We start from the raw sequence: 57,671 nt of genomic DNA on the forward strand, positions 1-57,671 counted from the left end.
CAAGCCGCCATCGCTGACGATCCGAAGCGGCATCCGGCTCATTCAATTCCAGCCCCGAACCGTCAGCCTTTACGGCAAGCGCCCGTCCATCGTGGACGGATCGGATGGTTACCGTATCATCTTCCTGACGTTCCACTCTCCACCGCTGATTGTTATAACCAAGATACGTGTATAACTGAATCCGGTTCTGCCCGGTATCCACATCCAAAGCCTTCCCTTCCGGCGTGCGAATGGAATACGTGCCTTCTTCTCCTGTCGGTACCCATACCCATAGCAGGTTGCCCGTACCCGTTGATTCCTTCACGGTAACGGGTTCGCCGTTTACGGATTTCTCGGTATGGATCGCCTTGTTCACGGCTTCGTTCGTGAAGCTGGTTTTCGTCAGTCGAGCTTCAGACGGATGACGGACGTAGACATTTTGATAGGAAGCCTGTCCGCCGAACACATTGACTCCAAAATGCCCTTCGGCAAATGTCCCGTCCATCACATCGATTACCTTCTTCCCGTCCACGTCGACTTGAATATGCGGACCTTTCGCTTCAATCCTCAGGTGGTAGGTTCTTCCCCCTTGGATAAAGCCGGGGACGCTGGCCAGGACTTGACGTTCCTCGAATCGACCTTCGACCATGTAGAAGAGCCGAATCGACTTCAAACCAGGATCCAAATTCAGATAATATCCGCTGCGGCCGTCCCCGCTTGCCCGAAACAGCATGGATCCGGCACCGCCTGCTTCCCCAAGCCGCATGTCTCCCTCGAACGTGAAGTCTCCTGCCCTCTCTTGCGCCATATAATTAGCATCACTCGAATGGCTGCCCCGGATTCCATGCTCGGTAAGGACCCACTTCGAGGCCTTAAGATCCGGTTTCCATCCCGTCAGATTCGTTTTGAAGGTTCCGCTCGAGACCAACACGCGGGTGCTCGCCGATATTTTTCCGTTTGGGGTTGAGGCCGTAATGACGGCTTCCCCCGCATTCGCCGCTTTCAATACGGCATGGGTCTCATCGGATGAAACAATCCGGACCGTATCGGGATGACTGGATGTCCATACCAAAGGTTTCTTCCCGTTGCCCGGGACACGATCCACGGCTGCGTACAACGATTCGGTCTGTCCCCGGGACAGGTCCAGCTCGTATGAATCCAACAGGATGCGGGAACCAGGTTCCGATGGATCAAGAGGCCTCCACACAGAATCCAGCTCATGCACCTTCAGGGATTTCAGCTTTACTTGGCCGCCTAGAGTGTAAAAGCTCATCCCCCGTCTGGCCCGATCCGGAAAAATAACGTCCGAGAACACAATGTTTCCGTCATTGCCGAACACCTCGACGGAAGATTCATCGACATAAATACGCAGCTTGACCACTCCATCTACGGGGTGCAGCAAAGCTTTATGTTCGGTCGAGAACAGGCTGGAGAAATCCGTGGTTCCCGATGCCGAACGGTCAATGAACATGTGATGCGCGGAGTTGTTATAACCGACCACCGTTTGTTGTCCGCCGCCTTCCCGCAGCCGGAACCCGAATTCCAGCTCGCTGCTGTCTGTCGGAATCTCGACTTCCGCCTCGATTTCAAATGCGCCTGCCTGAATCCCCTTTAACACATTCTGCGAGGTCTCCGTCACTTGCCTGTTATTCACATGGATTACCGTTTTCCGGAGGGTCTCTAGCTCAGCGATTGGAGACTGGTGCAGACGTATCCCCTCACTCGTCGTTCTGAGCGACAGCTCTCTAGGGATGGTCAGCTGACCCTTCCAGCCCGAAGTCGGAAAACTGAAGGGATAATCCCAGTTCGTCATCCATGCCAGCATGATTCTTCGATTGTCCGGCAGGTCGGAGAAAGACATGGAAGCGTAGAATTCCTTGCCCCAATCCGTTCTCAGCACGTTCCCGGCCGTATGATCATTCATAAATTTGCCGTCTGGCGTCACATCGCCAATAAAATATTCCGCATCGGAGCCTTGGGTGTTCGGATTAGCGCCGCTGCTGATCATCAACACCCATTTGCGCTGACCGGAGCCGTCCACGGCAAGCTGAAACAGATCCGGGCATTCCCACACGCCTCCACGGATATATTCCCCATACCCGAAACGGTCCGTTAAGGTCCAATCGACCAGATTGTCGGAGGTAAAGAAACGGATATGATCTCCCCCTGATACCACCATGATCCAGCGGTTGTTGGCTTCATCCCGTACCACTTTGGGATCGCGAAAATCCCATCCTCCCGGATCCTCGCCCTGTTTGCCCGGGTTCTCGATGAGGATCGGCCGTTCTTTCGAATACGTCCAGGTCCGTCCGTGATCGGTGCTGTAAGCAAGTCCGATCTTCTGATTCCCGCCCGGCCGATCAGGATTGAAGGATGTGTAGTAGGCAATTAGCCCTTTGCCTCCAGAATCCCCGAACAGACCTGAAGCGTTCGTTGTATCGGCTACGGCAGAACCCGACCATGTCCGAGATCGTTCCAAGGCAGTGCGATCGGCAGCCGGTTCCAATGCACCAGATCCCGGCTGACCGCATGCGCCCACTGGCCTCCGTCCTGATGGAATAGATGATATTCCCCCTCAAAATAGACCAATCCGTTCGGATCGCTTGCCGAGCCTCGGATTGGGCTATAGTGATACTGCGGACGATATTCCTCTGTATAATAATCCGCCATCGGGGTTACATAAACGTCCTGAAAGTAAGCCGTTCCGGACTTTACCTTCATCCCGATCGATCCGCCCGCGTAACTTCCTTCGGATACGCGGATCGCAGCGGGTTCGTAACCATCTACAGCCATTTGAATACTGTCTCCGGAGACGTGGATCTCCACATGATGCGCACTTGTCGGCAGGCTTGGGTAGGTACGGCTCGATGCGCCAATCACCTTTCCATCCGAGGTTTCCAGCGTTACCCGGACCTGATCATCCTCTCTCCTGAATACGGCTTCGTATCCCTCCGTTCCTTGATCGTTCCCTCTCCAATAGAACCCGGCTTCAGCCTGTCCCCCTAAGGTGATATTGCCTTCCAGCACATAATCCGCAGCCGCATTCTTATAGATCCTGTAGGCTTCGAGCCCCTTCGATGCCGATCCCTTAAGCCCTTTGATGTCAGGCTGCCAGTCCCCGCTCGTATTTGCCGGTCCGAACAGGTTGCCTTTCCACTCGCTCACCTTGATATTTTGAAACAGGGCGGAACCGTCCCACACATGAAGACCCAGGTATCCTGTGGAATAAGCCGTATCATCGACTTCAATCATCGGTTCATATTGGCTTCCCCAATATACCTTAATATTGCTGCCTACCACCTTGACCTTAAGGTGAACGATGTCCCCTCGACTCAACGCGACCGCTTTTTCCACCTTCAATCTTCCATCCCCTTCGCGGGCATCCTTGAGGCGTACCAAGCCTGCGCTGGGCACGATTTGCAGCATATACGATGACCAGCCGTCAACGCTTGAACGAAAGACCAGCGAAGCATCTGCTTGCATATCCGTAATCATCACATCGGCTTCATAGACAAAATCATCCGCTCTGGTTGAGGAGATCGCCGTTGCGTTCTCACTTGAATCGGAACGAAGCCGTAAACCTTCTGCCGTTTGTTCCATCTTGCCTTTGCCCTTCAACTGCCACCCTTCAAGGTTGGTATTGACATTGGATACGCTTTCAAAAATGTCGTTTTCTCCTTCCCCTTTCAAAGCTGCATTCGCTTCTTGGATCACTGACGCAGCCGAAGCCGGAATGACGCTTGTCGCCAGCAATAAGGACATCGTGATCGCAGACAACGTGCGCAGCAGCATTGTATGTACATCCTGCGGTAATTTCATATATCCACCTCTTTTCGGATTCTTTACCACACGTGATATAGGAAGGATCAGCCCGAACAATCGGGCTGTTCTCCTAATCGAACCTGTTTAGGATGACGAATCTTGCCATGCCCGGATTCCCAGAGCCAATGCCCCGCATAAGCCGGACTGGGTGCCTAATACCGGAGGAACTATATATTTCTCGATATCATGTACAATTTCGTCGGCAAGCACATATCCGTTTAAATTACGCCTCACCTCTGCACGAATGAGGGGATACAGCTGAGCCTGCTGCATAACGCCGCCGCCCAGTATGATCTTCTCCGGGGAATTCGTCAGAATCAGTCCGGTGATGGACTGCGCTATATAATAGGCTTCGATTTCCCAAGCGGGATGGTCGGCCGGCAGCAGATGTCCTTTCAATCCCCATCGGGCTTCAAGCGCCGGCCCAGCTGCCAATCCTTCCAAGCAATCGCCATGGTAAGGACAGGTTCCTCCAAAGGCATCTTCGGGATGGCGTTTTACGGGAACATGCCCGCCCTCCGGATGTACCAATCCATGAACCAGCCGGCCTTCGGAATAAAGGCCGATCCCAAGACCTGTACCCACCGTATAATAAGCGCAGCTGTTCAGCCCCTTGGCCGCTCCCCAAGTCGCCTCTCCCAAAGCAGCTGCATTGACATCCGTATCCCAGCCATAGGGAATATCCATATGCGACTTCATGTTGCCGAGGACATCGATCTGCGACCAGCCATGTTTCGGTGTTGACGTTACATACCCGTAAGTCGGGCTGTCCGGCTTCAGATCGATGGGTCCAAACGACCCGATGCCAATGGCTTCTACCTCATGTTCATGGAAATAGGAAATGGCTCTGGACAATGTACCTTCCGGCTGTCCTGTCGGAAAGCTGATGCGATCCTCGACGATTCCGTTTTCATTTCCGATACCGCAAACAAATTTGGTGCCGCCCGCTTCCATTGCTCCAATACGCATACTGCCGGATCTCCTTATGTCTTATCGATTCATATTACTTTAACTGGCCACCAGATGAAGAAACCTCATAGATATGGAAGGATTCTATAACCTTCCGGTCATCATCGGCAAATACGGTGATTCCCGTTGAAGCAGGATCAGGATAAATCAAATCCGTGATCACCGCCTGCCCGCGATCCGCGAACAGCTCCACGGACGAACGGTCCACGAAGATCCGCAGTTCCAGCATAGAGCCCGATGTCTTTAGCTGCGCCGAATGCTTGCCGGGGAAATCCTTATGGAAATCCGCCTGCCCTGAACGGCTGCGATCCACGTAGACTTCGGCAGATTCTGCATCCCAACCGACCAACGTCTCTTGCCCTAATCCTGTCCTTACTTTCAAACCAAGCGAAAATGCAGCATCAAAGCGGACAAGGATCTCGCAGCTCTCCAGCCGCACAGCGGCTAACCGGACAGCAGCTTCATTCACAGCGATACCATGCAAGGAAAGCAACTCGGTGCGGTGCGCTTCCAATTCACGAGCCGGCTGCTGCGTTACCGTAACTTCGCCTTCCAGCGTCTCCAGCTTGAGTTCCCGTACTAAGGTCATGGCCCCCCTCCAACCATCCGTTGGCGTCAGGTTTGCATATTTCCAATTGCTCATCCAGCCGATGAACAGCCTTCTGCCATCCGCGGCCGGAATGTCCGACCAGCTGACCCCGGCATAGTTATCTCTGCCGTAATCCAGCCACCGCACTTCACCTTTGGAGCGTTCATCCGGCATAAACGTTGTCCCGTCAAAGTCTCCAATGAAATATTGCGTCCTGGAGCCCTCGACGTAGGCCGGATCATCGCCAATGCTGACAAGCATGACCCATCGCACTCCACTGTCTTCCGTTGCAAGGGGGAACAGGTCCGGACATTCCCAGACTCCATCGTGAAATCCGATGCCCTCTCCAAACTCGCTGGCAAATACCCATTCCTTTAAGTTTGAAGATCGATAGAGACATACCGTCTGCCCGCACGCCACAATCATCACCCACTGCGATGACGGCTCATGCCAGAACACTTTGGGATCCCGAAAATCAACATAGCTGTCATGGCCAAGGACCGGATTGCCGTCATACTTCGTCCACGTTCTTCCTTCGTCCTTGCTGTACGCCAGACTTTGGTACTGCATCATTTGCTGAGCGCCCTGCACATCATGATGGTGCGTGAAGATCGCTACAAGCCCGGGCCCTTCATCGAAAAACCCGCTGGAATTGTTCCAATCTACAACGGCACTGCCAGAAAAAATCGTGCCATGTTCATCCGGCGCTAATGCAATGGGAAGCTCTTCCCAAGAAACCAGATCCTTGCTGACCGCATGTCCCCAGTGCATGGGTCCCCATGTGGTGCCAAAGGGATGATGCTGATAAAACAAATGATACTCCCCTTTAAAATAGACCATTCCATTGGGATCATTCATCCAGTTCTTCTGTGGTGAAAAATGATAGGCATTTCGATAGTTTTGTTGTTCTGTGATAGACATATGGCGATCTCCTTCATTATCGTTTTCATGGGTTTACGACCGTACTTCAACGATATGCATCAACGGCGGCCGCATTCCACACGGTTACTTCATGTTTCTGTCGTATCCCGTTTGTTTGATCGTCAGCCACTCCTGAAGTCCAAGTCGATCCAATTCCTTCAGGTAAGCGTCCCATTCCTGATCTACTTTTCCATTCTGGTACCATTCGGTGCGCATTCTTTCCAGGTAAGGGAACAAATCCGCTTCAATCGTGGATAAGCGATCCAACTCGTCGATGGAGAAGAACACTTTCGGGTACGTATTCTCCGCTTTCATGTGCGGTACCATGACGTCCTTCATCAGTTTGAGCCTCCACGCCGCATCATCCGGCATCGTGGTGTATTTTCCATAATACTCGTCCAGGATCGCAAGCGGCCCCGCGATGCTTGTTTTTTGTCTAAGCTCTACCGGAGCTGTGCCTTCAAGCGGAAGGTGCTTCAGCATCCCTTTGGCTTCATCCAGCTCAAAAATATTCTGCTGGGTATCGTCGCCGTAAGTTCCCCAGTTGTTCTGAACCGATTGGAGCGGTTCATACATGGCATCAATCCATTTGGCCGTTTCCTCCAGTTTCTTGTTGCTGCTGGTAATGACCAATCTTCCCCGATCCAGTCCGATTCCGTTCGTCCTCGTTACATTGATCTCTCCGGTTGGCCCTGCAAGCGGCGGCATCAGGTCATACGTATCATTCATGCCCGTGATATTGGCTTTATCCCACGTAAAATACATGCCGTACCGGTGGTCTTTTCCCTTGGCCAGGTAGGTATTCCAATCCTGCTGGAATGCTTCGATGTCGATTAAGCCCTCTTCATATAATTCGTGAATGAATGCTATGGCTTCCTTATACCCTTCCTCTGCGGCGGTGAACACCACCTTGCCGTCATCCGTAACGACGGTGTGATCCCAGTTCTCGCCCAAGCCGAATGAAGCAAACAGGAATGTCAGATCCTCGCCGCCCGGCTTATTAATGAAGGAAAGCGGTATTTCGTCAGCCTGCCCGTTGCCGTTCGGATCTTGGGTTTTGAACGCCTTTAATACGGTTTTCAGCTCTTCCGTCGTAGTTGGCATGTCCAGTCCCAAGGCGTCTAGCCACTCCACGTTAATCCAGGGGAAGTTATCCACCGATTGAATCCGCTCTTTCCCTGAGCCCAACTCCTCGATCCATGGAAAGGAATAAATATGTCCATCCGGCGCCGTAATCATGTTGACGTATTCCGGTGCTTGCTCCAGCACCTTTTTCAGATTGGGCATATGCTGTTCGATTAAATCCTCCACGGGAATGATGACCCCGTCCTTTGCCAGTTTTAGCAGATCGTAATCTCCGTACCCCGCATCGAAGATGGCGTCAGGCAAATCTCCGCTCGCTACGGCCAGATTGCGTTTTTCCGCAAATACATCGCTGGTATAATTCTTCCACTTGATGTGAATGCCCGTTTTCTCTTCCAGGCGCTTGTTGATCAGCTTCTCGTTAGGGTCGGCAGGAGCCAGCGGCGAGCTTTGCGTCAGGACATTCAAAGTAACCTTTCCGTCCGGCGACTCATTTGAGGCTTCCCCGCCCTTGCCGCACCCGGACAAGAGCAGCACGGTTGCCAGAGCTGTCAGGGCTACCGCTTTTTTGCGGTTATGTTTCTTGGATCTCTTCGCAATCATATCAATGACCTCCGAATCATGTATTTGGATAACTATGTTGAAGGCGGCCCCCTATTTGAGAGAGCCTACCATAACACCTTTCTCGAAGTACTTTTGGAAGAACGGATACATAATCAATAGCGGAAGGCTGGAGATCACGATCGCCGAATATTTAATCATTTCCGAGAGCCGTTTCAGCTCCGCCATCGCAAGCTGGTCGCTGATCATGCCCGGCGCAGCCTGGTTTTGTATGAGAATCGATCGTAGAACGAGCTGCAGCGGGTGCAGCTTGGGATCGTCCAGATAGATCATGGCATCGAAGAATGCGTTCCACTGGCCTACGAAGGCATACAGCGCGAGCACGAAGATAATGGGCTTGGATAGCGGCAGAACGATCCGAACAAAGATTTTCATATCGGTAGCCCCATCCACATTGGCCGCCTCCTTCAATTCATTCGGCACCCCTTTGAAGAAAGTTCGGGACAATATGATGTTCCACACATTCACCGCGCCGGGGATGATTACGGCCCATACCGTATTGAGCATACCAAGCTCCCTTACAAGCAAATACGTAGGAATCAATCCGCCTCCGAAAAAAATGGTGATAATGAACAACGTCATGAAAAAATGGCGTCCGGCCAGCCGGTTCTCCGAAAGTGCGTATCCCGCACAGACCGATACCGTTACCGTGAGAAGGGCAAAGGCTGTCGAATAGAAAACGGCATTGCCAAATCCGCGGAGCATCGCGGGATTGGACAGAATCATCTGATATCCTTCCAGGCTCCAATCGGAGATTTTAAAAGATAGTCCTTGATTCAGCAGCACGGTGGGATCCATGAACGAGGCCACCACAATGTAAACCAATGGAACGACAACGACTAATACGGCAAGCGTTAAAAAGATCGCATTTAATGACAACAGAAAGCGGTCGAAGCGTGAATGTTTGACGGCCATGAGTATGACTCCTTTCCTAGTAGAGGCCTTCGCCTTCATTGAGTTTTCTGACAATAAAGTTCACCGTTACGAGCAAAATGACATTGATGACGGAGTTGAATAAACCAACGGCTGCGGAGTACGCATAATCGCCTGACTGTAGGCCGACCTTGTACACATAGGTAGCGATAATCTCCGAAGTAGGAAGATTCATCGAGGTTTGCATCAGATAAGCCTTTTCAAAGCCTATGGACATAATGCCCCCTGCCGCCAGTATGAAGACGATCGCCATAATCGGTCTAATCGTAGGCAGATCGATATGTCGGATGCGCTGGAGAAGGTTAGCTCCGTCCAGGCTGGCCGCGTTATGCAGCTCGGGATCCACATTCGCAAGAGCAGCCACATAGATAATGGAGGCCCATCCGGCACCCTGCCATATATCTGATAGAATATAAATCCACCTGAAGTATTCCGGCTGCGACATAAACATCAGCGGACTTCCCGTCATCCAAATGACCAATTGATTGATCGGCCCCGTCGGGGACAAGAAGATAAACAGCATCCCGACAATGACGACCACCGAGATGAAATTGGGCGCGTACAGGAACAGCTGAATATTTTTCTTGACTGCCGCTTTGCGAACCTGGTTTAACATGAGCGCAAGCAGGATCGGCACCGGGAAGCTAAAGATAAGACCAAAAAAACTCAATTTAAGCGTATTCATAAAAATGACGTCAAAGTTTGGCGAGGCGATAAATTTTTCAAAATGCTTGAGCCCGACCCACTCGCTCCCGAGGATTCCTTTAATCGGGCTGAAATCCTTAAATGCGATAACGGCACCGTACATCGGAACGTACTTGAAAATAAGGGTCAATATAAGTGCCGGAGCCAGCAGTATGTACAGAAAATAGTTTTTCTTGACGAAAGCGAGCGTTCGCCCTGCGGAGCTCCGTCCCTTGATTACCCCTGCCCCCTGATTGGCTGGTTCCACTGAATGTCTCAAACCTGTTCCCCCGTTCTTTCTAGAGAAGTTTACATATTGCTTACAGAAAAGGCTTTCATTTTTCACTTATGTTGAATGTCGCTTTTACAATTTATCAAATGATGTAACACCAGTCAATATAATTTGTAAAAATAAATTTGTGCAATTGACAATAAAATTTGTTCATTTATTTCGTCAATTTGTCATAAACACGGGTAACCCATGTCGGTCTTTTCGTAAAATTACGGACATCCACCCTTTCCACTGTTATTAGATGATGTTTTAACAAATGTAAAGGAATAGCGAAGTGGATTCCAACTTAATCTCCGCTATTTAAATGTAAAATCAATTGTGCATTTGTAAAGTTAAGGTTGCTATTTGGGCTAATCTATTATACATTTGATTTAAGATATTCAGAGGTCATTAGCAACTGGAAGAAACAGCGGACCTTCGTATGAACTTGATCATTTGAGGTGAAATCAGATACATGACGAAAGAAAAAGTCACAATTCAAGATATTGCCGATGCCCTGGGGATCTCCAGAAATACGGCATCCAAGGCTTTGAACGGGAGCGAAAGTATTCCGGACGAGACGCGCAGCAAGGTTATCCGAAAAGCGATTGAACTGAAATACAAACAGTTTGCTTTCATGGAGACGGACAATCTGCTGACCAAAAACCCGGGAAATATCGCTCTTCTGACGGCGAATCTTCCAAGCACCTCCCATTTTGGCTCGCGATTAATCAGTGGGCTTGAGAAACGAATCAGCGCGGAAGGCTATAACCTGTCCATTCATATTGTCCGGGACATTGATCGAAGCTCTCGGACACTGCCTAACAATTTTGAATCCTCCAAAGTGGATGGCATCATATGTATTGAGTTATTTGATATGGAATACAGCAGGGAGCTCACAAGTCTGGGCTTGCCTACGGTATTTATCGATTGTGCAGCTGACATGTTCTACCCGGACTTACAGGCGGATTTGCTTCTGATGGAGAATGAACACAGCACCTGCCATATGACCAAGCGGCTCATCGAGCAGGGCTACGCGTCTTTGGGATTCATCGGGGACATCCAGCACTGCAAGAGCTTTAACGAACGCTGGGTGGGATTTAATCGGGCTTTGACCGAGATGGGGATCCGGCTGGATCCGGAACAGTGTGTCCTAAACCCGGACCGTGAGTTTTTCTCCGAGTCCGACTGGATGGAGAAGCGGCTGAAACAGATGAAACCGTTGCCGTCTGCTTTTGTATGCGCCAATGATTTTATTGCGGTCAATGTGATGAAAGCCTTGAAGAATAGCCATATCGCCATCCCCGGCGACATTGCCGTATGCGGCTTCGATAATGCGCCTGAATCGCGCATCGTTGAACCCCATTTATCAACGGTACATATCTATAGCGATGAAATGGGAATTGCTGCGGCTAACATGCTGTTGTCCCGGGTGAAAGAACCGGCGCTGCCCTATCAAGTCACCCATATCCAAACCAAGCCGATCTTCAGGGCATCTACCGAAAAAACAGACTAGTTTTATCCTTTACAAGAAAAAAGAACCGTTCTGCCGGTATTCGGCTGAACGGTTCTTTCGGTTTAATGGGGTGGGAGAGACAGTGCATTCTCCCTTAAACGAATCAATAAGGCGATTCCATGGAATATCGACCAAGCTTCCCTGCGCGAAGCTCACGCAGGAATAGGCTCGAGGCTTTTTCCAGATCGACTCTTCCGCCGCTTACGATACAGCCGCGTTTTCTTCCGATCGCCTCCATGACCGCGACGATTTCATCCGGGTTGTCCAGATCCGTCGGGCGCTCCTTCAGGTCAAAGCGCTCGCTCATCGTTTCCCAGTAATAATTGGCGAAATATTTGATCGCAAAAAAGGCAATATCCTCTACGTTCAATATTTCCTCTTTAATCGCGCCGGTTACCGCTAAGCGGTATCCTACATTCTGATCCTCGAACTTCGGCCACAGAATACCGGGGGTATCCAGCAATTCCATCTCACCGCCGGCAACCTTGATCCACTGCTGTCCTTTCGTGACGCCTGGACGGTCTCCCGTCTCCGCGATGTTACGACCGGCAAGCCGGTTAATCAGCGTGGATTTGCCCACATTCGGTATGCCTACAATCAACACGCGCATCGCTCTCGGGTTCATGCCCTTGGCGATTTGTTTGTCGATCTTCTCTTTCAGTAGCAGCTTAATCTGGTTCGGAATATCCTTAACGCCTGTCCCCGTGGATGCATCGACGGGAAAAGCCGTCAGCCCAGCTTCTTTAAAATAGGCCTGCCATTGCCTTGTAACCTCAGGATCGGCCAAATCGGCTTTATTCATAATAACGAGCCGCGGCTTGCCCTGCAAAATCTCGTCAATCATCGGATTTCGGCTTGAGAGCGGAAGCCTCGCATCGATCAGTTCTATAACGGCATCGATCAGCTTCAGCTTCTCCTGAATTTGACGGCGCGCTTTGGTCATATGTCCAGGAAACCATTGTATTGTCAAACGTCGTCACCTCTACTTTGCTCTGCAAACTTTCATCGTTTCTATAGCGCCATGCGGCTGGCTAATGGTTGATGAGCCCTATGTCTTTAATCGGCCAGAAAATCAAGTCTGCTCGACCGATAATATCCCCCAAAGGAACATATCCTATCATTCGGGAGTCGGTACTGTTGGAGCGGTTATCCCCCATCACGAACACATGGCCCTCCGGGACAACGCCGTCCTGAACAAACGAGTTCGGAAAATCCGTGTTATTGTATAATCGATTTTCAGCATGGGCTTGATCAATTGCTTCCTGTATGTAGGTTTCATTCACAGGTTCCCCGTTGACAAGCACTTTATCGCCTTCCACTTTAACCGTATCACCGGCAACCGCGATCACGCGTTTAATGAAATCCCTGCCCTCGTCAGGAACATGGAACACGATAACTTCGCCACGCTCGGGTTTGCGGATATCATATAAAATCTCGTTGACGATCAGCTTCTGATTCGAAACAAAGTTAGGTTCCATCGATGGTCCCTGTACAATAAACGGTTTAAAGAGAAGCCAGCGAATGAGAACGACGAGAACCAGCGCAATGAGAAGAGCCTTCAGCCATTCTACAAGCTCGTTCTTAGCCTTTTTGGCCGGTTTCCCCACGTTGGTTTCAATGGCCTCCTGGTGTTGATCTTTCTCCATAATCCACCGTCCTTCCCTGTAGATCGCTTTCGCATGATAACGATTTTTGGATATACAAAAGGGGCTTGTATATACGCACAAGCCCCTTTTACCGCCTTGTAATTAACGACGAATTTCTTTAATTCTCGCTGCTTTACCGCGCAGTTCACGAAGATAATAAAGCTTCGCACGACGCACTTTACCACGGCGAGCCACTTCGATTTTATCGATTTTAGGCGAGTTGATTGGGAAAGTTCTTTCCACACCAACACCGTAAGAAATTTTACGAACGGTAAAAGTCTCACTGATTCCGCCACCGCGACGTTTAATTACTACACCTTCAAACAACTGGATACGCTCACGAGTTCCCTCGATAACCTTAACGTGTACTTTTAAAGTATCACCAGGACGAAAGCTCGGAATATCTTTACGAAGTTGTTCTTGAGTAATCGCTTGAACGATATTCATCTATGACTCCCTCCTCTCACACAGGTGTTCTTGCATCTTCCGGAAACTCTATGTATTTCCTTCATTATCCGCAGCGGACCACCGTATTCACAACAAAAGAAATAGTAACATATTTTGCTGACTGAATCAAGTATTTTATCTTTACACCCTCATCTATAAACCCGCACAACGCTCACTGGTCTTTAAAAAACCACTTCCAGCATGAAGATCATGCCGGAAGCGGTTAGGCTGAACTTAATTTACGCTTTCTTTCGAGTCATGCAAGCCTTTGTGGCGCTTGCCATAGTATTCAAGGATGTCGTCTACCGTTTGGAATTGAACTTCAGTATGGTTTGTTTCTTCTATTTTTGCTTCCTGTTGTTGTCGATGTTCTGTCATGACAAGATGCCTCCCAGTAATCTCAAGTGTTTCTCCAGATACATATTACCCACCGAAGGAGACGATGCATCAACCATATTAAAAAAATTGACACTGAAGTATACAATATTGGGCTATGAGCCAATTCTAAAGATAGAAATTCTTGCAGCGGTTTGCGGTGCCGTTATCGATTTACTAACCGGCGATAAATTATAGAGCCCAACGGTATTACCTGCACTTAAATTGATGACGGCAGATCCTGATACCTCGGCGTTGGCTGAATTCGAGTTCATGTTCGCTGTGTTTGTCGTATTACCGTTGACAACGACTCCGAAAGTATTAGGCGCTGACGAACCCGTTTCGAGCGAAATCTGCCAGTCAAAGTAGTAGAAGCCAGCTGTCACGATGGTCAGCGTCGTGGTACCGTTAAAGGTTACACCTTGAAGTGTGCTTGTTGAAAAAGTAACCGGTGAATTGGTAGCCACATTTTGAACGACTCCATTGCTGGCATAGATCACACTACCGCCCACGAGGGTAGTAGACCCGGTTGGACCCGTCGGGCCTGCCGGACCTGTTGCACCGGTTGCTCCTGTTACCCCCGTGGCTCCCGTTGCTCCGGTTGCTCCTGTGACTCCCATTGCCCCAGTTACTCCAGTTGCTCCCGTGGCCCCCGTTGCTCCTCTTTCTCCTGTTGCACCCGTTACACCAGTTACTCCTGTTGCTCCGGTGGCTCCGGTTGCCCCTGTTACCCCGGTTGCTCCTGTTACTCCTGTTGCTCCCGTGGCCCCCGTTGCTCCTCTTTCTCCTGTTGCACCCGTTACACCAGTTACTCCTGTTGCTCCGGTGGCTCCGGTTGCCCCTGTTACCCCGGTTGCTCCTGTTACTCCTGTTGCTCCCGTGGCCCCCGTTGCTCCTCTTTCTCCTGTTGCTCCTGTTGCTCCGGTTGCACCAGTTACTCCTGTTGCTCCCGTTGCTCCTGTTGCCCCTGTTACTCCGGTTGCTCCTGTTACCCCCGTTGCTCCTGTTGCTCCTGTTACCCCCGTTGCTCCTGTTGCACCAGTTATTCCTGTTGCTCCTCTTTCCCCAGTTACACCTGTTGCTCCTGTTGCTCCTGTTGCTCCTGTCGCTCCTGTTACCCCAGTTGCTCCCGTAGCTCCTGTTGCTCCCGTTGCTCCTGTTACTCCTGTGGCTCCTGTGGCTCCTGTGGCTCCTGTTGCTCCGGTTGCACCAGTTACCCCGGTTGCTCCTGTTACCCCAGTTGCTCCCGTTGCTCCTCTTTCTCCTGTTGCTCCCGTTGCTCCCGTTGCTCCTCTTTCTCCTGTTGCTCCCGTGGCTCCTGTTACCCCGGTTGCTCCGGTTGCTCCGGTTGCTCCAGTTATTCCTGTTGCTCCAGTGGCTCCCGTTGCTCCGGTTGCACCAGTTACTCCGGTTGCTCCCGTGGCCCCCGTTGCTCCGGTTGTTCCGGTTGCTCCTGTTACCCCGGCTGCTCCTGTTGCCCCAGTTTCTCCTGTTGCCCCTGTTACTCCTGTCGCTCCAGTTACCCCAGTTGCTCCTGTCTCTCCGGTTGCTCCCCTTGCACCCGTGGCTCCTGTTTCACCCGTTGCTCCTGTTACCCCTGTTACTCCTGTCGCTCCTGTTACCCCAGTTGCTCCGGTTGCTCCGGTTGCTCCTGTTCCTCCCGTTGCACCAATTTCTCCTGTTTCACCCGTTGCTCCTGTAGCTCCTGTTACTCCTGTTGCTCCGGTTGCTCCCGTGGCTCCCGTCTCCCCAGTGGCTCCGGTTGCTCCCGTTCCTCCCGTGGCCCCTGTAGCTCCCGTGGCTCCTGTTACCCCAGTTGCTCCTGTCTCTCCGATGGCACCCGTTGCACCCGTGGCTCCTGTTTCACCCGTTGCTCCTGTCTCTCCTGTTACTCCTGTTGCCCCTGTTGCTCCTGTTGCCCCTGTTACTCCTGTTGCCCCAGTTTCTCCTGTTGCCCCTGTTACTCCTGTCGCTCCAGTTACCCCAGTTGCTCCTGTCTCTCCGGTTGCTCCCCTTGCACCCGTGGCTCCTGTTTCACCCGTTGCTCCTGTTACCCCTGTTGCTCCTGTTGCTCCTGTTGCACCAGTTTCTCCTGCTGCCCCTGTCGCTCCTGCTACCCCCGTTGCTCCTGTTGCACCAGTTTCTCCGGTTTCTCCTGTTGATCCTGTTTCCCCCGTCGCTCCTGTTACCCCCATTGCTCCTGTTGCACCAGTTTCTCCGGTTGCTCCCGTAGCTCCTGTCGCTCCCGTAGCTCCTGTTGCCCCTGTTCCTCCTGTTGCTCCCGTTACCCCGATGGCTCCTGTTGCCCCTGTTACTCCCATTACCCCTGTTGCTCCTGTTGCACCCGTTTCTCCTGTTACTCCTGTTGCTCCCGCTTCTCCTGTTGCTCCTGTCGCTCCCGTTGCACCCGTTTCACCCGTTGCACCTGTCGCTCCTGTTACTCCTGTTGCTCCTGTTGCTCCTGTTACCCCCGTTGCTCCTGTTGCTCCTGTTACCCCCGTTGCTCCTGTAGCTCCCGTTACTCCTGCCGTTCCAGTAGCTCCTGTTACCCCTGTTGCTCCAGTATCTCCAGTTGCCCCTGTTACCCCCGTAGCTCCTGTTGCCCCTGTTACCCCCGTAGCTCCTGTTGCCCCTGTTGCTCCTGTTGCACCCGTTTCACCTGTAGCTCCTGTTGATCCGGTTGCTCCTGTTACCCCTGTTGCTCCCGTTGTGCCTGTAGCTCCCGTTGCACCTGTTACTCCCGTTTCTCCTGTTGTTCCCGTTGCACCTGTTACCCCAATTGCTCCTGTTGCCCCAGTTGCTCCTGTTACACCCGTTTCTCCTGTCGCTCCCGTAGCTCCTGTTACCCCCATTGCTCCTGTTGCACCAGTTTCTCCGGTTGCTCCCGTAGCTCCTGTCGCTCGCTCCGTAGCTCCTGTTGCCCCTGTTCCTCCTGTTGCTCCCGTTACCCCGATGGCTCCTGTTGCCCCTGTTACTCCCATTACCCCTGTTGCTCCTGTTGCACCCGTTTCTCCTGTTACTCCTGTTGCTCCCGCTTCTCCTGTTGCTCCTGTCGCTCCCGTTGCACCCGTTTCACCCGTTGCACCTGTCGCTCCTGTTACTCCTGTTGCTCCTGTTGCTCCTGTTACCCCCGTTGCTCCTGTTGCTCCTGTTACCCCCGTTGCTCCTGTAGCTCCCGTTACTCCTGCCGCTCCAGTAGCTCCTGTTACCCCTGTTGCTCCAGTATCTCCAGTTGCCCCTGTTACCCCCGTAGCTCCTGTTGCCCCTGTTACCCCCGTAGCTCCTGTTGCCCCTGTTGCTCCTGTTGCACCCGTTTCACCTGTAGCTCCTGTTGATCCGGTTGCTCCTGTTACCCCTGTTGCTCCCGTTGTGCCTGTAGCTCCCGTTGCACCTGTTACTCCCGTTTCTCCTGTTGTTCCCGTTGCACCTGTTACCCCAATTGCTCCTGTTGCCCCAGTTGCTCCTGTTACACCCGTTTCTCCTGTCGCTCCCGTAGCTCCTGTTACCCCAGTTGCTCCAGTCTCTCCAGTGGTACCTGTTGCTCCCGTAGCTCCTATCACTCCCGTTGCACCCGTGGCTCCTGTTGCTCCGGTTGCACCAGTTATTCCTGTTGCTCCCGTTGCTCCTGTTGCACCAGTTTGTACCTCTGTCAATAGAGTAGACACAAAGAATCGAGAAAATTATGCGGCAGATCGGTACATACGTTCGCACTCATTGGGCGTAGAATACCCAATCGCGGAATGGATTCGTTTTCCATTGTAGAAGCAGGTAATATATTCAAAAATGCGTTTCTTGGCTTGCTTGCGTGTTTTGAACTTCTCCAAGTAGACAAGTTCTTTCTTAAGCACACTGTGGAACGATTCAATACACGCATTATCGTAGCAGTTCCCTTTGCGGCTCATACTGCCTTTCATCTTGTAGGTGCGCAGCCGCGCCTGGTAGTCATGAGAAGCGTACTGGCTGCCGCGATCCGAATGATGCAGAACCTCTTCGCACGGTCGCTGCTGGCTGTGGGCGCGGTCCAGCGCCGTTAACACGAGTTCTTTCGTCATTCGCTCATCCATGTGAAATCCAACGATTTTACGACTGTACAGGTCCATGATGCTTGCCAGGTATAGCCACCCCTCATCGGTCGGGATATACGTAATATCAGCCACCCAGGCCTTGTTTGGAGCGGACGGATTAAACTCGCGGTTCAACACGTTCTCTTGGACAGGCAGGTTGTGCTTCGAGTTGGTTGTGGCCTTGTATTTCTTCACCGTGCGAGAACGTAAACCCAGCTCCTTCATGATCCGAGCGACTGTTTTCTCGGACACTCGTATGCCCTGCTTGTGCAGTTCTTTTGCTACTTTGGGGCTTCCATATAATCGACGGGATTCTAGAAAGATACGACGGATCCGCCGCTCCAGCTTGCGACGTCGCTTTTCACGTTTGCTGGCTTTTCGCTGGGTCCATTTGTAATAGCCGCTTCGGGATACTTCAAAGGCTTCGCACATCTTCGAGACTCGGCACTTGAAGCGATGATCGTGGATGAAGGCATAGATCAGCGCCGGTCTTTGGCGAAGTAGTGCATCGCCTTTTTTAAGATGTCGTTCTCCTCTTCCAGATCACGAAGGCGTTTCTGAAGATCTCTCATTGCTTTATCGTCGGCTTTCAGTTGCCCACTGCCTGGAAAGGCCTGTGCGCCGTCTTTCTTGTATTCCGCCATCCAACGATACAGGGTGTTGTCGCTGATCCCCAGTTCGCGGGCGACCTGCGCCACCGCTTTCCCTTCTTCCTGGATCATCTGAATCGTTTGCAGTTTAAATTCTTTATCGTATTTTTTCGTCATGGTAGCACCTCGAATTTGGATAGATTCATTTTACCCGATTCTCGGTTCTCCATGTCTACTTTTTAGTCTAGCAGCAGTTACTCCTGTTGCTCCCGTGGCCCCCGTTGCTCCTGTTACCCCGGTTGCTCCTGTTGCCCCAGTTTCTCCTGTTGCCCCTGTTACTCCAGTCGCTCCAGTTACCCCAGTTGCTCCTGTTACCCCTGTTGCTCCGGTTGCTCCGGTTATCCCCGTTGCTCCTGTCTCTCCGGTCGCTCCTGTTACCCCGGTTGCCCCTGTTTCTCCGGTTACTCCTGTTGCTCCTGTGGCCCCCGTTGCTCCTGTTGTTCCGGTTGCTCCTGTTACCCCGGCTGCTCCTGTTGCCCCAGTTTCTCCTGTGGCTCCCGTTGCACCAGTTACTCCTGTTGCTCCCGTTGCTCCCGTTGCTCCCGTTGCCCCCGTTGCTCCCGTTGCCCCCGTTGCTCCTCTTTCTCCTGTTGCTCCCGTTGCACCAGTTACTCCTGTTGCCCCCGTTGCTCCGGTTGCTCCTGTTACCCCGGTTGCCCCTGTTTCTCCGGTTACTCCTGTCGCTCCGGTTGCACCCGTAACTCCCGTTGCTCCACTAACTCCCGTTGCACCCGTTTCACCTGTCGCTCCTGTTATTCCTGTTGCTCCGGTTGCTCCGGTTGCCCCTGTTTCTCCGGTTACTCCTGTCGCTCCTGTTACCCCAGTTGCTCCCGTAGTTCCTGTTGCTCCCGTGGCTCCCGTAGCTCCTGTTACTCCTGCCGCTCCTGTGGCACCTGTTACCCCAGTTGCTCCTGTCTCTCCGGTGGCTCCTGTTGCTCCCGTTGCTCCTCTTTCTCCTGTTGCTCCCGTGGCTCCCGTCTCCCCAGTGGCTCCGGTTGCTCCCGTTCCTCCCGTGGCCCCTGTAGCTCCCGTGGCTCCTGTTACCCCAGTTGCTCCTGTCTCTCCGATGGCACCCGTTGCACCCGTGGCTCCTGTTGCACCCGTTGCTCCCGTCTCCCCAGTGGCTCCTGTTACTCCTGTTGCTCCTGTGGCTCCTGTTACCCCAGTTGCTCCTCTTTCTCCTGTTGCTCCCGTTGCACCTGTTGCACCAGTTTCACCTGCAGCTCCTGTCGCTCCTGTTGCCCCTGTTACTCCTGTTGCTCCAGTGGCTCCCGTTGCTCCTCTTTCTCCTGTTGCTCCCGTTGCTCCTGTCGCTCCGGTTACTCCTGTTGCTCCTGTTGCACCTGTTGCACCTGTAGCTCCTGTTGCCCCTGTTGCCCCAGTTACTCCAGTTGCACCCGTTGCTCCGGTTGCACCCATGGCTCCTCTTTCTCCTGTTGCTCCTGTAACTCCCGTAGCTCCTGTTGCTCCCGTTTCACCTGTTGTTCCTACTCCAGTTGACCCTCTTGCCCCTCTTACCCCTACCGCTCCCGTCGCTCCTCTTGCGCCTGCTGCACCCGTCGGCCCTCTTGCTCCCGTCGCTCCAGTTGACCCTCTTGCACCTGCTGCTCCCGTTGACCCCGCTGCCCCAGGAACACCCGGTACTCCTTCGGAACCTGTAGCTCCAGTTTCGCCCGTCGGTCCCGTTAGATCTTGTACATTTTCAACGAAATCCTGCATCATCATACTTTGAACGCTCTCGGCACTTATTCTTGAAACAGATAACAAAGAAAACAACAACCCATTCCGATCAGTTGTCGGTATATCCAAAGTTGTTACCGTTTCTCCAAGCATATTGGTATAATTCATCAATCGATCATTCACTTGCATCGGAGACGCGCCTTCCACCAGTGATGCCATTACGTCCTGGGACGCTGTCTGCAGAGCTTCCCGCTGCGCTGCAGAAGCGCCCAAACGGGATACTTGTTGATTGATATCTTCAAAAACAACTCCTAATCTATTGGCGGATTCCATCCCTGGATTCGTCACTGCGTCCGCAATATATAACGGGAGATTATCGACCAAGTTGTGTAATGGGATCAAATCCATTCTTTCTTGTGCATAACCCCATCTGTTGAGCGAACTGCTAATTTCAAGAACGGATGATCTAATCAATCTTCCTATTCCGATGCGCTCGGCATAAGAAAGGATAAGTACTGCAAAAAAGTTTATTCGATCTATAATTTCTCTGCTATTGTTCATATTAGAAATAACTAATACTTGTTCAGCGGCCATTCGGATAAATCGCTTTTCGCTTTTAGATAGTGACATATTGGAAGACAACAACATTTTTTGGATCCGTCGAACTTGTCTTTTTAGACGAATGAAGTTTTCATGTACCGGTTGCTCAATGAATATGCGGACAAGTGCTCTCAATTGGCGAAACGACCAAACCAGGCGACTCAACCAAAGCTCTCTTAACCTCGTTCGCCTGGGCGCTATTTTTCGTGAAGGCGTGCACTTCAATTTGCCGCGATTTCCTCTCCGTGGGGAATCCAATATGCTTCACTCCTCGTTCTGCTTCTCTACGACTCAGCAAACACCCATATCTGCAGACTATTCACTGGGCGAACAATAGGTTCGATATCTTACAGTTGAGCCGCAACAAAAAAAGAGAAGGCCCATTTACGAGAAGCCCTCTCTTTTCGTCATCCGTTATTCGTTTCATTTTGCCTTGCCGCTTTGGGCACGTAATTTCTCAAGATACACCATATCCTGTTTCGAAAGCTCCAGTTCCTCCAACAATTCAGGGCGTCTTTCCCATGTCCGTTTAAGCGCTTGTTCACGGCGCCATACATCGATATTCGCATGATGACCGCTTAGCAAAATATCCGGCACTTTCCAGCCGCGGAACTCCGCCGGACGTGTATAGTGCGGGTATTCCAGCAGGCCTGTACTGAATGAATCCGTCACCGCCGAAGTTTCATTCCCAAGTACACCCGGCAGCAATCGGACGACGGAATCGATGACCACCATGGCCGGCAGCTCTCCGCCGGTAAGTACGTAATCTCCGATGGATAACTCATCCGTCACGAGAAACTCGCGGATTCGTTCATCGTAACCTTCGTAATGCCCGCATATAAACACCAGATGCTCTTCTTGAGACAGCTCTTCCGCCTTCTTCTGCGTAAAAGTCTCTCCTTGCGGGCACATCAGAATGACTCGCGGAGGCTTGGCTGCGCCGGTGATTTCCGCCGAAATCTCTCCAGCAGGGTGAGCTCCCTCCCCATGATTCGAAATCTCATTCGGATCCGAAGCGAGGATGTCCTCTACCGCAGCAAAAATCGGGTCCGGTTTTAACACCATTCCGCCACCGCCGCCATATGGCGTATCGTCGACCTGCCCATGCTTGTTCCCGGCATACTGGCGGAAGTTGATGGCATTCAGGTTCACGATTTCTTTCTCGGCCGCTTTACCCAGAATGCTCGAATGGAACACGCCATCAAACATTTCGGGAAACAGCGTCAACACATCAATCCGCATGGACTATAACAACCCTTCCATAAGATGCACGCGGACAAGCTTCGATTCCTTGTCGACATCCAGTACGACATCCGGTATGGCCGGGAGAAGAATTTCTTTTCCCTTAGGCGTTTTGACAACCCATACGTCATTGGCGCCTGGCGTCAAAATCTCGGAAATCGTGCCAAGCTCCTCAGCCGGTTCCTCATCCGTTATCACCTTGCAACCAATGATCTCGTGGAAATAGTACTCGTTCTCCGGAAGCTCCTCCTGAAGATCCTCGGTGATTTTCAGCAGCGAGCCCTTATATTTTTCAGCCTCGTTAATCCCATGAAGCTCCTTGAATTTCAGGACATACATGTTTTTATGAAAGCGGGATGTTTCGACCGTTACTTCAATCTTATTCCCTTTGTCGGGAACGATATACAGCTTGCTCTTCGCGGCAAAACGCTGGTCGGCAAAATCCGTATGCGGCATGACCTTAACTTCGCCGCGAATGCCGTGCGTGTTCACGATTTTGCCTACGGTATACAACTTTTCAGACATGGTCTTCCTCCTGCATCACTTAATGAACGTTCTAAGCTGGTATGACCGGCTGATTTCTTCAGCATGTACGAAAAAGGGCTAGGACATGCATCCTAACCCCCTTTCGTATATTTTAAGAAATGATATCAACGGTCACCCGTTTATCCATTTTAACTGCCGCCGATGTAACGACTGTACGCAATGATTTGGCGATACGCCCTTGTTTGCCTATGACCTTCCCGACATCGTCAGGATGCACGTACAGTTCATATACAATCAAGTGCTCCTTCTCAACGGTTTTCACAGTCACATCTTCTGGATGATCCACTAAAGCCTTAGCAATAACGCGAACTAATTCTTCCATAGATAACCCTCGCGATCAGTCTTATTTCTGATGCTTCAGCTCATGAAACTTCTTCATTACGCCCGCTTTGCTAAGCAAGTTGCGAACCGTGTCAGATGCTTGCGCACCATTTTGAAGCCAGTTCAGTGCTTTCTCTTCATCGATCTTAACTTCAGCCGGTTGAGCAACCGGATTGTAATAACCGATTTCCTCGATAAAACGGCCGTCACGTGGGGAACGGGAATCAGAAACCACCACGCGGTAGAAAGGAGCCTTGTGAGCACCCATGCGTTTCAGACGAATACGTACTGCCATTTGAAAATTCACCTCCTTCAAAAAATGTCCATCCGATATAACCGGGGTTTAACGGAACGGAAACTTCATGCCTTTTCCGCCGGTCAGGCCCTTCAGCTGCTTCAAAGCCTTATTCTTGCCGCCTTTAGGACCCATCATATCCGAGAACTGTTTCATCACGCGGCGCATTTCGTCAAACTGCTTGATGAGCCGGTTCACTTCAGCCAGCGAGGTTCCGCTCCCGGCCGCAATCCGTTTACGACGGTTGTGATTGATAATGTCAGGCTGCTGCTTCTCCGCCGTTGTCATGGAGTGGACGATAGCCTCGATGCGTCCCATCTGCTTCTCGTCAACCTTGAGATCCTTGGCTTGCTTCATCTTGCCCATGCCTGGAATCATATCCATCAGCTGATCCAGAGGACCGAGCTTCTTCACCTGATCCATCTGCTCCAGGAAATCCTCAAACGTAAATTCGGCATTGCGCATTTTACGTTCCATTTCCTTGGCCTTGTCCGCATCAATGTTCGATTGTGCTTTCTCGATAAGAGACAGCATATCACCCATGCCGAGGATCCGCGATGCCATCCGTTCCGGATGGAACGGCTCGAGCGCATCAATCTTCTCCCCGAGCGCCGCAAATTTAATCGGACATCCGGTAACGGCCTTAACCGAGAGGGCAGCACCGCCTCGGGTGTCACCGTCCAGCTTTGTCAGCACGACGCCCGTGAGCGTCAGCTGCTGGTTGAAGCTTTCCGCGACATTCACCGCATCCTGACCCGTCATCGCATCAACGACAAGCAGGACTTCATCAGGATTCACCACGCTGTGGATCTGCTTCAATTCTTCCATCAGCTCTTCATCGACATGCAGCCGGCCGGCGGTATCGATAATGACATAATCGTGGCCGTTATCTTTGGCATGCTGTAGGCCCTGCTTCGCGATTTCAACCGGGCTTGTCTTGTCTCCTAAGGAGAATACCGGCACATTGATCTGATTGCCGAGCACTTCGAGCTGCTTGATCGCAGCGGGGCGATAGATGTCGCCTGCCACGAGCAGCGGTCGGCTGTTCTGCTTCTGAAGCAGCTTAGCCAGCTTTCCCGAGGTCGTTGTCTTACCGGCACCTTGCAAACCGGCCATCATAATGACCGTCGGCGGCTTATTGCTCTTCGCCAGCTTGGCTTGGCTTCCCCCCATCAACTCCGTCAGCTCTTTGTTAACGATGTCGATGATCACCATGCCGGGCGTAAAGCTGTCCATCACTTCCTTGCCGATGGCCTTCTCTTTTACTTTGGATACGAAATCCTTAACCACTTTGAAGTTAACGTCGGCTTCCAGAAGCGCGAGTCTAACTTCACGCATGGCGGCTGTTACATCTTCTTCGGACACCTTGCCTTTACCACGAAGCTTGCTGAACACATTCTGTAGTCTGCTGGTCAATCCTTCAAACGCCATATCCGCCACCTCCGTTCATACTTAATCCCATACTTTTAATCGTTCGACCATATCGGTCATTACATGCTTATCATGTTCGTCCAGGTCGCTAGTCTCCACCATTTCCCGAAACTTATCCAGCTCTCGGACACGCGCCTCATGCTTGCTCAGGAGTCCCAGCTTCTCTTCATAAGACTCGAGCACCTGCTCTGCGCGCTTAATATGCTCATAGACGGCCTGACGACTAATCTCAAATTCGCCGGCGATTTCACCCAGGGAAAAATCGTCATGGAAATAATATTTCAAAAAGGTCTGCTGTTTCTCTGTCAGCAGCTGCTCATAGAAATCGAACAGCAAATTGATCCGGTTCGTCTTCTCGAGCCGATTCTCCTGACTCATTTAAGGGCACCCCCTCGTCAAGGAAAAACACTTTACAGTTCGCTTAACGAACCTTATCATACAAAAAACGAAGAAGGATGTCAAGCCATTTCCCTTGTCATCCTTCATCATGCGCAGATAGCCGTCTTCCCAGCGGTTCAACCGATAGGCAGAAGGTAAATCAGTATCGCAAAAAAGTGGAGAATCGAGCCTGCCAGCACAAACAAATGCCAGATGGCATGATGGTACGGGAAGCCTCTCCATACATAGAAAATGGTACCCAGCGTGTACAGCACGCCGCCAAGAACAAGCAAATTCATGCCTTGAGGCGCGACTACCGCCGTTAACGGATTCCAGGCAATGACGATCAGCCAGCCCATCGCAATGTAGAAAATCGTGGAGAGGAACAGAAACTTTTTGACAAAAAACGCTTTAAATACGACGCCGAACAGCGCGATGCCCCATACGATTCCGAAGAGACTCCAGCCCAGCGGCCCCCGGATGGCGACCAACAGGAACGGCGTATAGGTCCCCGCGATAAACAAATAAATGGAAGAGTGGTCCATAAACTCAAAGAAATCCTTGGCTTTCCCGTCCCTCAAGCCGTGAACGAGCGTTGAGCTCAAATAGAGCAGAAGCATCGTGGATCCGTAGATCGTAAAGCTCACAACATGCCAGGCCGTGCCCTTCAAGCTTGAAAAAACGATCAGGAGCACCAGCGCGGCAACGCTTAACGCGGCTCCTATGCCATGCGTTATTGCGTTCGCTATCTCTTCTCTGCGCGGATAAGTGTAAGTATTGGCCATAACAGTATCCTTTCGCTTGAAATCTTATAGAGGTTCTTCAAAAAGTCATCATCTACCTTCATCCAACTGAAGCGTTTTGAATAAACGCACATCGGAAGCATAAGCTTCGGTGCTGAACACCTGACTTTTTGAACCCGACTTATACTTCATTATAAGCTCTGCCGGCATGCAAAATCCAGCGGACCCCCATATCGGCTTCTTTGCGGTAGGGACGCGTTCCGAACACAACAAGAACCTTCTTGGAATTCACGAACCATCACTCTCCCTCTTTTTATATGAAAAGACAGGATTGAAAACGTCATATTTTAAGCAATATATGGGAAGCTGATAGATTCGTTCCGGCCAGGGGAAAGCTTGTAGAAATCAACCATTTTTCAGCGATTCGGCGCATTCGTCCAATTCTATGAAGCTAGCAACGCATATATTATCCCGAGTACAAAAGAAAGGAGGAAACCTCTTGGCTGTCATCATTTATCCGAGAACGATGAACTGGTCGTACATGAAACAGAGACCGCAGCAGCTTATGGCGCAATTGGGCTCGCTTGGTCATCAGGTTTTCTTCGAAAACCTGGCCCCGCTCGATAAGGAGTTCAAAGAAATTGAACCGAATGTGTATCTGTTCACCGATACCAAAACGTTTCTGCACAAAAAGCTGCCTGCCCTCCGCAAAGAACATCCCATTGTCGTCTGGACCACCTGGTCTAAGCTCCGGACTCGCATTTCCACGCTTTTCAAGCCCGATATTACGATCTACGACTGCTGTGACGAATTTCCGCATTGGGCTAAATATGAACCGAAAATGATTGATGAGGCGGACCATGTCGTGTGTACCGCAGAGGTGATCCACACCCGGTTGTCCTTGGCTTATCCGGATAAACCGCTCACCCTGATCCCGAATGGAGCTGACTCTTCATTTTTTCATATTCCATACAGCGAAAGACCCGCCGATCTCCCTCCGGGTCCTGTTGTTGCTTATATCGGAGCCTGGGCATATTGGGTGGACCATGAGCTGTTCGCTAAGGCCGCCCTTCGGTTTCCGAACGTCCAATTCGTTTCCATTGGTGCTCCTTACGGCAGCTCCGGCGATTATTCGAAGCTACCGAACGTGCATATTCTCGGGGAAAAGCCGCACCAGGAGCTGAAGCGTTACCTTACTCATATCGACGTTGCATTGATTCCCTTCCAATACCATCCGATTACGCTCGCTACCAATCCGGTCAAAGCATACGAGTATATGGCTTCCGGCGTCCGGGTGCTGTCGACGGCACTTCCGGAATGCATTGCCATGGAGCCGCACGTCACCACAGCGACGACCCATGATGATTTCTTGGGCAAGCTGGCCGCCATGCTTGAGCGTCCGGATACGGCAGAGCACAAGCTCGCCCGCATAGCCTACGCCAGAGAGAACCGCTGGGTTGAACGCGGATTGAAAGCCGATCAAGTCATCCGGCAAGCCATCATGGACAAAAGCATGAATGCCCAGTGATCCCTTACGCCACGATCCGTACGCAGCCGTTCGGCTATAGGTCCACCGATGCCGCATCTTATCGTGAGCGGGTCATTCAGGAAGTATCAGGGACAGACCGCGAGTGGATTTTATGGAGCTGCAGGTTGTCGTTTACCCATCGGGGATCGTTGGCTCTGGTCCCAATGCCGCTTCATATACCGGACCATGTCGTCTGTATATGTATGAGCGGTGCCCCGATCTATTGGAGAAGAGCCTGGCTGCTTGCCGCCCTCGCCCGCTGGAATGACAAGCTTCCCGCTGCCAGATTTCTGCCTTATGATCTCCTGCCAGTCGATTCCAGCCTAACGTTACATCTGAAAGCTGCGCATCACCCACCGTATCAAAAGGAGCTGGAGTATATTCTCCCCATACTGTCTGCAACACGGAGGCAAGATAGCGCCTCTGACCCCGAAGGGGCTTTATCTTCCAAACCGCCTCAGCAGCCAGAAGTCTCCATTCTCATGAGCATTTATAACATGAAGGACACTTTAGGCTGGAGCATTCGTTCCGTATTGGCGCAAACGAACGAAAACTGGGAGCTCTTAATCGGCGATGACGGCTCGGAGGACGAAAGTCTGAAGGAAGCCTGCGCTTTTCATGACGGTCGAATACGGGTGATAACACAATCGCGTAACCGAGGAAAGGCGATCATGATGAATCGCCTGCTTACGGAAGCAAAAGGTCACTATATTCTGGAATTGGATGGGGATGATTGGCTGGCACCCGAAACGGTTGCTCTCCTATCCAAGGCGCTTGACAAAAATCCGGACGGGCTGATCGCCACGGGCAGATACGGATGCTGGGAACGAACCCGGCAGCTCGGTCCGTTATGGAGAAGGAATGTTGACTCCGGCAAGCTATATTCGATATACTCTCCGTCCTTCAATCGATCGCATGAACACGACCACCCGCTCGTTCCCCGAATGTACCGCAAATCTTCCCTGGTCGCCGTTGATGGCTGGCGGAATCGCGAGGATCGTTTCGGACGCATCTTCGAAGATATCGATGTGACCGCACGCGTTCTTAAACAAAGTTCGCCGATCTGTGTGGATGCGCTGTTGTATCATCGCGTCGTTTATGGCAGCAGCACCAGCCAACGAAGCCGCAGCCTCTACGAAGCCTGGTATCAGCAAACCATGCAGGGTTAGCGATTGAAAAGGAGGTGATACGTCATGCATATTGCCGCTTCCGGCTACTATGGAATGGGAAACTTCGGCGATGATTTGTTTCTTCACACCCTTCGACAAGTATTCCACGAACACCACGTCTATCCTTGGAATTCCCGACTGGATCCCCGTCAGACGGATGCCTTTATCATCGGCGGTGGCGATTTGATTACACCTTACTCGTTCAATTCGTATTACTTCCCTCCGCAGCTCAAAGGACAGCCTACCTGGGTCTACGGCGTCGGCATCGTCGATGCCTATCCGGAACACACCTGGCCTGAGGAGCAGGTATCCGCCTACCGGGAGATGATCTCCCAGGCAAAACGCGCAGTGTTCCGGGATGAGCGATCGTCGGCCATCGCCAAGCGGGCTGGCTTTCACCGAAACGTCGAAACGGCCCCAGATATGGTATTCGGCTACCGTCAGCCCGACATCCCGGTAAAACGATTCTCGAAGCGTCCAACGATTGGCGTTGTTGTGTTTTCCTATGAATCATTTCCGATGGACAACATGACCAAACTGCTGGCACATCTTATCGCCAAAGGCTATCATGCCGTTCTTATCCCGGTCATTCATCATCCGGGCAACCCGTACTCCGATTACAACACATGCCTGCAGTTACAGCAAAAGGTAAGGGAGCTAACGCCCGGCGCTTCCATTGAAACGCTGCCGTTTCTCATGGATATTGAGCTCACCTACAGTTTCATACAATCCGTGGACTATCTGATCTCGTTCAAGCTTCATCCTTCGCTGGCCGCTTTACGCGGAGGCAAACCCGTACTGGCGCTCAGCACCATGGGCAAAGTGCACAGCCTGCTGAGCTCTTTTCATCTCGGCCAATACTTTACGGATTACCGTCAGCCGCTTGATGCGCTGGTGGATAGAACCGAGAGCTTCCTTAAATACGGCCCTGGTCACGTGCAGCAGATGATGCCGCTGATCCGGGCAGCCGAGAAAAAAAGCACAGCCTCGCTCCTCGATTTAAAGAATCACATCGAAGAGCACAACCGTTGGTAATACAGAAAGGAGAATGAGTATGTGTTGCTTCCTGTTCTGCAGAAAGCTTGCCGGACGAGTAAAAAAACTAACGCGGCAGGTCGAGCTTCTAAGCCAGGAAACCAGTCAATTAACCGTTAAGGTGGAATCGCTGGAGAGCCAGGTGCTCACGGGGCTAACCATTAATCCGGAACTGACTCAGTATTTCGAAGTCCGCACCGGTCAACAGGTTAGAGTAAGCACAACGTTTGTCACCTTGGAGGGGATCGTTTTGGCCACCGCCGAAGACGGCGTTCAGCTTCGTGAAGCATCCGGTGACCTTGTGCTGATTCCATTCGCCAATATTACTTCCGTTCAGTAATCCCGCTTAGGGATGCTGAAGATCAGCTCCAAACTTTCATTTACGGCAAGGAGGTTAACCGATATGCGCTACGTGGATTGGCTTCAAGGATTTATCGGCTCGGAAACCGAAGTAACCGTGTCGGGAGATGTCATCATCGGCACGCTGAACAAAGTGGGCGAGGGAACCATCACCTTAAAAGTACCGCCGATCATCTATGGCCCGCCAACCGATACCGCCATCATCCCGCTTCGCTCGATTGAATTCGTTCGAATCGTCTCTTCATAAGAATATGTATGCATGGCTCTTGGACCTAACAGAACATGAAAAAGGACCGAAAGTATATCTTTCGGTCCTATCTTATACATATTCGACTATGCATGTTCTAGTCTTGTTGTTCTACAGCATTCTCTTCTTCTTTAATCAAACCCGCAAAGAGAGCATGCACAAACTGCTCCGAATCGAAGGTCTGGAGATCACCCATCTTCTCCCCCAAGCCCACCAGCTTCACCGGCAAATTCAGCTCTTGACGGATCGCGATGACGATTCCGCCCTTAGCCGTACCATCGAGCTTGGTTAACACGAGGCCGGTCACGCCACTCTTCTCGCCAAACAGCTTCGCCTGGCTCAGCGCATTCTGTCCTGTCGTCGCGTCAAGGACCATCAGCACCTCGTGCGGGGCACTTGGAATTTCGCGTTGAATGACGCGGAAGATTTTGTTCAGCTCTTCCATCAGATTCGTTTTGTTCTGAAGGCGTCCCGCCGTATCGCAGAGCAGGACATCCGCCTGCCGCTGCTTGGCAGCTTGAACCGCATCAAACATGACGGCTGCCGGGTCTGAGCCGGGCTGCTGTTTAATGACTTCTACGCCAACCCGCTCTCCCCATACCTCCAGCTGCTCGATCGCACCGGCCCGGAAGGTGTCTCCCGCTGCGAGCAAAACCTTCTTGCCCTCCTGCTTGTAACGATGCGCCAGCTTGCCAATCGTTGTTGTTTTGCCGACTCCGTTAACGCCCACGAACAAGATGACCGTAATACCGTCCGGATTCTCCCGCAGCTCGTTGCTGCTGTCATCCCGGAGAAGTCCCATCAACTTCTCGGACAATACCGGCTGCAAATCGGCAGCGTCTTCGATCCGCCGTTTTTTCACCTCGGCACGAAGATCGTCCATCAGATCCATCACCGTATTGACGCCGACGTCAGCGCCAATCAGAATCTCCTCCAATTCCTCGTAGAACTCCTCATCGATCTTTTTCCGGCGAATCACCAGGTCCGATACTTTCTCGATAAACCCCTTCCGGGTTTTCTCCAATCCGTCGCGGAACTGTTTTGTTACGTTTTCCGTTTTGCTGGAAATGCTCTCTTTTAACCTCTTAAAAAAGCTCATACGTACCCTCCATGTCGTTATGTTAAATTAGGCAATCTCCGCTTCCTCATTCTCAAGCTTGACGGATACCAGCTTCGACACGCCGCCTTCCTCCATCGTGACGCCGTACAGCACGTCCGCCTCTTCCATCGTTCCTTTGCGGTGGGTGACCACAATAAACTGCGTTTGTTCAGAGAATTCGCGCAGATACTGGGCAAATCGTACCACGTTCGCTTCATCTAGCGCTGCTTCGACTTCATCAAGCACGCAGAACGGAACCGGCTTCACCTGCAAAATGGCAAACAGCAGCGCCATAGCCGTTAATGCGCGTTCTCCGCCTGAGAGAAGCTGCAGATTCTGCAGCTTCTTGCCTGGAGGCTGGGCGACGATATCGATCCCCGTCTCAAGCAAACGTTCCGGATCGATCAGGATCAGGTCGGCTCGTCCTCCTCCGAACAGCTTCGTAAACACCGTGCCGAACTCGCGCCGGATGGCATCGAAGGTCTGCTTGAAGCGCTTGGACATTTCATCGTCCATTTCCTTAATGACTTGGTAGAGCGTTGTTTTTGCTTCCACCAGATCCGCCTTCTGCTCGCTCAGGAAGAGGTATCTCTCATTGACGCGCTGGTATTCTTCTATGGCCCCAAGATTGACGTCCCCCAGGGAAGTGATCGACCGCTTCAAATCACGCACTTCGTTCTGAGCGGTCGTGATGTCTTCCGGAATCGGATACCGCTGCTTGGCAAGCTCGTAGCTCAGCTCATAGTCCTCGCTTAACTTCTTCAATATATTTTCAAGCTCGACATCGAGCCGGTTTACCCCAATCTCGGTCTGGCGCAGCTGATCATCCACGGACCGCAGCTGGGTGCGCTGTTCCTTGGTTTCGCTCTCTTCCAGCTCCAGCTTCCGGCTTAGCGCGCTGCGTGCCGCCCGTTTGAATTCAAGCTGCTGCGTGGCTTCTTCCTTCTTCAGCTTGTACTGGTTCAGATCCTCGATCTGCTTCACGCTCTCGCTTTCGTTCTGACTTAGGTCTGCTTGAACGGAGGCCAGCATCGTGCGGTTCTGCTTCTGTTCCTTCTCATGGTTGTCCACATCCGACTGAAGGCGCTTGAGCTGCTCCTCCAGCGAGAAGGTTTCCTGATCCAGCTTTCCTTCGCGAACCTTGAGGTTCGTCAGCTGACTCTGAAGCTCTTCCTTCGCCGATTCATTGGCTTTCCGGGCAAACTCTGCAGCTTGGATGGCCAGATGGGTCGATTTCTCTTCTTCCTCCAGCTCAGACAGCAGCTTCTGCGCGCGTTCACGGCTTTGCTGAATTTCCTTGGCTTCCTTCTCTTGACTGCTCTTCTCTTCGCCTGCCAGCTCGGCTTGCTCGAGGACGTGCCGCAGCTCATGCTCAAGCTGCTTGCGGTCGCCCGCAGCCTGCTGTTCCTCGATCCGTTTGTCGTCTCCGGCTTTGCGAAGCTCGTCCAGCTTATCCTGAGATTCAATCATTTGATTCCGAACGCCTTCAATGCCCTGCTGGAGTTTCTCCAGCTGCTTCTCGGTTTCCGAAATTTCCTGATCGAGCTGCTCCAGTTGCCGTTTGCGCCCCAGCAGGCTGTTTGTTTTCTTATGCTGACTGCCACCTGTCATGGAGCCGCCTGCATTGACGACGTCTCCCTCTAGGGTGACTACTCGGAATCGATAGGAGAATCTAGCCGCAATCTTATTCGCTTGCTCCAGGGTCTCGGCGATAACGACATTGCCAAGCAGACTGCCGACGATGTTGCTGTATCTGGAATCATACTTCACCAGCTCGGAGCCAAACCCTACGAACCCGGCCTCCCCTTCCGCCAAGTGCCGGTCGGATGCCGATACGTTCCTTGGACGAATAACGTCCAAAGGCAGAAATGTCGCACGGCCTAACTGGCGCTGCTTCAGGAAGGAAATCGCCTGCCTCGACACGGATTCGTTCTCCATGACGATATGCTGAACCGACGCGCCAAGGGCGGTCTCCATCGCAAGCTCGAGCTTTTCCGGCACGCGAATAAGCTCGGCCACCGCACCATGGACGCCATGGAGCACGGATTTGCGCGAAGCCTTCAGCACTTCCTTAACGCCCAGCATAAATCCGTCAAAATCGTCCTGAAGCTCTTTCATGGTATCGCGCCGTGAAATTTGCGCTTCCCGCTTCTGCTCCCATTTCCGAAGGGCTCCCTGCGTCTCCTCCTGCAGTTTCTGCAGGGATTGATACCGCTCGCTTTCGCTGATGTAACCGCTGCGAAGGTCCGCAATTTCTTTGCCGAAACGTTCAATGCTTCGATCGATGCTATCTTTGCGACGAAGCAGATCTTCTTTCAGGGCTTCCCATTTGCCGGATTCCTCCTGCGCGCGGTTCATCCGCCGGTCGAGCGCTTCCTGCTGCTGGTCCGCATACCGGATTTCATTCCGCGCCTGCGCCATTTGGTTCATAAGCTCCAGCAAATTCCCCTTCAAGCTCTCTTCCTGCTGCTGGCTGATACCGCCGGTTACGCCAACCAGCTTCGCTTCTTCCGCCGACAGCTGATCCCGAACCTGGGTAAGCTCCTGCTGCAGATCCTGCAGCTTGCTCTTCATTCTCGCGAGCTCGCCTACTCGCTCTTCCAGACGATGATCGCCCGAGTGCAAGCTTTCTTCCAGCTGCTCGCGCGTACGTTCCAGGTTGCGGCGGCGTTCCTTGAGCACCTCGCCATAACCCTCGCTCTTCTCGAACAGCTCACTGAATTGAAGCAGCTGACTTTGCAGATCCTCAACTTCCTGCTCCAGCTGGCGAAGGGCCGATCGGTCACTCTCCAGCTTGGCATCATGCGCGGATACTACGGTGGATAAGGCAAGCTGCTCTTCCTTCAGCTGTTCAAGCTTGGCATTAGCCTCGCTCCATGAGGTATGTATCTGTTCGATCTGATACACATACAGCGAAATTTCCTTGTGCTTCAGCTCCTCCCGGAGCTCCTTGTAGCGAATCGCCTTCTCGGACTGCTCTTTGAGTGGTCCGATCTGATCCTCCAGCTCGGTGACCAAATCATGGATGCGAAGCAGATTTTGCTCCGTTTCATCCAGCTTGCGCACAGACTCTTTTTTACGAGACTTATATTTAACGATCCCGGAAGCTTCCTCAAAAATCCCCCGGCGATCTTCTGATCGTGTACTCAGAATTTCTTCAATGCGGCCTTGTCCAATGATGGAATAGGCTTCTTTGCCGATCCCGGTGTCCATGAACAGCTCTGTTATATCTTTCAACCGGCAGGACTGCCTGTTAATGAAATACTCGCTGTCCCCGCTGCGGTGCACCCGTCTGGTTACGGTCACCTCGTTAAAATCCAGCGGCAGCACATGGTCCTCATTGTCCAGCGTAAGGGAAACCTCCCCATAATTGACCGCTTTACGCGCATCGCTTCCCGCAAAGATAATGTCCTCCATCTTGCCTCCGCGGAGGGATTTAGCGCTTTGCTCGCCAAGCACCCAGCGGATCCCGTCGGAAATATTGCTCTTGCCGCTGCCATTCGGACCTACAACGGCCGTGATTCCTCGGACAAACTCCATCTCCGTCTTGTCGGCAAACGATTTAAATCCTGCTAACTCGATCCGTTTCAAAAACATATTCGAACTATCACCTCTCCTGCTATTGTACCACAAGTAGAATCGGCTTCACCGCCGTCTTTGGACGAGGCCCATCAACGTTATAAGCAGCTGTCCCCTTTAACAAAAGACAGACAACGAAAAGAGCAAAAAACAGTCATCCTATCCGGGTCCGGTCATCCGCTTGACTGCTCTTTGCTCTTTGTTTGTCATCACATCAGCGAAGCTTTAGGCATCCGCACGTTTCAGCTGCTTTAAGGCTACCGCCGCTGCCTGCTGCTCGGCTTCTTTCTTGGATCTGCCGCTTCCGCGTCCAAGACATTCGCTTCCCATGTATACCTCCGAGACAAACTCCCGCTCATGCGCCGGTCCTCGCTCTTCTACGATACGATATTCCAGTGCGCCCATGCCGTGATGCTGGGTCAGTTCCTGAAGCTCGGTCTTATAATCGCTCATCTGCGGTCGACCGTTGACGGTCACCGTAGGGAAGACGTGGTCGCTCAAAAACCGGCGAACCGCTTCCAATCCCTGATCCAGATAAAGCGCCCCCACAAATGATTCGAATACGTCCGCAAGAAGAGCCGGGCGGGTTCGACCGCCCGTCATTTCCTCTCCTTTGCCTAGCAGAACGTAACGTCCAAAGTCCAGACTTACAGCAAATTGCACCAGGGAGGGCTCGCATACGATAGCGGCCCGCAGCTTGGTTAACTCGCCTTCCGGACGGTCCGGAAAAAGGTTGTACAAGAATTCGCTGACCGTCAGTTCCAGAACGGCGTCTCCGAGAAATTCAAGTCGCTCGTTGTCCTGGCTCTGACTGAAGCGATGCTCGTTTACATAAGATGCGTGGGTAAAGGCCTGCTTCAGCAGCATTGCATTGCGAAACTGGATTTGAAGTTTATGCTGTAACTGCTTCAGATCTCCACTCAACACACTGTCCCCTTACTCGGCGTATTTTTTCAGGATAATCGTGGCATTATGCCCGCCAAACCCGAACGAATTGGACATCACGACATCCAAATCGGCTTTACGCGGGTGATTCGGCACGTAATCCAGATCGCACTCCGGATCCTGATCCTCCAGGTTAATCGTCGGTGCAATGGTCTGGTTCTTCAAGCTCAATCCGCAGATAACCGCCTCGACACCGCCGGCGGCCCCAAGCAAGTGACCTGTCATCGACTTGGTCGAGCTCACGGCCACTTTGTATGCATGGTCGCCAAGAGCCATCTTTACGGCCTTCGTTTCCGAGCGGTCACCCACCGGCGTAGAAGTCCCGTGAGCATTAATGTAATCCACGTCTTCCGGCGCAATGCCTGCGTCGCGGATCGCCATCTTCATGCAGCGGGCTGCCCCGTCCGGATCCGGCTCGGTAATGTGATGGGCATCGGCGCTAAGGCCGTAACCAACCACCTCGGCGTAGATCTTGGCTCCGCGTTTCAACGCGTGCTCAAGGGATTCGATGACGAGCACGCCGGCACCTTCACCCATGACAAAACCGTCGCGGCCGGTATCGAATGGCCGGCTGGCCTTCTCCGGCTCGTCATTGCGGGTCGACATTGCGCGCATAGCGCAGAAACCAGCCATCCCCGTCGGACGAATGGTCGCCTCCGCCCCGCCGCAGATCATGACGTCGGCATCGCCGCGCTGAATCAGGCGATAGGAATCGCCGATCGAATGCGTTCCGGTAGCACAAGCCGTCACTTGGGTGGTGTTCGGCCCTTTGGCTCCCAGATTGATGGACATTTGGCCTGAGGCCATGTTGGCGATCATCATCGGAATAAAGAAGGGGCTTACACGTTTCGGGCCTTTTTCCAGCAGGATGTTATGCTGATCCTCCCAGGTTCCCAAACCGCCGATACCCGATCCGATGGAAACGCCGACCCGCTCTGCATCGGCATTCACGCCGATATCAAGACCGCTGTCCTCCAGCGCCTTCGAACCAGCTGCCACAGCTAGCTGCACAAATCGGTCCATTTTGCGGGCTTCCTTGCGGTCCATGTAATCCTCCGGGTTGAAATCCTTCATGGACGCAGCGATCTGCGTGGTGTAATCACTCACGTCAAACGCTTCGATGCGGGATACCCCGGACTTGCCTTCCATCAAACTGTTCCAGAATGTATCAAGATCTTGACCAAGCGAGGTCATGACTCCCATTCCTGTTACAACGACTCTTTGTTTCAAACAGACTCACCTCTATGTGGACTGCCCGTCCATCTATGAAACCGTAAGGACTCAAGATGAACCAGAGCAGCAATAATCTATCACTTGTTAGAACTAAAGCTTTGATTGAATGTGGAGAAGTCCCGCCTTGCTAAAGAACGGGACTTAACTGTAATGACTTAGGTATGAGATTGTATGTAGTTTACAACTTCACCTACGGTCGTAATTTTCTCCGCATCTTCATCAGAGATCTCCATATCAAACTCATCTTCCAACTCCATCACCAATTCAACTACATCGAGAGAATCAGCTCCAAGGTCGTCTTTGAAAGATGCTTCTAATGTTACGTCGGCTTCGTCAACACCCAGGCGGTCGATAACGATGCGTTTTACGCGTTCCAATACATCGGACATCCGGCTCACCTCCTCTTGGTCATTATACGAGATATGACTTCAAATTGCCATAGAAGGCATTTGAAAACGATTTAGCGCCCGGCGCGTCAAGCGCCGGAACAGCAGCGGCTCTACATGTACATGCCGCCATCCACATGCAGCACCTGTCCAGTCATATAAGACGCGCTGGAAGATGCTAGAAAAGTCACAACGCCGGCAATCTCTTCCGGCTGGCCAAGACGGGCCAGCGGAATTCCGCCAAGCAGGCCTTCGCGCATGTCCTCGGGAAGTTCACGGGTCATGTCGGTATCGATAAATCCTGGCGCTACCGCATTAACCGTAATGCCACGGGAAGCCAGCTCCCTCGCGGCTGATTTGGTCAGGCCGATGACGCCGGCTTTGGCCGCGACATAATTGGCCTGTCCCGGATTGCCAAGCGCTCCGACAACGGAGGATATGTTGATAATGCGTCCATAGCGCTGCTTCATCATGGGACGCGTCACCGCTTTGAGGCAATTGAATACCCCTTTCAGATTCGTTTCGATCACCTGATCGAACTCCTCTTCCTTCATGCGCATGATTAGATTATCTCTAGTAATCCCCGCATTATTCACCAAGATATCAATTCGACCAAAAGTCTCTAAAACCTGCTTAACCATCGCATCGGCTTCCTCGGTCCGTCCGACGTTGGATTTAACCGCGATCGCCGAAACGCCCTTTGCGCGAATCGCCTCCACAACCTCGGTTGCGGCCGCTTCGCTTCCTGCGTAATTGACAGCAACGTTCGCGCCCAGATCGGCAAGTGCGAGGGCAATGCTCCGGCCGATTCCTCGGGAAGCACCCGTAACAAGCGCAGTCTGTCCTTTTAGAGCTTCACTCATACCTGTTCCTCCTTTCCAGAGTGATCCGGTTGGCATCAAAAGCTGTTTAAACAACCGTCTCCAAACTATTGATGCTCTCCAGACTATTCACATTAATGACTTTGACGGATTTGTCAATTTTCTTGATCAAACCGCTGAGAACGCTGCCGGGACCAATCTCAACGAAGGTGTCCACGCCTTGAGCGATCATCCACTCCACGCTGTCATGCCACAGCACAGGGGAATAGACCTGCTCCACCAGCAAACCGCGGATGGCAGCCGCATCTTCCACCGGACGCGCCGTCACGTTGGCAACCACCGGTACGGAAGGTGCGTTGAATGAAGCCTGCTCCAGTTTGCCGGCCAGACGCTCAGCCGCCTCCTTCATTAAGGAAGAATGGAAGGGGCCGCTGACTTCCAGCGGGATGGCCCGCTTGCCGCCGGCTTCCTTGACTCTTTCCGCAGCAGCTGCAACGCCTTGAGCCGAACCCGAGATGACGATTTGCCCCGGGCAGTTCATGTTCGCAAGCTCTACGACATGCCCCTCTGCCGAAATGCCCTTGCACAGCTCGGCCAGGGCCTCCCGGTCTGCGCCGAGAACGGCTGCCATGGCGCCTTGTCCTCCGGGAACGGCGGCTTCCATGTATTCGCCGCGTGCTCTAACGATCGACACGGCTTCTTCGAACGAGAGCACGCCTGCGCACACAAGCGCACTGTACTCGCCCAGGGAATGGCCCGCAACGTAATCCGGCACGATTCCTTTGCCGCGAATGGCTTCCAGATAAGCCATGCTGGTTGCGAGCAGAGCCGGCTGCGTGTTGACGGTTTGCTTCAAATCTTCATCAGGGCCATTAAAAATAATGGAGCTGAGCGGAAATCCAAGCTGAGCATCCGCGGTTAGAAATAAATCGCGTGCGGAAGGAACCGCATCATAGGCGTCTTTTCCCATTCCGACGGACTGAGCGCCCTGACCCGGAAATATAAATGCTGTTTTACCCAAAATCGTTGGCTCCCTTCTCTTCTTTCACTAGTCCTGTTAAATCCATTCGGTTTACCAGATGAGTACGGAGGAACCCCATGTCAATCCGCCGCCAAAACCAACCATCAGCACCTTGTCCCCTTCTTTCAGGCGGCCGGACTCCTGGGCTTCCACGAGCGCCAGCGGCACGGAAGCGGCCGAGGTGTTGGCATACTTGTCAACATTGATGACAACTTTCTCCTCCGGAAGCTCCAATCGCTCCATGGCCGACTTGATAATCCGGATGTTCGCTTGATGAGGAACGAATAAATCAATATCTTTTTTGTCGATGCCTGCTTTGGATAAGACGGCTTCCGTGGCAGTGCCCATGACCCGCACCGCAAACTTGAACACTTCGCGGCCGTTCATGTAAATGTAGTGTTTGTTGGTGTTAATCGTTTCAGCGGACGCCGGCAATCTCGAGCCGCCTGCCTCGATATGCAGATGGGCCCCGCCCGCGCCTTCCGCGCCCAGATCAAACGCCTGGAATCCGCGGCCTTCCGGCACTTCGCCGACGATCGCCGCTCCGGCGCCGTCACCGAACAGGACGCAGGTGTTGCGGTCGGTATAGTCGGTAATCCGGGACAAGCAGTCCACCCCGATAACCAGGGCGTTGTTGTACATGCCCGTTTTCACGAAGTTGGTGGCAGTGGCCAGGCCGTATACAAATCCCGAGCAGGCCGCGGACAGGTCAAATGCCGCTGCTTTCTTGGCTCCAAGCCGATCCTGGAGCAAACAAGCGGTCGATGGAAAGAACATATCCGGCGTAATGGTCGCCACAATAATTAATTCCAGATCCTCAGCCTGCATGCCGGCGGATTTCAACGCATTCACAGCAGCGTGATAAGCCAAATCCGAAGTCGCTTCGTTCGGCGCGGCAATATGCCGCTCGCGGATCCCCGTCATCGAGACGATCCATTCGTCGCTAGTATCTACCATTTTCTCTAAATCGCTATTGGATAAAATCTTTTCAGGTACGTATTTGCCTGTGCCAATAATACCGACCGGACGCAAATTGTTCATTTCCTCACTCACTTCCCGCTGATTTCATTCGAAATACTCTCTACCAACCGGTTCTGCAGCGCCGTACGCGCTTGACGAACCCCATTCTTGATGGCGTTCGCATCCGACGAACCGTGGCTCTTGACAACCAGACCGCCCAGACCAAGCAGCGGCGCACCGCCGTGTTCCTTATAATCGAGCGTCGATTTCAAGCTGCGAAGCTCCGGCATCATCAATGCGGCCGCCATCTTGGTCTTAAGGGACTTGCCGAACTGCTCCTTCAACAGCGAAAAGAGTGCACCGGCTGTTCCTTCAATCGATTTTAACAGAATATTGCCCGAGAACCCGTCGCAGACGAGCACGTCGCAAACGCCGTTCATGACATCGCGCGACTCCACATTGCCAACAAAATGAATAGGCAATTCCTCAAGCAACGGATATGCGTGCTTCGTCAATTCATTGCCCTTACCCGGCTCGGTGCCGACATTTAACAGCCCGACGCGAGGTTTGGCGATACCGTGCACCTTCTCGCGATACAGGCTGCCCATCAGAGCATACTGCTGTAAATGCTCCGGCTTCGAGTCCATATTCGCTCCGAGGTCCAAGGCGAGCATCCCCTTGCCGTCGAGCGTCGGAATCATAGGGGCCAGCGCAGGGCGCTCAATCCCTTTCATCCTGCCCACGACGAGCAATCCGGTCGTCATGAGCGCTCCCGTGTTGCCCGCCGAGATCATGGCATCCGCTTCGCCTTCCCGAATCATCCGCCCCGCCACGACCATCGACGCATCCTTCTTCCGGCGAACGGCCTTAACCGGCTCATCCTCCGCTTCGATGACTTCGCTCGCATGAACCACCTTCAGATTGGACGGCTTGTCCTTCAGAAGGGCTCCAATCCGGGCCTCATCCCCGACGAGGATGATCTCGGTGTCGCTCCATTCCCGTGCGGCAATCAGCGCGCCGTCGACGTTGCTCTGGGGGGCATTGTCCCCGCCCATCGCATCAACCACAATTCTCATGCCAAATTTCCTCCCTCACTTATGTCATTCTCCTGCAGATCGGTAGATTACGAAATTCCCCTGAAACACCATTTCATCAGCGACATAAGTAAACACTTCCACCTTGGCCTTCCCCTTCTGGCCGGCAATGGACCTGACGTAGGCTTTGGCAATGCATTTCTCGCCGAGGCGCACCTGTCTCAAAAACCGTATATCCGCTGAAGACGTCAATGCGATTTCTTCATTGATCACGGCAATGGCAAGCGAATTGGCCTGAGCGAACACATAATGTCCGCGGGCAATCCGCGTTTTGCTGAAAACATGTTCCTCACGGATTTCAAATATCGATATTCCGCTCTTGTCCAACTGCAGGTCAACGACATCCCCGATCACCTCTTCAAGCGACAAGGAACGAACCTGGTCATAGGAATGCTCCGCCATCTGCTTCATTCGCTCACGGAGCTCCGGGATGCCCAGTTCCATACGGTCAAGGCGTATCGTTTGAATGCTTACTTTAAGCTGGCGAGTCAACTCGCGGTCCGTAACAAAGGGATTCTCGTCGATCAGCTGAATCAGCCGCTGGTGACGGTCTTTCTTGGATAAACGATCGATGACGAAACAACTCCTTCTGCCGCTATGGTAGCCGCCAATCTTCAAACATACTTATATGTAAATTAGTCGCAAATATTAGAACCTGGTACTAATGTTAAGTATAAATCATGTCACGTTAAAAAGAAAGAGGGACTTGAGACAAAAAAAATAGCACCTCACCAAAGATGAAGTACTACTTATTTAGAAACTATTGTTTGATGATCTCTCTTGCTTTATACGTTCCGCACACTTTACATACGCGATGAGCAAGCTTCAATTCACCACATTGCTCGCATTTCACCATGCCTGGCACAGCCAGCTTAAAATGAGTACGACGCTTGTCACGACGTGTTTTGGACGTTCTACGTTGAGGTACTGCCATGTTCCCACCTCCTTATCAATTCAACCCGCTGAACACGGGTGCCATATCCATCATCATTTAAAGAAGTCCTTCAGTCCGGCTAGCCTAGGATCGATCACTTCCGTATCGCAGTCGCAGGTGCCTTCATTCAGGTCCTTGCCGCAATTCGGGCAGAGTCCCTTGCAGTCGGCTTTGCAAACCGGAGCTAGCGGCAGGTGGAGCAGAAATGCTTCTTCTACATAGGGAGTGAGATCCACACTCTCACCCTGCACGTATGTAGTATCGTCATCCTCATCCTGAACAACAGATTCAGGATCTTCCACCGGCTGGAATACTTCATGAAAAGGGATGTGCACATGCTCGCTGATCGGCTTCAGGCAGCGGGAGCAATTCATCTCCAGCTCGCCTTGCAATCGTCCGCGAACATCCACCGAACCGGTAACCGACGGAGTTGCTTTCAAATCCACGTCTAATGGCTTAACCGCAACAATATCCTTCCGGTCCTTAATGGCATTGCTTACATCCACGGTTTGATGGAACTGTAACGGTTGATCGCTGGTTGTCAATTTACGAAATTGAATTAGCATATCCATCACTCCAAACAAACAAAGATTATTATACCGATTCCCAGAGAGTTTTGTCAACAGGATAACCCTAACAACCTCTATATTGTTACCCGATATTTCTCTTCATACTACCAGAATTATAACACTCCCGGGAGGGGCGCTTATTGTTGCAGGAACGTCATGCAATTATGTTATATTCTAATCAAGGAGTTGAAACGAATGAAAACGGTTGGCATAGTCGTTGAATATAATCCCTTACATAACGGTCATGTACTGCATTATCGCAGTTCCAAAGAAGTATCAGGGGCAGATGCCGTCGTCGCGGTGATGAGCGGTCCGTTTCTCCAGCGCGGCGAACCTGCCATCGCTAGCAAGCGCGCTCGGGCGGAAATGGCCCTTGCCATGGGAGTTGACCTGTGCCTCGAGCTGCCGGTAACCTATGCCGTGCAGCCTGCGGAATGGTTCGCGTTCGGTGCGGTAGCCATTCTGGAAGCTACGGGCGTCGTGGATTGCCTTTCCTTCGGATCCGAAAGCGGGACGCTGGAGCAAATCCTGCCGTTGTCCCGTTCGCTCGCAAACGAATCCGGCGAGCTTCGATCCGAAATCGAAAAGCGCCTCCGGGAAGGCATGAACTTCCCATCTGCCTACGGCGCTGCCGCCGCTGTCCTTTTCGGTGAATCCGGCCCTGCAACGGCAACGGCAGAGCTGCAAGAGCTGCTCACGCAGCCGAACAACTCCCTGGGGCTGCACTATCTGATCGCACTCCAGCGCCTGGGCAGCCGCATTACGCCCTATACCATTCCAAGAGTAAGCGCACATTACCACGATCCGCTGCCGGGAACGTCATCCATTGCCAGCGCAACCGCCATCCGGAACATGATTCTGTCACAAAGCTTGGAAGCGGCCAGACCCTATATGCCGGAATTCACGTACGACATCATGGAACGGGAAATCAAGAGCGGACTAGCTCCGGTCCATTGGGAGCAGTTTCGCCAGCCGCTGTTCCAAGCCCTGCTCACGCATACACCCGCTCAGCTTGAAAGCTTCCTCGAAGTAACCGAGGGCTTGGAGCATCGTGTTCAGCGCTCGCTATCGCAGCTGGAACAGCCGACGGTTGACGCCCTTCTGGAAGCCTTGAAGACCAAGCGCTATACGCGTACCAAGCTTCAACGCATGCTGATGCACATCATGCTGAATCATGACAAGGCATCGATGAATCGTGAAGAGCTCGCCAAAGGTCCGGGATATATCCGGGTCCTCGGCTTCAGCGAGACGGGGCGTTCGCTGCTGAAACGAATGAAGCGAAGCGCTTCACTCCCCGTCATTCATCAGCCGGCTAAGCTGGAGCATCCTCAGCTGGAGCGTGACTTGGCGGCAGCCGCCGTCTATGCTAACGGGCAACCTAGGCCCCAAATCCGAAACTACTACAGCGATTACCTGCTGCCGCCGCTCACCCCTTAGGCGGCAGCTCCTCCAAATAATCCACGGCATCCTGCAGGTCCTCGACCGGGATCAGCTTCATATCCGTTTTGATCCGGTCCGCGCGCTTCTTGGCTTCATCATAATTTTTTTGAGGCACAAAAAAGATATCGGCTTCCTTCCGGTCGGCAGCCACGATCTTGTGCTTCACGCCGCCAATGGGGCCAACGGCGCCTGATTTATCGATGGTACCCGTTCCGGCTACCCGGTAACCCTTGCTTAAATCCCCGTCGGTAAGCTGATTATAGATCTCAAGGGTGAAGATCAGTCCGGCTGACGGTCCTCCGATGTTGGTATCCGCAAAGTGAATGGTGTGATCGGGATCGGCCGGCTCCACATTCTGCATCGTGGCAATCATGACGCCTAATCCCGGACGCTCCGCGCCGGTCTTCTCATCCTTAATGCTTACAAGCTTTACCTGTTCCTTCACGGTTTTTCCTTTGCGTTCAAGCTCCACGGAAACCTCTTCTCCGATGCTCTTCCCGCTTAACAGGCTGGCAATCTTCTCATTATCCTCTGCAGGCTGCCCATCGATCTTGATCAATTTATCGCCAGGCCGAAAATGCTCGGCATTGGCCGAATTCTCGGAGATCGACATCACGAATACGTAAGCGGGCTCGATGCTGTAATCGATTCCGGCTTCCTGATAAGCGGCTTCCATCGCGGAAGACTGCGAAGAGTTCATATAATACACTTGCGTGGCCGCATACTCGTCCTTGCTCTGATCGCCCATCTTTTCGGCCTTCTTCACGACCTCTGCATTAGGATTAAACGCAGACAGCATTAACAAAGCCATATTGGCATAGCTTGCCGACACGGTAGTCATCATGAACGTACCCTCTTCCGCCGGATCGCCCTTCTCGACATTGATCATGGGACGAACCTCTTCGGCACTCCCGGGCTGGTATACAAGATAAGGGGTCGGCATATAAACGACAACGTACAGCATGACCCCGACCAGCAACAAATACAGCGCAATTTTTAAGCCATTCGGTTTTACAGACTTCTTCATGGTTTTCCTTCCCTCCGCCTCATATATCCAGCCTTCCACCAAGTTTGGTCTGACGGTTGTCTCCTCTGCATAAAGTTGTACTAGCCATGTTTACGCCGAAAGGAGATTCCTTATGAATAAAGACAACGCCGTCAAGTCATCCAACGGACTGTGGAACACCATTCTTCTCGGTGCCGCCGCGTTCCTGCTTGTACTGGCCGTCGTCAGCGCGCCCGAACCCGCCTTCCAAGCCACCCTGCAAGCACTCAAGCTGTGGTGGAATATCGTATTTCCATCATTGCTGCCTTTTCTCGTGCTGGTGGAAATACTCATCGCTTATGGCTGGGCCCACGGGGTTGGCGTACTGCTGGACCCTATGATGAAAAAAATATTCAAACTCCCCGGTACTGGCGGCTGGGTTCTTATAACAGGAATGACAGCCGGGTTCCCGGCAGGCGCTCAGGCCGCGGCCGGCATGCACAAACAAGGCGAGCTCCGTGCCGTTGACGCCGGCAGGCTTGCCGCTTTGGCCCATTTTTGCAATCCGATGACCATCCTCGTTGTCATCGGAACCGGCCTGCTGCATAAACCGGAAGCCGGTTATCTGCTGCTGATCGTCCACTGGATATCCGGCCTGCTGGCCGCATGGACATTCAGTCTATTCAGCAAATCTCCCTCTGCAGAAGCCGGGAAGCAAGGCGCACCCGTCGATAATGCCCGGATGAACGAATGGGCGAAGCGTCCGATTCTTCGACGGGCAGCCTCCGCCGCGCTGGACGCCCATCGACGGGATGGGCGAAGCTTCGGCAAACTACTTGGCGAATCCGTTACCCGTTCGGTACAGACCTTAATGATGACAGGCGGTTTTATCTTGTTCTTCGCCGTTCTTACTAGAGTATTGACCGGCCAGCTGCTGCCCCAGCTTCCATCCTATCTTGTGCCCGGGATATTGGAAGCCCATCTGGCCGCCCAATCGATCAGCTCCTCGGTGTTTCAAGCAGGGGCTCTGCAGCTGGCAGTCCTGTCGGCCGCACTGGCATGGAGCGGAATCAGCGCCCATCTGCAAAGCCTGTCGCTGATGCGGGAAGCCGGTCTCTCCTGGCGTTACTTTATGGCAAAGCGATTCCTGCATTCGATCCTCGCCTTTGTCATTACATTGGCCATATGGAAACCGGTCAGCACCCTTTCCGTGGGCATCGTGCCAGCATTCCGAACGGAACCGATCAATCATGGCGATACGGAACAGTTCTTCAATTTTTGGAGCGGACTGCCTTCTTTCCTGCAGGTTCAAGGCATGATCTGCTTGTTATTAATAGCGGCTTTCTGGCTATGCTCCCGTCTTATCGGGCGTGATCCCCGCTGAATTTGCGGCGCAACGCCGCATCGACCTCGGGGCTGACCAAATCTGTCGTGTCGCCGTTAAAATGCGCGATTTCCTTTACAAGACTGGAACTCAAGAACGAATATTTCGGATGCGTCATCATAAAGATGGTCTCCGCATCCGGATTCAGCTTATGGTTGGTGGATGCCAGCTGAAGTTCATATTCAAAGTCGGTCACGGTCCGGATCCCGCGTACGATGACCTGCGCATTCTTCTGACGGATATAGTTCGCCAAAAGGTCGCGGAAGCTGTCGATTTCCACATTCGGCAGATGAGCGGTCGCCTGTCTCAGAAGGTCCTTCCGCTCGTCCACCGTGAAGAGCGGGTTCTTGCTTAAATTATTGAGTACGGCCACGATCAGCAGATCAAACTGCTTCGAAGCACGTGTGATGATGTCCATGTGTCCCATGGTGACCGGATCAAAACTTCCCGGGTATACGGCAACGCGGTATGTACTAGTATTCTCATTTGTCATCGTGTAATTCCTCCTCATCAAGCTCCGTCGCTTGATCTTGCGCTGTGTCATAACGATATATCGATACGGCGGTTTCTCCGTATTTCGCGGTTCGGATACAATGAAAATCGCCAAATTCCTCAGCATAATTGTAACTTGATTCGTATTCCAATACCACCAGGGCTGAATCCTGCAGCAACCCTCGCTCGGCCATATCCAGCATCAGTTCATCGCCGTTCTTGAACCTGTACGGCGGGTCCAAGAAGACCAGATCGAAGCCATAGCCTCGCTTTTCAAGCGCTTTAAGCGCCCGTGCCGCATCGTTGCGATATACCTCTGCGCTTTCCTCAAGCCGGGCCGCTTTCAAATTATCCTTGATCGTGCTAATGCTTTTCGGTTCCACATCAACAAAAACAGCACGATCCATCCCCCGGCTTAACGCCTCAATGCCAAGGCCTCCCGTGCCTGCGAACAGGTCAAGCGCGATTCCTCCCTCAAAGTAAGGGCCGATCATACTGAATATGGATTCTTTCACTTTATCCGTCGTCGGACGGGTGCTTGTACCCGGCACGCTTTTGAGCGGCCGGCCTTTTGCACTTCCGGATACTACTCTCACTGCTTCATTCACCCGTTTCATTATCTATAAATTAGATGCCCAGACAACGCCATGGACAGTGATTATCGTAACACAATCATCCCATATATGAAAAATGAAACGTAACAGCTCCCAACTTTTTTTCAGAGCAAGGTATATTTCTGCACCAGCCGGGCATCCTTGAAATATCGACATCAATGAATGTCGTAGACAACCGCGGAGAAGACTTACGTTTCCCCATAAGCTCTTCGTCCGGTTTCTCCTCTCCCATGAGGGAGTCACTTCGGTGGCTCCCGAACAAAAGCCCTGTAATGTCAACATGTTGTTACGGGGCTTTTGTTCTTTTTTTTATGTTCAGCCGCTCTAGATTGAGCGGCTTTATATGTTTTTCAGACCCTCGGTCTGTTGGTCCAGCAATCCATAGGTGTAATGAAGCATAACCAATCCCTCTCTGCGAACGTTCATATTATATAAGAGCATGATGGGAGGAGTTCAAGATGGACCTGCTGGTGTACGCAGGAATGGCTTGTCTCTTGGTGACAGGAATCCTATCGGGAGCGTTTACAACGGGGTACCAGCAGAGAGGCAACTTCTATGCCGATTCCAAGGACGACCGCGCATCCAGAAAAAAGGCGGCCAATTGGTTTTTTCTCGCGGGAATTGTATTTCTTGCAGCAGCCGGTATTGTATATCTTCTGTTCCGTTAACAAGAAACTTCCAATGATGAAGAGGAGGGATTCGATTATGAATGGTTTCATTAGCAATGAAACTAAGGAAATAGAACTCGCGAGAATGAAGTATGCTCTGTTCATAATAATTTCAATCGTTACGTTCAGAAAATTCCCAAAAATCGAAACCGTGAAAAATGATGCATGCGCGGTTTTATTGCTCTTGAAAGGAACCGGCTTATCTTATATGTCGGGCCGGGACCATCTGCAAAACGCCCCCATCCGGGAGCGTTTTTTTGTTCCTTTTTAATCAACGCTCCCCTAAATCTTGCAGGAATAACGCCTATTTTGTCGAAAACAATGAGGTTGTTTGAAAAATATTCCTATTTGTTCAGTGAAGAGAGGTCATGTAAGTGAAAAGAACGTTGTATGTTCTCGTGTTATTCAGCATGCTGGCAGGGCTTGGTTTTGCGGGGACGACGCAAGACATCGCTTCTGCCGACGGGGCCGAGCTCCGGATCCAAGACATTGCGGGAAGGAACACCTATCTGATGAGCGACGGCTCCATGTGGTCCCTGATTGACGGGCGCCACGCCATTCGAACACCAGGTAACGTCGCAGCCATCAGCGGATATGAATACGGCGGCATCGGCATGACGCAGGAGGGCCGCTTAGTGGAGTGGGACATCGGCAAGGGGCCCCAGGTCGTTCCGGGAACAAGCGGCGTGAAGCAGATAGCCGGTTCCTACTGGCTGAAGTCGGACGGTACCGTATGGGCCGGCGATGAAAAAGCGAAGAACCTCAGCGGCATATCGCTGATCGCCAATGCGGATCAGGAATTCGCTGCATTATCCTCCAATGGAGAGCTGCTGCTCCAGGATAACTACAAAAAGGGGCAGTTCAAAAAGCTCGGGATCGTGGAAAACCCGGCAGCCGTCAAATCCATGACGGTACACAGCGGACGCGTTGCCCTGCTGCATGACAACGGCGACGTGGTCGTGTACGAGACGTCCAACTTCGACGATAACGGGCAGATCATACCGGTTACCGTGGCCCAGAACGCAGCTCATATCGTCTATGCATCGAGTGAGCCGACGGATCTTCTCATGGTGACGCTCCAGGACGGAACCGTATGGACTACCGGCGAGTATAAAGACCGCTGGAAACTCAAAGAGCAGATTACCGGACTTAGCGGGATCGTAAAAACATCCATCTATGGGGATGCAAAGGATTTGTCGGAAGGCTTTTATGCGCAGCGGAGTGATGGGAGCTGGGTACATCATAAGGAGGGACAGAACAAGAACATCGATGTACCGGTAGTCAAGAGCTTGTCCGTTGCCATATCCGATGCGACGCCTTATGTAGGAGAATCGCTGGAAGTGAGCATCCAGGAAACCTATACGAACGGGGCGAAAATCAAGGTACCGGTTAAAGACGCCGGCATCGATATCGAGAAGCCGTATTTGTTGAGTATGCAGAAGAATGGGATGCTGAAATCTGCCGGCGTGGGCAAAACGCAGATTACGGTAACCTCCGGCGGCCAGTCCAAATCGGTGACGGTATCGGCCAGCCTGCGCAACAATTTGAAATACGCAAAACAGGTCAACGGCAATGTCATGGTACCGGCTAAATCCGTCATCCAGGCACTGGGCGGCACCTACTCGGCTAAAAACGGAAGCGTGGAGGCGAAGTTCGGCCAGACCCTGCTTTCGTTTAAAGCAGGCAGCAACCAGGCCAAGCTGAATGAAAGCACCATCCGACTCAAAGCCGCACCCGTGAACGACAAGGGCGAGCTGCTCATTCCGGCCTCCGTGTTATCCGATGCTCTGGGAGCTAAAACCAGCTGGGATGCCAAGTGGAAGCAAGCTCAAATCTCCCTCGGCGCGGATGCGGCCATGACCGTCGTCTCCAGCGAAACGGCTGGATTGATCAAAAAAGCGATGCAGGGCAATTTGGTTAAGTATATCGGCCGAACGTATTGGGTGAACGAATTCGAAGATTTGGAACGCTTCTCGAAATTGACCGTTACCGACATTTTGCCTGACGACAAGGGCGAATTCAACGTAATCTTCAAATCGGCATCGGGGAAAACGGTAAAAAGTTATCCTATGCGGTCTTCGGAAGTGACGCAGCTGTTTGCGGACCGTTCCTCGTTATTAACTTACGATCCCTATAAAAAACACAAATGGTCCGCCTCCGTCTGGAAGCAGATCAAAGCCGGGCAGGTTTCCCTCGGCATGACGAAAGAGCAGGTACAGCTTTCATGGGGGAACCCGGCTGCCAAAGACATTACCTCCGGCGGCGGAAAAACCATTGAAACTTGGGGGTACTCCAATTTCAATATCGTATCTTTCGTAAACGGGAAAGCCATATTGATCATGATGTAGCATGAAGGGGACACAAGTTAATAAAGCTCGTTATTCATAAAAAAGACCGTCCTAAGAAGCAGCAATGCCTCTTTGGGACGGTCTTTCCTTGTGACTTCTCATGGTGCCTGGTATTCTCTTATTGATTCATTGGTTTTGTTCGCTCAAAAGATGGATTAGATAAATGCGCGAGTAATGATCACCAACAAGATGAACAATACCAAAATAGCACCTACAGAAGAGCCATATCCATAGCCGCCGCCGTAGCCTTCTCCTACTCCGCTCACAACAATCCCTCCTTTTTTGAACATACCACATGTTATGTCGTTTCCGCTAAAATGAACTGGGCTGCCGCCTGTTCGCGATAAGAATAGTGAACCCGCCCAAATGCGCGCATCTGCGGGTCTCTATACGCCGATTTTCCATGATTCCCATATGAAAGAGGCGTGGTGGAACCGTCGTTCAACCACGCCTCACTATAATTACTGTATTTTCTGCAGTTGCGGAACCTGTACTTTCTCATTCCGTTCGTTGTCATGGTCTGGATGCACGATTCGTCTGCGGCGATCGACCAAGCCTTCTTCTCCCAGCTCCCGATATTTGCGCATCCACACTTTCAGCCGTCCGATGTCTGATATTTGTAAGGCGGATGCCACTTCTTTCTTCGTCATGCCTTCCAGCCGCATGGCGACTGCCTTTTTCTTAGTTTCGAAACTGTAATGATGGAATGTCTGTCCCTTTTTCGCCATGATTATCACCTCTTTACTACCTATATCGGTTATCACCTGGCTACTTTCAATACCTGCGACCTATTCCGACATGCGCATCCTATTAAGGTCTATAGAACCGACCGCATTTCCCCCTAAATAAATCCATGATATGGTATAATTTGGGCTACGACAATACAAGGAAATAGAGGGATTTGTTTGTTTAAACTCATTATTTTCGGATTTTTGTTTTACATTTTCGGCAATCCGATAACGGCGATTCTCGTGCTGCTTCTTATCGTGTACGTGCTGGATCGCCGTTTTGTCGGGATATTTCCCAGTGTGACGAAGCCGTTCAAGCGCGCAAGGGCTATATCCAAGCTGCGCAGACAGATTGCGGTCAGCCCCAGCGACGTATCATCCCGGCACGAGCTTGCCCGATTGCTGCTGGAGCGTCGCAAGTATGGAGAGGCCCTAAAGCTGCTTGAAACCATGGAATCCAGTTTAGAGGATTCCGCCGAATTCTGGGACGATATCGGAAGCGCGCGTCTGCATACCGGCAGCATCGCTCAGGGAGAGGCGGATATCGTCCGGGCCCTTCAAATCAATCCGAGGGTCAAATATGGCCGGCCTTACCTTAGGCTTGCCGAGGCGTTTCGGGATTCGGATCGTGAGAAGGCACTCCACTATTTGGAGCAGTTCCATGCCATCCACTCTTCCTCCAGCGAAGCCTTTTATTTGCTGGGGTATATGTATCAATCGCTGGGAAGGGCCGAAGATGCCAAGAAATCCTATCAGGAATCGATGGACGTGTATCGCTCGCTGCCCAAATACAAAAAACGGCAGGAACGCAAATGGGCGGTTCGAAGTTGGTTCAGGAACTTATTCTAAGCGTTAATATTGGCTTAAACCAAAAGGACGTCCGTTAGAGGTCATGGGACCCGGGGACGTCCTTTTTTTGATGAGAATTTCCGTTTCCTATGCAAGTGGCTTGTACCCAAGCCGGTTTAACTGTTCCGCGATCACCCGGTACCCTCGGCCATTCGGGTGTAAACCGTCCACCGACATCAGTTCCTTCTCTCGGCCAGAAAATTGTGCGTAAATATCCGCAACGCGAAAATAGCCGTCGCTCAACCCCATCAAATGCCGATTGAACCGAATCACGTATTCCGTTGCCTCCGTCCAGGCCGGATATGGATTATACAGACCGATAGCGCGAATAAAATAAGGCTTGCTGGCCGGTGACTTTATTTTGCGGATATGTTTGACGATATTAGCCACATGGTGCTGGCATCGATACAAGGCGGTGTCCAGCACCTCCCGATTCGGTCGACCTCCCGTGGACTTCACCGCACGAATCAGGTCATTGCCACCGATCGACATCGTGATAATCTGGGCCTGCTGCAAATGATAGCGATACGTTGGAAACTGAACGACCCGATCGTATAATTCATCCGAGGTTAATCCATTCACCCCGAGATTCTCATGGGCCACGAATTGGCGAAGTTTCTCCTCCGCCATCCGACGGTATAACGGAACAAAACCGCTGCCAGGCATCGCCCCAAACCCAAAGGTCAAGGAATCGCCGACAGCGGTATAATGGTACACCAACATGTTCACCCCCTGCCCCGCTCGTTACGACATTATATGAGGAATGCCTCCTGTGCGAAACGGGTATATGAACTTGAATGGCAATTTTAATTCCTATCGGAGACGCAACATCCATCCATAGGAATGACTATTCTTCGGATTCCTCCACCTCATAAATGCAGCGGAATCTTTCGACGCCCGGGTACTTCTCTCCCAGGCTGTAAACCTCGAAACCGATACTGCGGTAGAAGTTCACGGCCTCTTCGTCCGTTTCCGCAATGACTCGTTCCGGTTTAGGCTGCACCTCGAGGAGCAGCTCCAAAATCAACCCGCGTCCGTATCCCTTCCCCCGATTCTCCGGCAGGACCGCTAAATGCCGGATGATAAGCTCGTCCTCCATCACATCAAAACCGATGACTCCCAGAAGAAGTCCGTCCTCTTCGTAGCCGAACAACCGGCTGTCGCCGCCCTGATAAAATGCGGCTGCCTCGTCCACCGCCTCCGGATCCGGGAAAACCGAGTAACTGAGCAGTTCCTTAATTTCGGGCTGCGACGCTTGCATCGTTATATCTTTAAGCATACCTATCTCCAATCTAAACTCATGTAGGACTACAGCATCTTCTCTGCGCTGATCCCCAGCTTGCGCAGCAGCATGGCCGCCTGCGCTCTTTCCTCTTCCGACAATCCGCTAAGCACCTTCACCATCAATTCCTGATGCTGAGGGAAGATGGCCTCGAAGAATTCCTTCCCCTCTGCGGTCAGCTCGGCATAGATCACGCGGCGGTCCTCAGCGGAAGCCCGGCGAACAAGCAGGTTTTTCTTCTGAAGCTTATCAACCACGTATGTAATGTTACCGCTGGAGATCAGCACCTTCTCCCCTATTTTTTGCAGCGGCTGCGGACCTTTGTGGTACAGCACATCCAATACCCCAAATTCGGTGGAATTCAAACCGTGGCTGTTGATGCTTCGATGCGAATGCGTCATCACTGCGTTATAAGCTCTGGCCAGGACTACCAGCAAATGCAGCGGGTAATCCTCGTGTTCTTGAAAATCCGACATACTTCACCCTCCGAAAGATATCATGTATTTAAGGTTAATGAACGCCGGATCAACTGTCAAATGTATTCTTGGCCTGTATGCTCGCGGAATGCAATATCCGTACCGAACCGTCCCGGCAGCCGATAATCGCTTGGTCGGCCATGCCGATGAACAGACCATGTTCAACCACGCCGGGTACAGTGCCTAAACGGGAGCTCAATTCCTCCGGCCCCGAGATTTCCTGAAACCGGCAATCAGCAATATAATTCCCGTTATCCGTTACATACAACCCTTCATCCGGCTGACGGCGCAATTGGACCGAACAACCAAGCTGTGCCAGGGACCGAATCGTCCACTCATAGGCAAAAGGGACAATCTCAACCGGCAGCGGAAAAGCGCCCAGTTGAGCTACCGCTTTTGCCTCATCCGCCACAATCACGAGCCGTTCGCTGTGATAAGCCGTGATCTTCTCGCGAAGAAGGGCTCCGCCTCCTCCCTTGATTAACCGCAGCTGATCATCCAGCTCGTCAGCCCCGTCGATCGTCAAATCCAGGCGATCGATCTGGTGTACGGGCGTCAGGGGTATTCCTTGTTCCATCGCCAGCTTCTCCGAAGCGTCAGAGGTAGCCACGGCCTGGATCGAGAGTCCGGACCTGACCATCTCCCCGATTTTGAGAATGGCGTAATAGGCGGTGGAGCCTGTGCCCAGACCGATCTTCATCCCGTCCTGAACATACTTGGCGGCATGCTCAGCCGCTATTTTCTTCATATTCATTTCACTCGTCATAGGACCCGCTCCTTCGTCTTAAGCTGAATCAAATGTTATAATATGGGGTACAGTGATCATTTTCATGCCAAAGGAAAGGATTATGCCATGCGAACAGAGAACCAGATCAAATCCAAAATCAATGAACTTTCGATGCAAAAGAAAAAACTGCAAACCCGACTGGCAGCTCTCGAAGAGAACAGCCCTGAGCGCGCTTCCCTTCTCAATCAGGATGCCCGTCTTGACGACATGATTACCATGCTGGAATGGGTGCTGTTTGAACCAAGCGGTTCCTATCATATGTAATAAACGGCGAATAAACGGCAGGGGCGCACATTTGCGCCCCTGCTTTTTATTAAGATTATAGAATACACCATATTACAGAAGAGCTGAACACTTCTATAATCACAAGGTTTTTTCTTAAGATCTCAGAAGTATGAACTTCGAAGCATGGGCCTTCCTGATATCGCAAGAAAAACGTCCTATACATGCGGTCTGTCTTCTGAGGATGTACCTCGATAGAGGTTTTTCTTAAGATCTCAGAAAGTATAAACATCGAAGCATGGACCTTCCTGATATCGCAAGAAAAACGTCCTATACATGCGGTCTGTCTTCTAAGAATGTACGTCGATAGAGGTTTTTCTTAAGATCTCAGAAAGTATAAACATCGAAGCATGGACCTTCCTGATATCGCAAGAAAAACGTCCTATACATGCCGTCTGTCTTCTAAGAATGTACGTCGATAGAGGTTTTTCTTATACTTGCGCCTCCTTCTCCTGCGTGAACCGCTCCAGCCAACGGACATAGAGCTCTTCATTCTCGGGAGAAAAGCAAACGAAATCAACCCGCTCCAGCCGGTTATCCGGCAGATCTTCCTCAAGCAGCTTCGTCACCGCCTTTAACGCCACGTCACATGCCGGAGCTTTAGGATACTCATAGATACCCGTGCTTATATTAGGAAAGGCGATGCTTTTGGCACCGACCTCGATTGCAAGCAGGAGACTGTTGCGGTAGCATTCCGCCAGCGTATGCTCCTCGCGCCTTCCGCCGCCCTCCCAGATCGGGCCGACGGTATGAATGATATGCTGGGCAGGCAGCCGGCCTGCTCCTGTAATCACGGCGTTGCCTGGCGGGCAGCCGCCTTGCTGCTTGCGAATTTCCATGCACTGCTCCATGATCTCCGGCCCTCCGGCGCTATGAATCGCGCCATCCACGCCTTTTCCGCCCAGCAGTCCCGAATTTGCAGCATTGACGATAATGTCGCCCGTCCATGTCGTAATATCGCCTATAAAGACGGAGACCGATGTCCTTCCGATTTTAAATGTTTTCATTTCGGAAAATCTCCTTTCGGTCTTTTATTTCTCTATTACCCCGCAACAGGGTGGATTGACCCGGTTCGGCCTATTCTGTCCTCGCCTTTTTTTTCGCGGCGTGAGACAGACGGTCGGTTAAGCTCTTCTCCTCCGGCCCCTGCAGCGCTTCCTCCACGGTCCGATAAAACATCAGCGTGCCGGTGTCCCTGGCCTTGGTCAGATGATGAAGAAACACGTTGCCGGCTTGCTCCAGCTTCAAGTCTTCGGATTCATTTTTAACCCGGCAAAGATATACCTTCATCAAGCCTTGCGGATCGCGAAATTCCATGACGCCGATCGGACTCAGCGTCCTTTTGTCCTCCTCGGTGAATTGAGGCGTCATATAAACGGTATATTCCGAAGCAGGCGGAGGAATGTATGCTTCCCGTTTTTTATCCGCAATTAATTTGGAATTCATAAACGCGATGTAACCCGCTGCCGCGAACAATAGGATGCAGGCAGCGATTGCGATATTCTGCATGAATGTCTCTCCTTGTACATAATCAGTCCATGAGGCATTAACCTAAAAATCTTCTGTTATATAAACACCCGCAATACGGCAATAGCCAGTAAATGCAGCGGATAAAATGAACGCCATACCCAGCGGCTCACCCGGACGGACTCCAGTTTTCTCCATAGATGAGGGCCATAAGCTATCACGGCCGTCGGGATCACGCTCCACATCTGCAGCTCCCAATCATTAAGGAACCAGAACAGCAGGTTCAATAACATATGAAGCGGAACGAGCCAGCCGGCCTGAGCATATCGGAAAATCAAGATCAACAGCAAGCCGTAGGCTCCGTAATCAAACGGAAACTCACTCATCAACGCACAGGCTGCAACAACCACCATCCATGATAGCAGCCGGGAATCCGATCGTTCCAGCACATAAAGAACCAAGGCTCCGGCCAACAAGGTTACGACCACGTTCAGCCCTTCGGGATCCAGCGCAAGCTGGTACGGAATTTGGGAGACCGCTGCAATAACGGCCAGCCGTGCGATATACTTGGGTCTCGATGAAGTGTAGCGGTGTCCCTGCACGAGAGCGTAAACATAGATTGGAAATGCGATGCGGCCGATGATTCTCCACATCTCCTGATGCGGAAAAAACACAAGCCCGATATGATCAATCAGCATCGTCAGCATGGCGATCCACTGCATGATAACCCCCTCCTCGCACGGTAAGATGAACATTCGTTATGTATGTGGAATCGATATATCTATTATGGGTTGCAAACAGGGGACTTGCAAGCGGAGAAAAGATGAAGAATTGGGTATCCGGCATCCATGTCCGATATCCTATATAATAAGAACAAAGGCAGCTTGAGGACGAAGGAAACGCTGGTTTGAATCCTAGTATCAACATCTTCTCAGCTGGAGGTGACTGCCCGATGGAAAAGAAAAAAAACAACATGGCCTTAGGCATATGCATGGGGATCGGCGTGGGCGTGGCGATTGGAGTGGCAATGAATAATATTGCTATTGGCATAGCAATCGGTGTTGCCATCGGCATATCGTTCGG

The 57,671-nt window shown here is 52.0% G+C and carries 56 protein-coding genes and 1 pseudogene (2 of these 57 cut by a window edge); 13 read left to right on the plus strand and 44 right to left on the minus strand.

Features of this window, described 5'->3' with window-relative positions; translation table 11 throughout:
- The 6 genes and pseudogenes from MHH82_RS21305 to MHH82_RS21330 form a co-directional block, all read right to left on the minus strand.
- Nucleotides 1–3,798, minus strand: a pseudogene (locus MHH82_RS21305) (GH32 C-terminal domain-containing protein); it reaches 8 nt to the left of the window's first position.
- Nucleotides 3,799–3,885: 87 nt separating this feature from the next.
- Nucleotides 3,886–4,770, minus strand: a complete 885-nt coding sequence (locus MHH82_RS21310) for an ROK family protein (RefSeq protein WP_145037575.1) — start codon at nucleotides 4,768–4,770, stop codon at nucleotides 3,886–3,888.
- Nucleotides 4,771–4,804: 34 nt separating this feature from the next.
- A complete protein-coding gene (locus tag MHH82_RS21315) occupies nucleotides 4,805–6,280 on the minus strand; it encodes a glycoside hydrolase family 32 protein (RefSeq protein WP_340967814.1) in 1,476 nt (491 codons plus the stop codon).
- 84 nt (nucleotides 6,281–6,364) lie between these two features.
- Nucleotides 6,365–7,966, minus strand: a complete 1,602-nt coding sequence (locus tag MHH82_RS21320) for an ABC transporter substrate-binding protein (protein ID WP_036663951.1) — start codon at nucleotides 7,964–7,966, stop codon at nucleotides 6,365–6,367.
- A gap of 51 nt (nucleotides 7,967–8,017) precedes the next feature.
- Entirely contained in the window at nucleotides 8,018–8,899 is an 882-nt protein-coding gene (locus tag MHH82_RS21325; protein WP_036663954.1) for a carbohydrate ABC transporter permease, read from the minus strand.
- Between the two features lie 16 nt (nucleotides 8,900–8,915).
- On the minus strand, nucleotides 8,916–9,839 hold the full coding sequence (locus MHH82_RS21330; protein ID WP_085982522.1) for an ABC transporter permease: 924 nt from the start codon (nucleotides 9,837–9,839) through the stop codon (nucleotides 8,916–8,918).
- 508 nt (nucleotides 9,840–10,347) lie between these two features.
- Here MHH82_RS21330 and MHH82_RS21335 point away from each other — a divergent pair.
- Nucleotides 10,348–11,388, plus strand: coding sequence for a LacI family DNA-binding transcriptional regulator (locus tag MHH82_RS21335; RefSeq protein ID WP_015736352.1), 1,041 nt, complete (start codon nucleotides 10,348–10,350; stop codon nucleotides 11,386–11,388).
- A gap of 103 nt (nucleotides 11,389–11,491) precedes the next feature.
- Here the strand turns inward: MHH82_RS21335 and ylqF are convergent, their stop codons facing one another.
- The 14 genes from ylqF to trhA all read right to left on the minus strand — a co-directional run bounded on the left by ylqF (nucleotide 11,492) and on the right by trhA (nucleotide 25,848).
- Nucleotides 11,492–12,358, minus strand: coding sequence for a ribosome biogenesis GTPase YlqF (ylqF, locus tag MHH82_RS21340; protein ID WP_015736353.1), 867 nt, complete (start codon nucleotides 12,356–12,358; stop codon nucleotides 11,492–11,494).
- 61 nt (nucleotides 12,359–12,419) lie between these two features.
- The gene (gene lepB, locus MHH82_RS21345) at nucleotides 12,420–13,034 is read right to left on the minus strand and encodes a signal peptidase I (protein WP_036663956.1); all 615 of its coding nucleotides are present in this window, start codon (nucleotides 13,032–13,034) and stop codon (nucleotides 12,420–12,422) included.
- Between the two features lie 102 nt (nucleotides 13,035–13,136).
- A complete protein-coding gene (rplS, locus tag MHH82_RS21350) occupies nucleotides 13,137–13,481 on the minus strand; it encodes a 50S ribosomal protein L19 (RefSeq protein ID WP_015736355.1) in 345 nt (114 codons plus the stop codon).
- A 234-nt stretch (nucleotides 13,482–13,715) separates the two neighbouring features.
- Complete coding sequence (locus tag MHH82_RS21355; RefSeq protein ID WP_162939111.1) at nucleotides 13,716–13,859, minus strand: hypothetical protein; 144 nt, start codon at nucleotides 13,857–13,859, stop codon at nucleotides 13,716–13,718.
- A 113-nt stretch (nucleotides 13,860–13,972) separates the two neighbouring features.
- Nucleotides 13,973–17,509: a beta strand repeat-containing protein gene (locus MHH82_RS21360; RefSeq protein WP_445661978.1), complete on the minus strand. Its 3,537-nt coding sequence runs from the start codon at nucleotides 17,507–17,509 to the stop codon at nucleotides 13,973–13,975.
- 27 nt (nucleotides 17,510–17,536) lie between these two features.
- Nucleotides 17,537–18,687 (minus strand): IS3 family transposase gene (locus MHH82_RS21365; protein WP_248931314.1). Its coding sequence is split into 2 segments (ribosomal slippage): nucleotides 17,537–18,432 and nucleotides 18,432–18,687, totalling 1,152 coding nucleotides; the frame shifts between segments, so codons are not numbered across the junction.
- Nucleotides 18,688–18,717: 30 nt separating this feature from the next.
- Nucleotides 18,718–21,108 carry a collagen-like protein gene (locus MHH82_RS21370; protein WP_340967815.1) on the minus strand — a complete coding sequence of 797 codons (2,391 nt, stop codon included), beginning with the start codon at nucleotides 21,106–21,108 and terminating at the stop codon, nucleotides 18,718–18,720.
- A gap of 165 nt (nucleotides 21,109–21,273) precedes the next feature.
- A complete protein-coding gene (trmD, locus tag MHH82_RS21375; RefSeq protein ID WP_036663959.1) occupies nucleotides 21,274–22,092 on the minus strand; it encodes a tRNA (guanosine(37)-N1)-methyltransferase TrmD in 819 nt (272 codons plus the stop codon).
- 3 nt (nucleotides 22,093–22,095) lie between these two features.
- Nucleotides 22,096–22,617 (minus strand): ribosome maturation factor RimM, encoded by a 522-nt coding sequence (rimM, locus tag MHH82_RS21380; RefSeq protein WP_277746404.1) that lies wholly within the window; start codon nucleotides 22,615–22,617, stop codon nucleotides 22,096–22,098.
- A 112-nt stretch (nucleotides 22,618–22,729) separates the two neighbouring features.
- Nucleotides 22,730–22,960, minus strand: coding sequence for a KH domain-containing protein (locus MHH82_RS21385; protein WP_006211360.1), 231 nt, complete (start codon nucleotides 22,958–22,960; stop codon nucleotides 22,730–22,732).
- A 21-nt stretch (nucleotides 22,961–22,981) separates the two neighbouring features.
- The gene (gene rpsP, locus MHH82_RS21390) at nucleotides 22,982–23,254 is read right to left on the minus strand and encodes a 30S ribosomal protein S16 (RefSeq protein ID WP_006211361.1); all 273 of its coding nucleotides are present in this window, start codon (nucleotides 23,252–23,254) and stop codon (nucleotides 22,982–22,984) included.
- A gap of 48 nt (nucleotides 23,255–23,302) precedes the next feature.
- Entirely contained in the window at nucleotides 23,303–24,685 is a 1,383-nt protein-coding gene (gene ffh / locus MHH82_RS21395; protein WP_009594989.1) for a signal recognition particle protein, read from the minus strand.
- A gap of 21 nt (nucleotides 24,686–24,706) precedes the next feature.
- Entirely contained in the window at nucleotides 24,707–25,063 is a 357-nt protein-coding gene (locus tag MHH82_RS21400) for a putative DNA-binding protein (protein ID WP_009594991.1), read from the minus strand.
- Between the two features lie 137 nt (nucleotides 25,064–25,200).
- Nucleotides 25,201–25,848, minus strand: a complete 648-nt coding sequence (gene trhA, locus MHH82_RS21405) for a PAQR family membrane homeostasis protein TrhA (protein ID WP_015736361.1) — start codon at nucleotides 25,846–25,848, stop codon at nucleotides 25,201–25,203.
- Between the two features lie 457 nt (nucleotides 25,849–26,305).
- Between trhA and MHH82_RS21410 the strand changes: the two genes are divergently transcribed.
- From MHH82_RS21410 to MHH82_RS21430, 5 genes are all read left to right on the plus strand, one after another.
- On the plus strand, nucleotides 26,306–27,334 hold the full coding sequence (locus tag MHH82_RS21410) for a glycosyltransferase (protein WP_251497321.1): 1,029 nt from the start codon (nucleotides 26,306–26,308) through the stop codon (nucleotides 27,332–27,334).
- Nucleotides 27,331–28,503, plus strand: a complete 1,173-nt coding sequence (locus MHH82_RS21415) for a glycosyltransferase family 2 protein (RefSeq protein ID WP_251497324.1) — start codon at nucleotides 27,331–27,333, stop codon at nucleotides 28,501–28,503. The genes MHH82_RS21410 and MHH82_RS21415 overlap by 4 nt, the downstream gene beginning before the upstream one ends.
- A gap of 24 nt (nucleotides 28,504–28,527) precedes the next feature.
- On the plus strand, nucleotides 28,528–29,538 hold the full coding sequence (locus MHH82_RS21420) for a polysaccharide pyruvyl transferase family protein (protein WP_015736364.1): 1,011 nt from the start codon (nucleotides 28,528–28,530) through the stop codon (nucleotides 29,536–29,538).
- 13 nt (nucleotides 29,539–29,551) lie between these two features.
- Entirely contained in the window at nucleotides 29,552–29,878 is a 327-nt protein-coding gene (locus MHH82_RS21425; protein ID WP_260871388.1) for a hypothetical protein, read from the plus strand.
- Nucleotides 29,879–29,941: 63 nt separating this feature from the next.
- Complete coding sequence (locus MHH82_RS21430) at nucleotides 29,942–30,145, plus strand: hypothetical protein (protein WP_015736366.1); 204 nt, start codon at nucleotides 29,942–29,944, stop codon at nucleotides 30,143–30,145.
- Nucleotides 30,146–30,242: 97 nt separating this feature from the next.
- Here MHH82_RS21430 and ftsY read toward each other — a convergent pair whose 3' ends face one another.
- The 12 genes from ftsY to MHH82_RS21490 all read right to left on the minus strand — a co-directional run bounded on the left by ftsY (nucleotide 30,243) and on the right by MHH82_RS21490 (nucleotide 42,783).
- Nucleotides 30,243–31,244 carry a signal recognition particle-docking protein FtsY gene (gene ftsY / locus MHH82_RS21435; RefSeq protein WP_015736367.1) on the minus strand — a complete coding sequence of 334 codons (1,002 nt, stop codon included), beginning with the start codon at nucleotides 31,242–31,244 and terminating at the stop codon, nucleotides 30,243–30,245.
- A gap of 27 nt (nucleotides 31,245–31,271) precedes the next feature.
- On the minus strand, nucleotides 31,272–34,841 hold the full coding sequence (smc, locus tag MHH82_RS21440) for a chromosome segregation protein SMC (protein WP_015736368.1): 3,570 nt from the start codon (nucleotides 34,839–34,841) through the stop codon (nucleotides 31,272–31,274).
- A gap of 207 nt (nucleotides 34,842–35,048) precedes the next feature.
- Nucleotides 35,049–35,747, minus strand: coding sequence for a ribonuclease III (rnc, locus tag MHH82_RS21445; protein WP_036663972.1), 699 nt, complete (start codon nucleotides 35,745–35,747; stop codon nucleotides 35,049–35,051).
- A 12-nt stretch (nucleotides 35,748–35,759) separates the two neighbouring features.
- Nucleotides 35,760–36,998 (minus strand): beta-ketoacyl-ACP synthase II, encoded by a 1,239-nt coding sequence (fabF, locus tag MHH82_RS21450; protein WP_015736369.1) that lies wholly within the window; start codon nucleotides 36,996–36,998, stop codon nucleotides 35,760–35,762.
- Nucleotides 36,999–37,156: 158 nt separating this feature from the next.
- Nucleotides 37,157–37,390, minus strand: coding sequence for an acyl carrier protein (gene acpP / locus MHH82_RS21455; protein WP_006211375.1), 234 nt, complete (start codon nucleotides 37,388–37,390; stop codon nucleotides 37,157–37,159).
- Nucleotides 37,391–37,500: 110 nt separating this feature from the next.
- Nucleotides 37,501–38,250 (minus strand): 3-oxoacyl-[acyl-carrier-protein] reductase, encoded by a 750-nt coding sequence (gene fabG / locus MHH82_RS21460; RefSeq protein ID WP_009594984.1) that lies wholly within the window; start codon nucleotides 38,248–38,250, stop codon nucleotides 37,501–37,503.
- A gap of 46 nt (nucleotides 38,251–38,296) precedes the next feature.
- On the minus strand, nucleotides 38,297–39,229 hold the full coding sequence (gene fabD, locus MHH82_RS21465) for an ACP S-malonyltransferase (RefSeq protein ID WP_340967816.1): 933 nt from the start codon (nucleotides 39,227–39,229) through the stop codon (nucleotides 38,297–38,299).
- Nucleotides 39,230–39,280: 51 nt separating this feature from the next.
- Nucleotides 39,281–40,270, minus strand: a complete 990-nt coding sequence (locus MHH82_RS21470) for a beta-ketoacyl-ACP synthase III (RefSeq protein WP_015736371.1) — start codon at nucleotides 40,268–40,270, stop codon at nucleotides 39,281–39,283.
- Nucleotides 40,271–40,278: 8 nt separating this feature from the next.
- A complete protein-coding gene (gene plsX / locus MHH82_RS21475) occupies nucleotides 40,279–41,265 on the minus strand; it encodes a phosphate acyltransferase PlsX (protein ID WP_015736372.1) in 987 nt (328 codons plus the stop codon).
- Between the two features lie 24 nt (nucleotides 41,266–41,289).
- Complete coding sequence (gene fapR / locus MHH82_RS21480) at nucleotides 41,290–41,901, minus strand: transcription factor FapR (RefSeq protein ID WP_015736373.1); 612 nt, start codon at nucleotides 41,899–41,901, stop codon at nucleotides 41,290–41,292.
- Between the two features lie 142 nt (nucleotides 41,902–42,043).
- The gene (gene rpmF / locus MHH82_RS21485) at nucleotides 42,044–42,217 is read right to left on the minus strand and encodes a 50S ribosomal protein L32 (RefSeq protein ID WP_006211382.1); all 174 of its coding nucleotides are present in this window, start codon (nucleotides 42,215–42,217) and stop codon (nucleotides 42,044–42,046) included.
- Between the two features lie 53 nt (nucleotides 42,218–42,270).
- Nucleotides 42,271–42,783, minus strand: a complete 513-nt coding sequence (locus MHH82_RS21490) for a YceD family protein (protein WP_015736374.1) — start codon at nucleotides 42,781–42,783, stop codon at nucleotides 42,271–42,273.
- A gap of 198 nt (nucleotides 42,784–42,981) precedes the next feature.
- On the opposite strand from MHH82_RS21490, the gene MHH82_RS21495 reads away from it, so the two are divergent.
- Nucleotides 42,982–44,223, plus strand: coding sequence for a nucleotidyltransferase (locus MHH82_RS21495; protein ID WP_145037557.1), 1,242 nt, complete (start codon nucleotides 42,982–42,984; stop codon nucleotides 44,221–44,223).
- Here the strand turns inward: MHH82_RS21495 and MHH82_RS21500 are convergent.
- Nucleotides 44,213–45,253: a SepM family pheromone-processing serine protease gene (locus tag MHH82_RS21500; protein WP_036664035.1), complete on the minus strand. Its 1,041-nt coding sequence runs from the start codon at nucleotides 45,251–45,253 to the stop codon at nucleotides 44,213–44,215. The two genes, MHH82_RS21495 and MHH82_RS21500, sit on opposite strands and share 11 nt — an antisense overlap.
- A 112-nt stretch (nucleotides 45,254–45,365) precedes the next feature.
- Between MHH82_RS21500 and MHH82_RS21505 the strand changes: the two genes are divergently transcribed.
- On the plus strand, nucleotides 45,366–46,595 hold the full coding sequence (locus MHH82_RS21505) for a nucleoside recognition domain-containing protein (protein ID WP_015736377.1): 1,230 nt from the start codon (nucleotides 45,366–45,368) through the stop codon (nucleotides 46,593–46,595).
- Here the strand turns inward: MHH82_RS21505 and coaD are convergent.
- Both coaD and rsmD read right to left on the minus strand, forming a co-directional pair.
- Nucleotides 46,573–47,088, minus strand: coding sequence for a pantetheine-phosphate adenylyltransferase (gene coaD, locus MHH82_RS21510; protein ID WP_009595333.1), 516 nt, complete (start codon nucleotides 47,086–47,088; stop codon nucleotides 46,573–46,575). The genes MHH82_RS21505 and coaD overlap by 23 nt on opposite strands.
- Nucleotides 47,078–47,683 (minus strand): 16S rRNA (guanine(966)-N(2))-methyltransferase RsmD, encoded by a 606-nt coding sequence (gene rsmD / locus MHH82_RS21515; RefSeq protein WP_015736378.1) that lies wholly within the window; start codon nucleotides 47,681–47,683, stop codon nucleotides 47,078–47,080. Before rsmD ends, coaD begins: the two co-directional genes overlap by 11 nt.
- A gap of 476 nt (nucleotides 47,684–48,159) precedes the next feature.
- On the opposite strand from rsmD, the gene MHH82_RS21520 reads away from it, so the two are divergent.
- Both MHH82_RS21520 and MHH82_RS21525 read left to right on the plus strand, forming a co-directional pair.
- Nucleotides 48,160–48,369: a DUF5316 family protein gene (locus MHH82_RS21520; RefSeq protein ID WP_015736379.1), complete on the plus strand. Its 210-nt coding sequence runs from the start codon at nucleotides 48,160–48,162 to the stop codon at nucleotides 48,367–48,369.
- A 374-nt stretch (nucleotides 48,370–48,743) separates the two neighbouring features.
- Nucleotides 48,744–50,717: a stalk domain-containing protein gene (locus tag MHH82_RS21525; protein ID WP_015736380.1), complete on the plus strand. Its 1,974-nt coding sequence runs from the start codon at nucleotides 48,744–48,746 to the stop codon at nucleotides 50,715–50,717.
- A gap of 155 nt (nucleotides 50,718–50,872) precedes the next feature.
- Here MHH82_RS21525 and MHH82_RS21530 read toward each other — a convergent pair whose 3' ends face one another.
- Nucleotides 50,873–51,007, minus strand: a complete 135-nt coding sequence (locus MHH82_RS21530) for a hypothetical protein (RefSeq protein ID WP_009595341.1) — start codon at nucleotides 51,005–51,007, stop codon at nucleotides 50,873–50,875.
- A gap of 171 nt (nucleotides 51,008–51,178) precedes the next feature.
- Nucleotides 51,179–51,445 (minus strand): helix-turn-helix domain-containing protein, encoded by a 267-nt coding sequence (locus MHH82_RS21535; RefSeq protein WP_015736382.1) that lies wholly within the window; start codon nucleotides 51,443–51,445, stop codon nucleotides 51,179–51,181.
- Between the two features lie 177 nt (nucleotides 51,446–51,622).
- On the opposite strand from MHH82_RS21535, the gene MHH82_RS21540 reads away from it, so the two are divergent.
- Complete coding sequence (locus MHH82_RS21540; protein ID WP_340967817.1) at nucleotides 51,623–52,294, plus strand: tetratricopeptide repeat protein; 672 nt, start codon at nucleotides 51,623–51,625, stop codon at nucleotides 52,292–52,294.
- Nucleotides 52,295–52,381: 87 nt separating this feature from the next.
- Here the strand turns inward: MHH82_RS21540 and MHH82_RS21545 are convergent, their stop codons facing one another.
- The 4 genes from MHH82_RS21545 to rpiA form a co-directional block, all read right to left on the minus strand.
- Nucleotides 52,382–53,017: a GDSL-type esterase/lipase family protein gene (locus tag MHH82_RS21545; RefSeq protein WP_015736384.1), complete on the minus strand. Its 636-nt coding sequence runs from the start codon at nucleotides 53,015–53,017 to the stop codon at nucleotides 52,382–52,384.
- A 124-nt stretch (nucleotides 53,018–53,141) separates the two neighbouring features.
- Nucleotides 53,142–53,573 (minus strand): GNAT family N-acetyltransferase, encoded by a 432-nt coding sequence (locus MHH82_RS21550; RefSeq protein ID WP_090908142.1) that lies wholly within the window; start codon nucleotides 53,571–53,573, stop codon nucleotides 53,142–53,144.
- 29 nt (nucleotides 53,574–53,602) lie between these two features.
- A complete protein-coding gene (locus tag MHH82_RS21555) occupies nucleotides 53,603–54,052 on the minus strand; it encodes a MarR family winged helix-turn-helix transcriptional regulator (protein WP_015736386.1) in 450 nt (149 codons plus the stop codon).
- Between the two features lie 49 nt (nucleotides 54,053–54,101).
- Complete coding sequence (gene rpiA / locus MHH82_RS21560; protein WP_340967819.1) at nucleotides 54,102–54,818, minus strand: ribose-5-phosphate isomerase RpiA; 717 nt, start codon at nucleotides 54,816–54,818, stop codon at nucleotides 54,102–54,104.
- An 87-nt stretch (nucleotides 54,819–54,905) separates the two neighbouring features.
- On the opposite strand from rpiA, the gene MHH82_RS21565 reads away from it, so the two are divergent.
- Entirely contained in the window at nucleotides 54,906–55,103 is a 198-nt protein-coding gene (locus tag MHH82_RS21565; protein WP_015736388.1) for a hypothetical protein, read from the plus strand.
- A gap of 449 nt (nucleotides 55,104–55,552) precedes the next feature.
- Here the strand turns inward: MHH82_RS21565 and MHH82_RS21570 are convergent, their stop codons facing one another.
- The 3 genes from MHH82_RS21570 to MHH82_RS21580 form a co-directional block, all read right to left on the minus strand.
- Nucleotides 55,553–56,128: a macro domain-containing protein gene (locus MHH82_RS21570; protein ID WP_015736389.1), complete on the minus strand. Its 576-nt coding sequence runs from the start codon at nucleotides 56,126–56,128 to the stop codon at nucleotides 55,553–55,555.
- A 70-nt stretch (nucleotides 56,129–56,198) separates the two neighbouring features.
- Entirely contained in the window at nucleotides 56,199–56,630 is a 432-nt protein-coding gene (locus MHH82_RS21575; RefSeq protein WP_036663988.1) for a hypothetical protein, read from the minus strand.
- A 56-nt stretch (nucleotides 56,631–56,686) separates the two neighbouring features.
- Entirely contained in the window at nucleotides 56,687–57,310 is a 624-nt protein-coding gene (locus tag MHH82_RS21580; RefSeq protein ID WP_015736391.1) for a TraX family protein, read from the minus strand.
- 230 nt (nucleotides 57,311–57,540) lie between these two features.
- Here MHH82_RS21580 and MHH82_RS21585 point away from each other — a divergent pair, with 230 nt between their 5' ends.
- Nucleotides 57,541–57,671, plus strand: the 5' portion of a protein-coding gene (locus MHH82_RS21585; protein ID WP_015736392.1) for a hypothetical protein. It continues 43 nt past the right edge of the window; only the first 131 of its 174 coding nucleotides appear in the window; the start codon lies at nucleotides 57,541–57,543; the stop codon falls past the right edge of the window.

The organism is Bacillus sp. FSL K6-6540 (genome assembly GCF_038007545.1).

What these genes read in the sequence shown, in the direction of transcription:
- MHH82_RS21310 (WP_145037575.1), bottom strand. Translation starts at nt 4,770, where the DNA reads ATGCGTATTGGAGCAATGGAAGCGGGCGGCACCAAATTTGTTTGCGGT.
- MHH82_RS21315 (WP_340967814.1), bottom strand. Translation starts at nt 6,280, where the DNA reads ATGTCTATCACAGAACAACAAAACTATCGAAATGCCTATCATTTTTCA.
- MHH82_RS21320 (WP_036663951.1), bottom strand. Translation starts at nt 7,966, where the DNA reads ATGATTGCGAAGAGATCCAAGAAACATAACCGCAAAAAAGCGGTAGCC.
- MHH82_RS21325 (WP_036663954.1), bottom strand. Translation starts at nt 8,899, where the DNA reads ATGGCCGTCAAACATTCACGCTTCGACCGCTTTCTGTTGTCATTAAAT.
- MHH82_RS21335 (WP_015736352.1), top strand. Translation starts at nt 10,348, where the DNA reads ATGACGAAAGAAAAAGTCACAATTCAAGATATTGCCGATGCCCTGGGG.
- lepB (WP_036663956.1), bottom strand. Translation starts at nt 13,034, where the DNA reads ATGGAGAAAGATCAACACCAGGAGGCCATTGAAACCAACGTGGGGAAA.
- rplS (WP_015736355.1), bottom strand. Translation starts at nt 13,481, where the DNA reads ATGAATATCGTTCAAGCGATTACTCAAGAACAACTTCGTAAAGATATT.
- MHH82_RS21355 (WP_162939111.1), bottom strand. Translation starts at nt 13,859, where the DNA reads ATGACAGAACATCGACAACAACAGGAAGCAAAAATAGAAGAAACAAAC.
- trmD (WP_036663959.1), bottom strand. Translation starts at nt 22,092, where the DNA reads ATGCGGATTGATGTGTTGACGCTGTTTCCCGAAATGTTTGATGGCGTG.
- rimM (WP_277746404.1), bottom strand. Translation starts at nt 22,617, where the DNA reads ATGTCTGAAAAGTTGTATACCGTAGGCAAAATCGTGAACACGCACGGC.
- MHH82_RS21385 (WP_006211360.1), bottom strand. Translation starts at nt 22,960, where the DNA reads ATGGAAGAATTAGTTCGCGTTATTGCTAAGGCTTTAGTGGATCATCCA.
- rpsP (WP_006211361.1), bottom strand. Translation starts at nt 23,254, where the DNA reads ATGGCAGTACGTATTCGTCTGAAACGCATGGGTGCTCACAAGGCTCCT.
- ffh (WP_009594989.1), bottom strand. Translation starts at nt 24,685, where the DNA reads ATGGCGTTTGAAGGATTGACCAGCAGACTACAGAATGTGTTCAGCAAG.
- MHH82_RS21400 (WP_009594991.1), bottom strand. Translation starts at nt 25,063, where the DNA reads ATGAGTCAGGAGAATCGGCTCGAGAAGACGAACCGGATCAATTTGCTG.
- trhA (WP_015736361.1), bottom strand. Translation starts at nt 25,848, where the DNA reads ATGGCCAATACTTACACTTATCCGCGCAGAGAAGAGATAGCGAACGCA.
- MHH82_RS21420 (WP_015736364.1), top strand. Translation starts at nt 28,528, where the DNA reads ATGCATATTGCCGCTTCCGGCTACTATGGAATGGGAAACTTCGGCGAT.
- MHH82_RS21425 (WP_260871388.1), top strand. Translation starts at nt 29,552, where the DNA reads ATGAGTATGTGTTGCTTCCTGTTCTGCAGAAAGCTTGCCGGACGAGTA.
- MHH82_RS21430 (WP_015736366.1), top strand. Translation starts at nt 29,942, where the DNA reads ATGCGCTACGTGGATTGGCTTCAAGGATTTATCGGCTCGGAAACCGAA.
- ftsY (WP_015736367.1), bottom strand. Translation starts at nt 31,244, where the DNA reads ATGAGCTTTTTTAAGAGGTTAAAAGAGAGCATTTCCAGCAAAACGGAA.
- smc (WP_015736368.1), bottom strand. Translation starts at nt 34,841, where the DNA reads ATGTTTTTGAAACGGATCGAGTTAGCAGGATTTAAATCGTTTGCCGAC.
- acpP (WP_006211375.1), bottom strand. Translation starts at nt 37,390, where the DNA reads ATGTCCGATGTATTGGAACGCGTAAAACGCATCGTTATCGACCGCCTG.
- fabG (WP_009594984.1), bottom strand. Translation starts at nt 38,250, where the DNA reads ATGAGTGAAGCTCTAAAAGGACAGACTGCGCTTGTTACGGGTGCTTCC.
- MHH82_RS21470 (WP_015736371.1), bottom strand. Translation starts at nt 40,270, where the DNA reads ATGAACAATTTGCGTCCGGTCGGTATTATTGGCACAGGCAAATACGTA.
- plsX (WP_015736372.1), bottom strand. Translation starts at nt 41,265, where the DNA reads ATGAGAATTGTGGTTGATGCGATGGGCGGGGACAATGCCCCCCAGAGC.
- rpmF (WP_006211382.1), bottom strand. Translation starts at nt 42,217, where the DNA reads ATGGCAGTACCTCAACGTAGAACGTCCAAAACACGTCGTGACAAGCGT.
- MHH82_RS21490 (WP_015736374.1), bottom strand. Translation starts at nt 42,783, where the DNA reads ATGCTAATTCAATTTCGTAAATTGACAACCAGCGATCAACCGTTACAG.
- MHH82_RS21495 (WP_145037557.1), top strand. Translation starts at nt 42,982, where the DNA reads ATGAAAACGGTTGGCATAGTCGTTGAATATAATCCCTTACATAACGGT.
- MHH82_RS21500 (WP_036664035.1), bottom strand. Translation starts at nt 45,253, where the DNA reads ATGAAGAAGTCTGTAAAACCGAATGGCTTAAAAATTGCGCTGTATTTG.
- MHH82_RS21505 (WP_015736377.1), top strand. Translation starts at nt 45,366, where the DNA reads ATGAATAAAGACAACGCCGTCAAGTCATCCAACGGACTGTGGAACACC.
- coaD (WP_009595333.1), bottom strand. Translation starts at nt 47,088, where the DNA reads ATGACAAATGAGAATACTAGTACATACCGCGTTGCCGTATACCCGGGA.
- MHH82_RS21520 (WP_015736379.1), top strand. Translation starts at nt 48,160, where the DNA reads ATGGACCTGCTGGTGTACGCAGGAATGGCTTGTCTCTTGGTGACAGGA.
- MHH82_RS21530 (WP_009595341.1), bottom strand. Translation starts at nt 51,007, where the DNA reads ATGTTCAAAAAAGGAGGGATTGTTGTGAGCGGAGTAGGAGAAGGCTAC.
- MHH82_RS21535 (WP_015736382.1), bottom strand. Translation starts at nt 51,445, where the DNA reads ATGGCGAAAAAGGGACAGACATTCCATCATTACAGTTTCGAAACTAAG.
- MHH82_RS21545 (WP_015736384.1), bottom strand. Translation starts at nt 53,017, where the DNA reads ATGTTGGTGTACCATTATACCGCTGTCGGCGATTCCTTGACCTTTGGG.
- MHH82_RS21550 (WP_090908142.1), bottom strand. Translation starts at nt 53,573, where the DNA reads ATGCTTAAAGATATAACGATGCAAGCGTCGCAGCCCGAAATTAAGGAA.
- MHH82_RS21555 (WP_015736386.1), bottom strand. Translation starts at nt 54,052, where the DNA reads ATGTCGGATTTTCAAGAACACGAGGATTACCCGCTGCATTTGCTGGTA.
- rpiA (WP_340967819.1), bottom strand. Translation starts at nt 54,818, where the DNA reads ATGACGAGTGAAATGAATATGAAGAAAATAGCGGCTGAGCATGCCGCC.
- MHH82_RS21565 (WP_015736388.1), top strand. Translation starts at nt 54,906, where the DNA reads ATGCGAACAGAGAACCAGATCAAATCCAAAATCAATGAACTTTCGATG.
- MHH82_RS21570 (WP_015736389.1), bottom strand. Translation starts at nt 56,128, where the DNA reads ATGAAAACATTTAAAATCGGAAGGACATCGGTCTCCGTCTTTATAGGC.
- MHH82_RS21575 (WP_036663988.1), bottom strand. Translation starts at nt 56,630, where the DNA reads ATGCAGAATATCGCAATCGCTGCCTGCATCCTATTGTTCGCGGCAGCG.
- MHH82_RS21580 (WP_015736391.1), bottom strand. Translation starts at nt 57,310, where the DNA reads ATGCAGTGGATCGCCATGCTGACGATGCTGATTGATCATATCGGGCTT.